Source organism: Pseudomonas sp. NY15435 (assembly GCF_048068295.1).
Taxonomy (GTDB): Bacteria; Pseudomonadota; Gammaproteobacteria; order Pseudomonadales; family Pseudomonadaceae; genus Pseudomonas.
Window position 1 is genome coordinate 221,209 of record NZ_JBLUQA010000009.1, and the last position, 57,256, is coordinate 278,464.

At 66.1% G+C, this 57,256-nt stretch carries 45 protein-coding genes (2 of these 45 running past the window's edge); 25 read left to right on the top strand and 20 right to left on the bottom strand.

The features are described from left to right. Positions 1-660: the 5' portion of an iron-containing redox enzyme family protein gene (locus ACNFH5_RS21800; RefSeq protein ID WP_416749544.1), read on the bottom strand. 714 nt of this gene lie to the left of the window's left edge; 660 of the gene's 1,374 nt are visible here — the first part of the coding sequence; it begins with the start codon at positions 658-660; the stop codon falls past the left edge of the window. A gap of 431 nt (positions 661-1,091) precedes the next feature. Here ACNFH5_RS21800 and ACNFH5_RS21805 point away from each other — a divergent pair, with 431 nt between their 5' ends. After that, positions 1,092-2,225, top strand: a complete 1,134-nt coding sequence (locus ACNFH5_RS21805) for a YbdK family carboxylate-amine ligase (RefSeq protein WP_416749545.1) — start codon at positions 1,092-1,094, stop codon at positions 2,223-2,225. Positions 2,226-2,265: 40 nt separating this feature from the next. Here ACNFH5_RS21805 and ACNFH5_RS21810 read toward each other — a convergent pair whose 3' ends face one another. Both ACNFH5_RS21810 and ACNFH5_RS21815 read right to left on the bottom strand, forming a co-directional pair. Then, positions 2,266-2,418, bottom strand: coding sequence for a hypothetical protein (locus ACNFH5_RS21810; protein ID WP_416749547.1), 153 nt, complete (start codon positions 2,416-2,418; stop codon positions 2,266-2,268). A gap of 28 nt (positions 2,419-2,446) precedes the next feature. After that, positions 2,447-2,806, bottom strand: a complete 360-nt coding sequence (locus ACNFH5_RS21815; protein WP_416749549.1) for a DUF3509 domain-containing protein — start codon at positions 2,804-2,806, stop codon at positions 2,447-2,449. Between the two features lie 404 nt (positions 2,807-3,210). Between ACNFH5_RS21815 and ACNFH5_RS21820 the strand changes: the two genes are divergently transcribed. The 3 genes from ACNFH5_RS21820 (at position 3,211) to ligD (ending at position 6,524) form a co-directional block, all read left to right on the top strand. After that, positions 3,211-3,441 carry a hypothetical protein gene (locus tag ACNFH5_RS21820; protein WP_416749551.1) on the top strand — a complete coding sequence of 77 codons (231 nt, stop codon included), beginning with the start codon at positions 3,211-3,213 and terminating at the stop codon, positions 3,439-3,441. 104 nt (positions 3,442-3,545) lie between these two features. Continuing rightward, positions 3,546-3,992, top strand: a complete 447-nt coding sequence (locus tag ACNFH5_RS21825; RefSeq protein WP_416749552.1) for a phosphotransferase system, HPr-related protein — start codon at positions 3,546-3,548, stop codon at positions 3,990-3,992. A gap of 3 nt (positions 3,993-3,995) precedes the next feature. Beyond that, positions 3,996-6,524: a DNA ligase D gene (gene ligD, locus ACNFH5_RS21830; protein WP_416749554.1), complete on the top strand. Its 2,529-nt coding sequence runs from the start codon at positions 3,996-3,998 to the stop codon at positions 6,522-6,524. 462 nt (positions 6,525-6,986) lie between these two features. Here the strand turns inward: ligD and ACNFH5_RS21835 are convergent, their stop codons facing one another. Together ACNFH5_RS21835 and ACNFH5_RS21840 are read right to left on the bottom strand one after the other, a co-directional pair. Beyond that, on the bottom strand, positions 6,987-7,313 hold the full coding sequence (locus tag ACNFH5_RS21835) for a DUF883 family protein (RefSeq protein WP_416749556.1): 327 nt from the start codon (positions 7,311-7,313) through the stop codon (positions 6,987-6,989). A 46-nt stretch (positions 7,314-7,359) separates the two neighbouring features. Continuing rightward, positions 7,360-7,734, bottom strand: coding sequence for a Rho termination factor N-terminal domain-containing protein (locus ACNFH5_RS21840; protein ID WP_416749558.1), 375 nt, complete (start codon positions 7,732-7,734; stop codon positions 7,360-7,362). Positions 7,735-7,968: 234 nt separating this feature from the next. On the opposite strand from ACNFH5_RS21840, the gene ACNFH5_RS21845 reads away from it, so the two are divergent. From ACNFH5_RS21845 to ACNFH5_RS21860, 4 genes are all read left to right on the top strand, one after another. Next, a complete protein-coding gene (locus ACNFH5_RS21845; RefSeq protein WP_416749560.1) occupies positions 7,969-10,428 on the top strand; it encodes a glycogen/starch/alpha-glucan phosphorylase in 2,460 nt (819 codons plus the stop codon). A 110-nt stretch (positions 10,429-10,538) separates the two neighbouring features. Next, positions 10,539-10,988 (top strand): GNAT family N-acetyltransferase, encoded by a 450-nt coding sequence (locus ACNFH5_RS21850; protein WP_416749561.1) that lies wholly within the window; start codon positions 10,539-10,541, stop codon positions 10,986-10,988. Beyond that, a complete protein-coding gene (locus ACNFH5_RS21855) occupies positions 10,982-11,293 on the top strand; it encodes a DUF2388 domain-containing protein (RefSeq protein ID WP_416749563.1) in 312 nt (103 codons plus the stop codon). The genes ACNFH5_RS21850 and ACNFH5_RS21855 overlap by 7 nt, the downstream gene beginning before the upstream one ends. Positions 11,294-11,492: 199 nt before the next feature. Further along, positions 11,493-12,602, top strand: a complete 1,110-nt coding sequence (locus ACNFH5_RS21860; RefSeq protein ID WP_416749565.1) for an alkene reductase — start codon at positions 11,493-11,495, stop codon at positions 12,600-12,602. A 143-nt stretch (positions 12,603-12,745) separates the two neighbouring features. Here ACNFH5_RS21860 and ACNFH5_RS21865 read toward each other — a convergent pair whose 3' ends face one another. Next, positions 12,746-13,537 carry an SDR family NAD(P)-dependent oxidoreductase gene (locus tag ACNFH5_RS21865; RefSeq protein ID WP_416749567.1) on the bottom strand — a complete coding sequence of 264 codons (792 nt, stop codon included), beginning with the start codon at positions 13,535-13,537 and terminating at the stop codon, positions 12,746-12,748. A gap of 124 nt (positions 13,538-13,661) precedes the next feature. Between ACNFH5_RS21865 and ACNFH5_RS21870 the strand changes: the two genes are divergently transcribed. From ACNFH5_RS21870 to ACNFH5_RS21880, 3 genes are all read left to right on the top strand, one after another. Next, positions 13,662-14,558 carry a LysR substrate-binding domain-containing protein gene (locus ACNFH5_RS21870; RefSeq protein WP_416749569.1) on the top strand — a complete coding sequence of 299 codons (897 nt, stop codon included), beginning with the start codon at positions 13,662-13,664 and terminating at the stop codon, positions 14,556-14,558. Between the two features lie 139 nt (positions 14,559-14,697). Beyond that, a complete protein-coding gene (locus ACNFH5_RS21875) occupies positions 14,698-15,708 on the top strand; it encodes an aldo/keto reductase (protein WP_416749571.1) in 1,011 nt (336 codons plus the stop codon). Between the two features lie 80 nt (positions 15,709-15,788). Continuing rightward, positions 15,789-16,205, top strand: a complete 417-nt coding sequence (locus ACNFH5_RS21880) for an SRPBCC family protein (protein WP_416749573.1) — start codon at positions 15,789-15,791, stop codon at positions 16,203-16,205. Positions 16,206-16,271: 66 nt separating this feature from the next. Here the strand turns inward: ACNFH5_RS21880 and ACNFH5_RS21885 are convergent, their stop codons facing one another. Further along, positions 16,272-16,676, bottom strand: a complete 405-nt coding sequence (locus ACNFH5_RS21885; protein WP_416749575.1) for a hypothetical protein — start codon at positions 16,674-16,676, stop codon at positions 16,272-16,274. A 279-nt stretch (positions 16,677-16,955) separates the two neighbouring features. On the opposite strand from ACNFH5_RS21885, the gene ACNFH5_RS21890 reads away from it, so the two are divergent. Both ACNFH5_RS21890 and ACNFH5_RS21895 read left to right on the top strand, forming a co-directional pair. Beyond that, the gene (locus ACNFH5_RS21890; protein ID WP_416749576.1) at positions 16,956-18,908 is read left to right on the top strand and encodes a PAS domain S-box protein; all 1,953 of its coding nucleotides are present in this window, start codon (positions 16,956-16,958) and stop codon (positions 18,906-18,908) included. Between the two features lie 66 nt (positions 18,909-18,974). Beyond that, positions 18,975-19,115 carry a hypothetical protein gene (locus ACNFH5_RS21895; protein ID WP_416749578.1) on the top strand — a complete coding sequence of 47 codons (141 nt, stop codon included), beginning with the start codon at positions 18,975-18,977 and terminating at the stop codon, positions 19,113-19,115. A gap of 353 nt (positions 19,116-19,468) precedes the next feature. Here the strand turns inward: ACNFH5_RS21895 and ACNFH5_RS21900 are convergent, their stop codons facing one another. Both ACNFH5_RS21900 and ACNFH5_RS21905 read right to left on the bottom strand, forming a co-directional pair. After that, complete coding sequence (locus ACNFH5_RS21900) at positions 19,469-20,080, bottom strand: Yip1 family protein (RefSeq protein WP_416749580.1); 612 nt, start codon at positions 20,078-20,080, stop codon at positions 19,469-19,471. A gap of 30 nt (positions 20,081-20,110) precedes the next feature. After that, positions 20,111-20,467, bottom strand: a complete 357-nt coding sequence (locus ACNFH5_RS21905; RefSeq protein WP_416749582.1) for a hypothetical protein — start codon at positions 20,465-20,467, stop codon at positions 20,111-20,113. Positions 20,468-20,680: 213 nt separating this feature from the next. Between ACNFH5_RS21905 and ACNFH5_RS21910 the strand changes: the two genes are divergently transcribed. From ACNFH5_RS21910 to ACNFH5_RS21925, 4 genes are all read left to right on the top strand, one after another. Beyond that, entirely contained in the window at positions 20,681-20,893 is a 213-nt protein-coding gene (locus ACNFH5_RS21910; protein ID WP_416749584.1) for a PLDc N-terminal domain-containing protein, read from the top strand. 125 nt (positions 20,894-21,018) lie between these two features. Next, on the top strand, positions 21,019-22,566 hold the full coding sequence (locus ACNFH5_RS21915) for an AMP-binding protein (RefSeq protein WP_416749586.1): 1,548 nt from the start codon (positions 21,019-21,021) through the stop codon (positions 22,564-22,566). 14 nt (positions 22,567-22,580) lie between these two features. After that, positions 22,581-23,750 carry an acyl-CoA dehydrogenase family protein gene (locus ACNFH5_RS21920; protein WP_416749588.1) on the top strand — a complete coding sequence of 390 codons (1,170 nt, stop codon included), beginning with the start codon at positions 22,581-22,583 and terminating at the stop codon, positions 23,748-23,750. Between the two features lie 58 nt (positions 23,751-23,808). Further along, on the top strand, positions 23,809-25,095 hold the full coding sequence (locus tag ACNFH5_RS21925) for an MFS transporter (RefSeq protein ID WP_416749590.1): 1,287 nt from the start codon (positions 23,809-23,811) through the stop codon (positions 25,093-25,095). An 18-nt stretch (positions 25,096-25,113) separates the two neighbouring features. Here the strand turns inward: ACNFH5_RS21925 and ACNFH5_RS21930 are convergent, their stop codons facing one another. Then, the gene (locus tag ACNFH5_RS21930; RefSeq protein WP_416749592.1) at positions 25,114-26,061 is read right to left on the bottom strand and encodes a LysR family transcriptional regulator; all 948 of its coding nucleotides are present in this window, start codon (positions 26,059-26,061) and stop codon (positions 25,114-25,116) included. Positions 26,062-26,375: 314 nt separating this feature from the next. Here ACNFH5_RS21930 and ACNFH5_RS21935 point away from each other — a divergent pair, with 314 nt between their 5' ends. The 5 genes from ACNFH5_RS21935 to ACNFH5_RS21955 are packed head-to-tail and all read left to right on the top strand — an operon-like array spanning position 26,376 to position 31,199. Then, complete coding sequence (locus ACNFH5_RS21935) at positions 26,376-28,205, top strand: DUF1302 domain-containing protein (RefSeq protein ID WP_416749655.1); 1,830 nt, start codon at positions 26,376-26,378, stop codon at positions 28,203-28,205. A gap of 14 nt (positions 28,206-28,219) precedes the next feature. Beyond that, positions 28,220-29,593 carry a DUF1329 domain-containing protein gene (locus ACNFH5_RS21940; protein WP_416749594.1) on the top strand — a complete coding sequence of 458 codons (1,374 nt, stop codon included), beginning with the start codon at positions 28,220-28,222 and terminating at the stop codon, positions 29,591-29,593. A 13-nt stretch (positions 29,594-29,606) separates the two neighbouring features. Beyond that, a complete protein-coding gene (locus ACNFH5_RS21945; RefSeq protein WP_416749596.1) occupies positions 29,607-29,969 on the top strand; it encodes a YidH family protein in 363 nt (120 codons plus the stop codon). A 13-nt stretch (positions 29,970-29,982) separates the two neighbouring features. Continuing rightward, on the top strand, positions 29,983-30,300 hold the full coding sequence (locus ACNFH5_RS21950) for a DUF202 domain-containing protein (RefSeq protein ID WP_416749598.1): 318 nt from the start codon (positions 29,983-29,985) through the stop codon (positions 30,298-30,300). Positions 30,301-30,302: 2 nt separating this feature from the next. After that, positions 30,303-31,199 carry a LysR family transcriptional regulator gene (locus ACNFH5_RS21955; RefSeq protein ID WP_416749600.1) on the top strand — a complete coding sequence of 299 codons (897 nt, stop codon included), beginning with the start codon at positions 30,303-30,305 and terminating at the stop codon, positions 31,197-31,199. Here the strand turns inward: ACNFH5_RS21955 and ACNFH5_RS21960 are convergent. The 6 genes from ACNFH5_RS21960 to ACNFH5_RS21985 all read right to left on the bottom strand — a co-directional run bounded on the left by ACNFH5_RS21960 (position 31,196) and on the right by ACNFH5_RS21985 (position 49,515). After that, entirely contained in the window at positions 31,196-32,767 is a 1,572-nt protein-coding gene (locus ACNFH5_RS21960) for a diguanylate cyclase (RefSeq protein ID WP_416749602.1), read from the bottom strand. The genes ACNFH5_RS21955 and ACNFH5_RS21960 overlap by 4 nt on opposite strands. 354 nt (positions 32,768-33,121) lie before the next feature. Beyond that, complete coding sequence (locus tag ACNFH5_RS21965; protein WP_416749604.1) at positions 33,122-35,221, bottom strand: HlyD family efflux transporter periplasmic adaptor subunit; 2,100 nt, start codon at positions 35,219-35,221, stop codon at positions 33,122-33,124. 4 nt (positions 35,222-35,225) lie between these two features. Then, positions 35,226-36,566, bottom strand: coding sequence for an efflux RND transporter periplasmic adaptor subunit (locus ACNFH5_RS21970; protein ID WP_416749606.1), 1,341 nt, complete (start codon positions 36,564-36,566; stop codon positions 35,226-35,228). Further along, positions 36,559-37,332 carry an efflux RND transporter periplasmic adaptor subunit gene (locus ACNFH5_RS21975; protein WP_416749608.1) on the bottom strand — a complete coding sequence of 258 codons (774 nt, stop codon included), beginning with the start codon at positions 37,330-37,332 and terminating at the stop codon, positions 36,559-36,561. Before ACNFH5_RS21975 ends, ACNFH5_RS21970 begins: the two co-directional genes overlap by 8 nt. Then, positions 37,319-38,911: a TolC family protein gene (locus ACNFH5_RS21980; RefSeq protein ID WP_416749610.1), complete on the bottom strand. Its 1,593-nt coding sequence runs from the start codon at positions 38,909-38,911 to the stop codon at positions 37,319-37,321. Before ACNFH5_RS21980 ends, ACNFH5_RS21975 begins: the two co-directional genes overlap by 14 nt. Before the next feature lie 38 nt (positions 38,912-38,949). Further along, complete coding sequence (locus ACNFH5_RS21985) at positions 38,950-49,515, bottom strand: VCBS domain-containing protein (RefSeq protein WP_416749612.1); 10,566 nt, start codon at positions 49,513-49,515, stop codon at positions 38,950-38,952. Positions 49,516-49,828: 313 nt separating this feature from the next. On the opposite strand from ACNFH5_RS21985, the gene ACNFH5_RS21990 reads away from it, so the two are divergent. Beyond that, positions 49,829-51,457 carry a mechanosensitive ion channel family protein gene (locus ACNFH5_RS21990; protein WP_416749614.1) on the top strand — a complete coding sequence of 543 codons (1,629 nt, stop codon included), beginning with the start codon at positions 49,829-49,831 and terminating at the stop codon, positions 51,455-51,457. Between the two features lie 87 nt (positions 51,458-51,544). After that, entirely contained in the window at positions 51,545-52,333 is a 789-nt protein-coding gene (locus tag ACNFH5_RS21995; protein WP_416749616.1) for an SDR family NAD(P)-dependent oxidoreductase, read from the top strand. A gap of 1 nt (position 52,334) precedes the next feature. Here the strand turns inward: ACNFH5_RS21995 and ACNFH5_RS22000 are convergent, their stop codons facing one another. Both ACNFH5_RS22000 and ACNFH5_RS22005 read right to left on the bottom strand, forming a co-directional pair. Next, complete coding sequence (locus ACNFH5_RS22000) at positions 52,335-52,625, bottom strand: putative quinol monooxygenase (RefSeq protein ID WP_416749619.1); 291 nt, start codon at positions 52,623-52,625, stop codon at positions 52,335-52,337. Between the two features lie 584 nt (positions 52,626-53,209). Continuing rightward, the gene (locus tag ACNFH5_RS22005) at positions 53,210-54,643 is read right to left on the bottom strand and encodes a PLP-dependent aminotransferase family protein (RefSeq protein ID WP_416749621.1); all 1,434 of its coding nucleotides are present in this window, start codon (positions 54,641-54,643) and stop codon (positions 53,210-53,212) included. Positions 54,644-54,789: 146 nt separating this feature from the next. Between ACNFH5_RS22005 and ACNFH5_RS22010 the strand changes: the two genes are divergently transcribed. Continuing rightward, on the top strand, positions 54,790-55,230 hold the full coding sequence (locus tag ACNFH5_RS22010; RefSeq protein ID WP_416749623.1) for a carboxymuconolactone decarboxylase family protein: 441 nt from the start codon (positions 54,790-54,792) through the stop codon (positions 55,228-55,230). 76 nt (positions 55,231-55,306) lie between these two features. Here the strand turns inward: ACNFH5_RS22010 and ACNFH5_RS22015 are convergent, their stop codons facing one another. Then, positions 55,307-56,473 (bottom strand): YbfB/YjiJ family MFS transporter, encoded by a 1,167-nt coding sequence (locus tag ACNFH5_RS22015; RefSeq protein WP_416749625.1) that lies wholly within the window; start codon positions 56,471-56,473, stop codon positions 55,307-55,309. Beyond that, a protein-coding gene (locus tag ACNFH5_RS22020) for a LysR substrate-binding domain-containing protein (protein WP_416749627.1) crosses the window boundary here: on the bottom strand, positions 56,470-57,256 show its 3' portion. Its footprint extends 86 nt past the window's final position; the window shows 787 of its 873 coding nt (coding positions 87-873); the start codon falls outside the window, past its right edge; it ends in the stop codon at positions 56,470-56,472. Before ACNFH5_RS22020 ends, ACNFH5_RS22015 begins: the two co-directional genes overlap by 4 nt.

Consider the following 57,256-nt stretch of genomic DNA (forward strand, 5'->3'; position numbering starts at 1 on the left):
GTCGATACCCAGTTCCCGCAACTCGTAGCTGGTGATCATCAGGTGCAGCGGCGGCAGCTCGTAGCCCAGGTTGTAGCCCAGCACTTCGGGCAGGTAGTCATCGGCCAGATAGCCGAGGGCGAGCTGAAGCGTGCCTTGCAGGTAGTGCGCATCGCTCAGCTCGGGGGGCGTGTCGCAGCCCAGGCTATGCAGCAGGCGCTGGTAGACCAGCACGTGGTTGCGCGCAGGGTTGCCGTGGCCGAGTTCCTCCAGGCAGATGTGCAGCAGTGGCAGCAGGCGCGAGTCGCTCCAGTGGTCGAGCACGCCATAGAGCCAGGCGCCGTCCACCTGCTTGGTCGGGGCAATGGCCTGGAGGAAGTGCAGGGCGTGGGAACGGTTGGCGAAGTGCTGGCGCGGCGCGCCTTCGCGACGCTCTCGCAGATACTCGGCGTAGGCATCGGCGCTGCGTCTGGCGCGGTTTTCCAGCCAGTCGGCCCAGCGCTGCGGGTCGGCGGGCAGTTCGTCGTCATCGGCGTTCTGCTGGCTCAGTTGCGCCTCGAGAAAGGCGGCGGCGCTTCCCAGTGCATCTTCCGGAGCGCGCAGCAGGGACTGGTAGAGGTCGCGGATGGAACAGTGTTCGCGGTACGAGGCGACAGCATTCCGGGAGGCGGGTGGCGTCATGCGGGGCTCCTCGTGCGAGAAAGTGGGGTGCTTTCACTTGCGAGTGGGCCGGGCGGGTAAAGGTTTCATGTAAACGCCGAGCTGCGTGTGCACCTGACCTTGGAAGGGTGGGCTGATGTTCCGGTTCTGTCGGGGCCGAGCGATTGCGCGGTTGGCCGGGAGTTGGAGGGGGTCGCGAGCAAGCTCGCTCCTACACCGCCCACGCGCCCGGCATCACCCGGTAGGAGCGAGCTTGCTCGCGAACCCACCGCACGTCATTTCCGTTCCCGCCTATGTCCTCCGCCTGTCGCCACCGCTCACTCCTGTAGGAGCGAGCTTGCTCGCGAACCGCACGGCAGTGGCTTTCAAACAGGCCACGGGCCGAGCGAAAAGACTGAACGCCACCCGCTGCGCCGCGTCCCAGCCATAACCGCCACCCCGCGAGGTCCGCCATGCCAGCACGCCCCGCGCTGCCCCGATTCGGTATCGAGGAAGAGTGCTTCCTGATCGACCCCGCAAGCCTCGATCTCGCCCGCGAGGTGCCGCTGGGATTTTCCCATGCCTGCCGCGGTGTGCTGGGCGAGGCGGTGGCCGAAGAGATCTTCCAGTGCCAGTACGAACTGGTCAGCCCGGTACTGCGCGAGCTTGGCGAGGCCGCCGCATTCCTCGCAGACCGCCGCCGGCGCCTGCGGTTGATAGCCAAGTCCTACGGCCTGGATACCCTTTGTGTCGCCGCACATCCCTTCACTCGCCAGCACCGACAGTCCCCGGCCTTCCGCCCGCGCTACCGGCGGCTGTTCGAGGAGGAGGGCGCAGTGGCGCGGCAGAGCCTGCTCAACGGCCTGCACGTGCACGTGGAAGTATGCGGGGTCGACCGCGTGCAGGTGATGAACTGCGTGCTGCCGTGGATGCCGCTGCTGCTCGCGCTGAGTGCTTCTTCGCCGTTCTGGGATGGAGCCGATACCGGTCTGGCCAGCTATCGGCAGTCACTGTGCGGGGAGTGGCCGCGCATGGGACCGCCGCCGCGGTTCGCCAACGAGGCGGCGTGGCGGCGCTACGTGGCCTTGCTGTTGCAGTACGGCCTGATGGACGAACCCGGCCACACCTGGTGGTTCCTGCGGCCCTCGGCGCGCTACCCGACCCTGGAGTTGCGGATTACCGATGCCTGCCCACGCATCGACGATGCCCTGTGCATTGCAGGGCTGTTCCGCCTGCTGGTGGCCCATGCGCGGGACGCGCGCGAGCCTGCCGATCCGCATTGGCAGCGGGCCTTGCTGGCGGAGAACTTCTGGCAGGCGCGGCGGCATGGCGGCGCGGCACGTTTTCTGGTGGAGGGCGACCGGCTGGTCAAGCCGCGCGACTGGCTGGAGCAGGCGCGGCTGGCCGTCGGCGAATGGCTGGATGAGGAAGGCGAGCGCCTGTTTGTCCACGCGGGCAGGATCATCGACGAGGGTAATAGCGCTGAGCGACAACGGGCGGTGCGCCTGGCGGCCCTGGCCAAAGGACGGACGGAAAGGGGCGCGTTGAGCGCGGTCGTGCGCCATCTGCAGGAAGAGAACCGGCGGCCGCCCGACTGCTCGGACTGACGGCGGCCACCGGAATAGCTTCTCGCTTCCCTGTATCGACTTATGCCGGCCCGTCCTTGAGGCCGTCCTGATGGGCGGCAGACAGGTGCGGCTCCTGCCGGCTGTCCTCCGGTTCGATGTCCACCAGTTCTTCCAGCGACTCTTCGCGGGTGACTTTCGGATCGGGGTCTGGCGTATCCATGGGTGTCTTCATGCTTGCCTCGCTGCTTCTTCGGTGCGCGCTACTTGGCGGCGAGAGCGCGCAGCCGGGCGCCGGCGACGACGACCTTGCGCGGCCGGTGGGTGGGATTCACCGGAACGAAGGTCTGCAATTCGATGCGCTTGAGGAACCAGTCCACGTTGTCCTCTTCCAGCGGCCCCTCGAGGGTCATCAGGTCGCGGCGGATGCGCTCCACCAGGTTGTTCAGCAGTACGGCGCTGGCCTGTTCCTCCTGCTGGATGACGCGGGATATCAGGCGCTTGCCCTTGGCGTTGCGCAGGTTGATCAGCACCGTACCGTCGGGACGGTTGAAGAACTGCGGACGGTAGTCGGTAAACAGGTGGCTCAGGTGCTCGATGGCAGTGTCGCGGCAACTGGACATGTACATCCCTCCCGGTGGTCGGCAGGAGCCAGTGCTCCGGCCTTGAGCCAGGAACGTTGCATCACGCGTTCCAGCCTTTCAGAAACTGTCTCAGCGGCTTAACAGGTTGTTATTGCAGGGATTCGCCAGAACGTGCTGGCCCATGGTCATCAGCAAAGTGCAAGGTCGCACCGGCAAGGGGCTGGAAAATGCACGGCCAGACGCTTCGCCGGGCGCCTGGCTGCGCGAGCGAAACCTTCCGTCCGAAACCTGCGCGGGTGGAATCAGCGGGTGTGGCGAGCAATCCCTGCCACGGCTGGTCATGCCGGCGATGGCGCGGGAGTGCCAAGTTGCCTGGGCCAATTGCCAGCATTTCCCTCGGGCTTGCGAGCGGGCAGGGTTGGGATTGGGGACGGGAGGTGACCATGACGCAGTTCCGACGCCTGGACGTGGAAGCCGTGCTCCACGAAGCCTATCCGCTGTTCAGCTTCTCCTGCTCGCGCGAGGCAGGCGGGAGCTACTCCATCAGCCTCGGCAGCCAGTTGGCGGACATGCCGCGCACCACCGTCGTCGGCATCCACGGTGATGAGCTGAGCAGCGCCGGTCGCGTGCGCAGCCTGGGCCTGGAACTCATCAACTGCTTCATCGACCAGTAATGGGTCGCTTGCCTGCCCACCGACGGAAAACCTGAACTCCAGCGCCTTGCTTCGGCTCAACCGGCCTGAACGCACACAGGACCATTCAGCCTGGAGGCACCGCCATGAGCCATTCCGCCAAGACCGAAGCGAACCCGCAGCATATCGAGATCGACGACACCGAAGACCGCATGGGCAGCGTGCGCGAGCTGGATTTCGAGAAAGGCCCTGAAGGGCGCATCGGTGACGAGCGCTCGCCCGAGGAAGTAGAGCGCGAATTTCCCCCACAGCGTCGCCGCGAAATGGGCCTCACCGGGGGCGAGACTCTCGGTGACAGCGCCGTGGAAGACGGCGTCAGCATGGACGACCTGGCCCCCGAAACCCTGATCGACGAAGAGGGCACCGAATCGCCGCTGGACCCGGCCGGCAGCACCCCGGTGGACAAGGAACTGCACATCCGCCGCGAGAGCGAGATCGGCGCCGGTATCGGCCTGGACGAAGCCGAAGAAGGCCGGGCGCACCCGCTGGACGGCAAGCCCTGGGATGACACAGACCCCGACGAGGAACAGTGAGCCATGGCCCGCTCCGCCCCCATCCGCAACGAAACGCTGAAGGAATACGCGCGCAAGCGCGATTTCAGCGGCACCCCCGAACCCAGCGGCGAAACTCCGGCGAGCCGCGCCGGGGAATACGCCTTCGTGGTGCAGAAGCACGACGCCAGTCACCTGCACTACGACTTCCGTCTGGAACTCGACGGCGTGCTGAAGAGCTGGGCGGTCCCCAAGGGGCCTTGCCTGGACCCGAGTGTGAAGCGCCTGGCCATCGAAGTAGAGGACCACCCGCTGGACTATGCGCGTTTCGAGGGGCACATCCCCGAAGGACACTATGGCGCTGGCGATGTGATCGTCTGGGATGAGGGCTCCTGGACCCCCATCGGCGATCCTCACGAGGGCATGAAAAGCGGCCACCTGAAGTTCCGCCTTCAGGGCAGCAAGCTTTCCGGCAGCTGGAACCTGGTGCGCACGCGCATGGCAGGTCGCAAGCCACAGTGGTTCCTGATCAAGGGTCGCGACGACCAGGCGCGGGATTACCCGCGCTTCGACATTCTTGCCGAGCAGCCGCTGAGTGTGGTGACTGGGAAAGCGCTGCCGAGCGAGGTCGCCGTGACGAAGCAGGCGGCGCCCAGGCGGACCAAGCCGACGGCGGCTGCGAAGCAGAAAAAAGAAGTAGCGCCGGCCAAGGCCAAGCTGCCCGACGCCATCTCGCCCGAACTGGCCACGCTGGTGGACGCGCCGCCCGCCGGCGACTGGCGTTACGAGATCAAGATCGACGGCTATCGCATTCTCGCCCGGCTCGAGGACGGCAAGGTCCGGCTGATCACCCGCAACGGCCACGACTGGTCGAGAAAACTGCCGGAGCTGTGCCAGGCGTTGGCTGCGCTGGAGGTGCAATCGGCCTGGCTGGACGGTGAGATCCTGGTGATGGACGAGGAGGGCCGCCCGGACTTCCAGCGCTTGCAGAATGCCTTCGACGCCCAGGTCTGCGAGCCCATCCACTACACCCTGTTCGACCTGCTCTGGCTGGATGGCACGGACTATCGCGGCAAGCCGCTGGAGGAGCGTCGCCAGGCGCTGCAGCAGGTGCTGCGGGGCAACGACAATCAATCCCTGCGCTACTCGGAGGACTTCACCGACGACCCGCGCAGCATCCTCGACAGCGCTTGCCGGCTGGGTCTGGAAGGGCTGATCGGCAAGCGTTGCGGCAGCACCTATACGGAGAAGCGCTCGCGCGACTGGATCAAGCTCAAGTGCAAGCGCCGGCAGGAGTTCGTCATCGTCGGCTTCAGCGAACCCAAGGGGTCGCGCTCGCACTTCGGTGCCTTGTTGCTCGGCCTGCACGACAAGGACGGCGTGCTGCGTTACGCCGGCAAGGTCGGTACCGGCTTCAGCACGGCCAGCCTGAAAACCCTCTATCAGCGACTCAAGCCCCTGCAACGCAAGACCTGTCCCTTGCAGGAAGCGCCTCAAGACGCAGACGCCAGGGGGGTGACCTGGCTGCGTCCGGACCTGCTGTGCGAAGTCGCCTTCGCCGAGATGACCCACGAAGGCCGGGTACGCCAGGCAGTATTTCACGGCCTGCGTGCCGACAAGCCAGCCGAGGCGATAGTCGAGGAAAAGCCGAAGAAGGCCGCCCGCTCGACACTTGCGAAGAGGAAACCTGCCAACAGCGTCGAGGGCGTCACCATCACCCATCCGGACCGCGTGATCGACCCCACCAGCAAGCTGCGCAAGCTCGACGTGGCGCTCTACTACGAGAAGGCCGCCGAACGCCTGCTGCCCTGGCTCGCCGACCGCCCTGTGTCGCTGGTACGTGCGCCGGATGGGGTGGGGGGTGAGCAATTCTTCCAGCGCCATGCCTCGCGCACGGAGATTCCCGGCGCCGAGCAACTCGATCCGAAGCTGGACCCTGGCCATGCGCCGCTGCTGCGTATCGCCACGGCCAAGGGATTGGTGGGCGCCGCGCAGATGGGCGCGCTGGAGTTGCACACCTGGAATGCTGCCCTCGACGATCTCGAAAAGCCTGACCGCTTCGTTCTGGACCTCGACCCGGACCCGGCGCTGCCCTGGCAGCGGATGGTCGAGGCGACCCAGCTGGCCCTGACGCTGCTGGACGAGCTGGGGCTCGCTGCCTTTCTCAAGACCAGCGGCGGCAAGGGCATGCACATCCTGGTTCCGCTACAGCGGCATCACGGCTGGGACGAGGTGAAGGACTTCGCCCACGCCATCAGCCGGCACATGGCCAAGCTGATGCCGGATCGCTTCAGCGCTGTCTCCGGGCCGAAGAACCGTGTGGGGAAAATCTTCATCGATTACCTGCGCAACACCCGTGGGGCCAGCACGGTCTGCGTGTGGTCGGTGCGCGCGCGGGAGGGCTTGCCTGTGTCCGTGCCCGTCAGCCGCGAGGAGCTGCCCACGCTGAAAGCCGCCAGCCAATGGACCCTCGCCAATGTCGACGAGCGCCTGGCGGCAGCTGACCCCTGGGCCGATTGGGCGAAAACCAGGCAGCGCCTGACCGGACGGATGCGCGAGCAACTGCAGGACTGACTTTACGCATCAGGGCGCCTGTGACACCTCAACTGGTCGGCCCGAACGCTGCTCCTGCCCTGGTGTGGCGAGAAACACTGCCTGGACCCGCACTGCCCCTGCGCACCGCAGGCGAGGCTCATGAGCGAAACCCAGGCCCTGGAGGGGTTCTCATGAGCGAAACCCAGGCCGTGGAGGGGTTCGCGAGCAAGCTCGCTCCTACACCCGCCCACGCACCCTTAGCGCTCTTGTAGCGAACCGCTCGGCAGCGCCCTTAGCGCTCTTGTAGGAGCGAGCTTGCTCGCGAACCGCTCGGCAGCGCCCTTAGCGCTCTTGTAGGAGCGAGCTTGCTCGCGAACCACTCGGCAGCGCCCTTAGCGCACTTGTAGGAGCGAGCTTGCTCGCGAACCAGGGCTGCACATGAATGGTGGAACGGTGGTCAACGGCTGGGCCGCCGACCACCTGTGCTCCGCACGAAGCGGATCAGCGATCGCGGCTCAGCAGGCAGGCAGCGGCAAGGATGCCGGCGGCAGCGGCCAGCACTGCCGCGGTCTGCCACGGGTGTTCGCCGACGTACTCGCCGCTGGCCTGGATGGCGCGGCGACTGCGCTGGACCAGGTGTTCGCTGGTTTCCCGGCTCTCATCCACCAGGTGGCGCAGTTTGGACTTGAACGCCGGCAGTTGGTCGGCGGTGAGGTCGCGGCCGCTTTCCAGCAGGCTTTCCAGGTCGCTCACCAGGGATTGCAGCTCCTGTACGCCGCTGTGGCGGTTGCTGCTCAGGGATGAAGGGAACCATCGATAGCTACCCATGGGCTGTCTCCTCGTTGCTTGTGGGGGAAGTGGGCGGGCCGCCGGCTCAGGCGGCTTTCAGCGCGTCGATAAGCTGCTGCTTGCGCATGCTCGAACGGCCGGCGATGTGCCGGGTTCGCGCACGGTTGAGCAGTTCGGCCTTGGTCATCGACTCCAGCGACTGGTCGGGGCGAGGCACGCCATGTTTGGTGGTCACGGCGCGCTTGGCCGAGCTGCGGCGCGAGGCAGCCTTGGCCGGCGCGCTCTTCTTCTGGCCCGAGCCGCCGCTGCGTTCGCCGCCGCCGGACTGCTTGTTCACCGTGGCCCAGGCGCGGGCTTCTGCCTCGTCCCTGGGGACGCCACGGCTCTCGTAGCTTTCCTCGATGTGTTCGGCCTTGCGCTTCTGCTTGTCGGTGTACTTGTCTTTGTCGCCGCGTGGCATGGCTGTTCTCCTGTCTCTGCTTGCTTGACGGCGCGCTGCGCGCACCTGGCCCCGAAAACGCGGGCCACATGGGGAAGAAACCGCTCGTCGCCAAACGTTCGGCGTTTCTGATGAGCGGGCCGTACCGATGGGAGAAAAGGTCTGAACTCCCCGATTCCTGCGCGGACAGATGCACTGGGGCGCCTTGCGCGCCGCGCCCCGGCAAACAGTCACCGACAGGAAAAGGAGACGCCAATGGCCCTGGACAGCATTCCCGATCAGTCGGCAGTGGAAACCTTCAAGCACGCCGTGCTCACCCGCCTGCGCTACGCCGTGGGCAAGGACCCGGCCGACGCCTTCGACCACGACTGGTTCGAAGCCGTGGCCCTGGCCACCAGCAAGTACCAGGTGGACAACTGGGAAGAGACCACCCGCGCCATCGACCGCAGCGCGCGCAAGCACGTCTACTACCTGTCCCTGGAATTCCTCATCGGCCGCCTGCTGATCGACAATCTGAGCAACCTCGGCCTGCTGGAAGTGGCGCGCCAGGCGCTGTCTGACCTGGGCGTGGACCTGGAGCGCATCCGCCTGCTGGAGCCCGACGCGGCGCTGGGCAACGGCGGCCTCGGGCGCCTGGCGGCGTGCTTCATGGAAAGCATGGCGACGCTGGACATCCCCGCCCACGGCTACGGCATTCGCTACGAGCACGGCCTGTTCAAGCAGGTAATCGGCGATGGCTGGCAGCAGGAGCACACCGAAACCTGGCTGGACTTCGGCAACCCCTGGGAGTTCGAGCGGCCCGAATCCAGCTTCAGCGTCGGCTTCGGCGGCATCGTGCATAGCGAGCCGGACGCCAATGGCGTGGAGCGTCAGCGCTGGGAGCCGGCGGAACGCGTGCGCGCGGTGGCCTACGACATGCCCGTGGTCGGCTGGCGCAACGCCAGCGTCAACACCTTGCGCCTGTGGCGCGCCCGCGCCGAGGAAACCCTCAAGCTCGACCGCTTCAACGCTGGCGATCACCTGGGCGCGGTGGCCGATACCGTGCGCGCCGAAAGCATCTCCCGCGTGCTCTACCCGGCGGACAGCACCGAAGCCGGCCAGGAGCTGCGCCTGCGCCAGGAGTATTTCTTCGTTGCCGCATCCCTGCAGGACCTGATGCAACGCCACCTGGGCAAGGGCGAGGACGTCTACGGCCTGCCCGAGCGGGCGGCCATCCAGCTCAACGATACCCACCCGGCCATCGCCGTGGCCGAGCTGATGCGCCTGCTGCTGGACGAGCGCAGCCTGGACTGGGATGAAGCCTGGGAACTGACCGTGGCGACCCTGTCCTATACCAACCACACCCTGCTGCCCGAGGCATTGGAATCCTGGCCGGTGGGGCTGATGGAGCGTTTGCTGCCGCGGCACATGCAGATCATCTACCTGATCAACGCTTTCCACATCGACGCCTTGCGCGCCAAGGACATCCACGACTTCAGCCTGCTGCGCTCGGTCTCGCTGATCGAGGAGGATCACGGGCGCCGCGTGCGCATGGGCAACCTGGCGTTCCTGGGCTCGCACAGTGTCAATGGCGTCTCCGCGCTGCACACCGAACTGATGCGCGAGACGGTGTTCCGCGACTTGCACCGGCTCTACCCGAACCGCATCAGCAACAAGACCAACGGCGTGACCTTCCGCCGCTGGCTGTTCCAGACCAACCCGGAGCTCACCGAGCTGCTGGTGGACACCCTGGGCGAGGACGTGCTGGACGAGCCCGAGAAGCGCCTGCGCGACCTGGCCGCGCAGGCCGAGAAGCCCGCCGTGCGCCAGCGCTTTGCCCAGCAGCGGCGCAACGCCAAGGAGCGCCTGTCTGCGCTGATCGAGGAGCGCCTGGGCATGCGCATAGACCCCGACGCGTTGTTCGACGTGCACGTCAAACGCATCCACGAATACAAGCGCCAGCTGCTCAACCTGCTGCATACCGTGGCGTTGTATCAGGACATCCGCAACGACCCGACCACCGACCGCGTGCCACGGGTGAAGATCTTCGCCGGCAAGGCGGCGCCCAGCTACGTGCTGGCCAAGCTGATCATCAAGCTGACCAACGACATCAGCCGCGTGGTCAACAGTGACCCGACGGTACGCGGCCGCCTGAAAGTCGTGTTCATCCCCAACTACAACGTCAGCCTGGCCGAGTCGATCATCCCGGCGGCTGATCTCTCCGAGCAGATATCCACGGCAGGCCTGGAAGCCTCGGGCACCAGCAACATGAAGTTCGCGCTCAACGGCGCGCTGACCATCGGCACGCTGGATGGCGCCAACGTCGAGATGTGCGAGCGTATCGGCCCGGAGAACATGTTCATCTTCGGCCTCAAGGCGCAGCAGGTAGAGGCGCGCAAGCGCACAGGTGAACTGGCGATGCATGGCGAGATCGCCGATTCGCCGCGCCTGCACGAGGCGCTCATGGCGATCGGCAGCGGCGTTTTCTCACCCGATGACCCTCAGCGCTACACGGCGCTGGTGGACAGCCTGCGCTTTGATGACCGCTTCATGGTCTGCCCGGACTTCGACGCCTACTGGGAGGCTCAGGAGCGCGTCGAGCAACTCTGGAGAAAACCCGCGCGCTGGTGGAAAGCTTCTATGCTCAACACCGCGCGCGTCGGCTGGTTCTCGTCCGACCGCACCATCCGCGAGTACGCCCAGGACATCTGGAAGGTACCGACGGGACCACAATAAGAAGGTGCGACGATTGGTGGCAGTTCGCGGGGAAGCGTAGCGGTGATCGCTTGTGTAGGATGCCGCCCGCCACGCCATGAGCACTTCAACGAACCGGGAGACGACTGCCGATGCTGATCCGTGACTTTCGCGACGACGACATGGACCGGGTGCTGGATATCTGGCTGCGTGCCTCGCAGCAGGCTCACCACTTCATCGATGGCACTTTCTGGCAGCAGCGCCTGCAGGACATGCGCGAGGTCTACCTGCCCGCCGCCGCCTCGCGCGTGGTCGAGAGCGACGGCTGCATCAGCGGCTTCTACAGCCTGCATGACGGCGCGCTGGCCGCGCTGTTCGTCGCCCCGGAATGCCAGGGCCAGGGGCTGGGCTCGCACCTGCTGAGCGACGCCAAGATTCATCTGCCGATGCTGGAACTGGCGGTGTATTCGGCCAATGCCGGCGCCGTGGCCTTTTACCAGCGGCATGGATTCGTGGTGCTGGAGGAGCGTGAAGACGAACACACCGGGCACCCCGAGATGCGCATGGGCTGGACTGCACGTCCGATGGCCTGCGGATGCTGAAGGGCAGGGCGCTCGTCCTGTTGCTGGCTATCGCCGGCCCGGCCAGCGCCATGGATGGCAAGGGCAACTCGTCCGATCATTTCACCGTGGGCACCAGCCTCGGCACGGCTGCCATCAGCGAGTCCAGCAGCCAGGCGCCGCGCGCTTACCAGCAGGCCCGCGACGACGCGCTGGCCTTTGTAGCTTCCGCCGGGCAGATCCACGGTGCGCAGCTGGAACAGGCTTTGCGCTTGTATCGCCAGGAGCATCCGCAGTCGCCCGCGAGTGATCTGCAGGTCGCCAGCGCCATCGCCAGCCAGGGTTGAGAATTACGCCACTGCCAAGGAAGCAACCCAGCTTGCATTCGTGAGCGGGAATCAAATGATTTTGCCGAAACAGCGTCTTAATCCCCGCCGGCAAAGCCCGCAGACTGCTTTCCATTCGAGCGATCGAGTGGTTCGCGGTGCTTCGCCAACGCTCCCACGGACTTCCTGATCGCGCCGCTTGCCGCTGAAGGAGTCCACCATGACCGCCAACGCATCCCCACTGTTCCAGTCCTATTCCCTGGGTGGCCTTGAACTGCCCAACCGCATCGTCATGCCGCCGATGACCCGCTCGCGCGCCAGCCAGCCGGGCGATGTGCCAAACGAGCTGATGGCCGAGTACTACGCCCAGCGTGCCAGCGCCGGCCTGATCGTCAGCGAGGGCACCTGGATTTCGCCGCTGGGCAAGGGCTACGCCTGGACGCCGGGCATCCACACCCCGGCCCAGGTCGCCGGCTGGCGCAAGGTCACCCAGGCGGTGCATGCGGCCGGCGGGCGTATCTTCGCCCAGCTCTGGCATGTCGGCCGGCTCAGCCACATCAGCCTGCTCGACGGCCAGTCGCCGGTGTCTTCGTCGGCGATGCAGGCGGAAGGCGTCAACGTGTTCGTCGCCGAGAACGATGGGACTCCCGGCTTTGTCCAGGCCTCGAAGCCGCGTGCGCTGAAAGTGGAGGAAATCCACACCATCGTCGACGAGTACCGCCAGGCTGCGCGCAACGCCATGGCCGCCGGTTTCGACGGCGTCGAACTGCACGCCGCCAACGGCTACCTGGTCAACCAGTTCATTGACTCCAACGTCAACGACCGCACCGACCAGTACGGCGGCTCGCTGGAGAACCGCCTGCGCTTCCTCGCTGAAGTAACACGGGCGCTGGTGGAAGGTACCGGCGACAAGAGCCGTGTCGGCATCCGCCTGGCGCCGCTGACCACCCTGAACGGTTGCTCCGACGCCGACCCTGAAACCACTTACGTGGCCGCCGCCCGCCTGCTGGGCGAAATCGGTGTGGGTTACATCCACATCGCCGAAGCCGACTGGGACGATGCCCCGCACATGCCCCTGGCGTTCAAGCGTCGCCTGCGCGAAGTGTTCCCCGGCGCGCTGATCTACGCCGGCAAGTACACCGCCGAGCGTGCTGTCGCCGCGCTGGATGAAGGCTGGGCGGACCTGATTGCCTTCGGCCGGCCCTTCGTCGCCAATCCCGACCTGCCCGAACGCCTGCGCCTGGGCGCACCGCTCAATACGCACCAGCGTGAAACCCTGTTCGGCGGCGGCGCCCACGGCCTCACCGACTACCCGCGCCTGACGGCCTGAACGGCATTACTTCCTGCGCAGCAAGGCCGTCTCCCGAGGAGACGGCCTTTTTTGTGTTCAGGCCCTTCTACCTTTGCGATTTTCCCTAGATGCAAGGAAAAGCCCCGGCGAATCTGCCGGGGCTTGTTGCGACTCAGACTGCATCAGATCGCCAGGCTGTCCACTACGCCGCCATCCACACGCAACGCTGCGCCGGTGGTCGCGGAGGAGTAGGGCGAGGCGACATAGGTCACCAGCGCTGCCACTTCGTCGACTTCGGCGACGCGCTGGATGATCGAGCTGGGACGTTCGCGGCGGACGAAGGCGTCGGCTTCCTCGCGGGCGCTGCGGCCGGACTGACGCACGGCGTCAGCCACGAGGTTCGCCACGCCTTCGGTGAAGGTCGGGCCGGGGAGGATGGCGTTGACGGTCACGCCGGTGCCCGCCAGGCGCTTGGCCAGGCCATGGGAAACGGCGAGGTTGGCGGCCTTGGTGACGCCGTAGTTGATCATCTGCGCGGGGATGGCGACGCCCGATTCCGAGGACAGGAAAATCACCCGGCCCCAGCCACGCTCGACCATGCCGGGGGTGTAGTGGCGGGCCAGACGCACGCCGGACAGCACGTTGATCTCGTAGAAGTCCAGCCATTCCTGGTCCTGGGTTTCGTAGAAATCGACATCGTTATAGATGCCCAGGTTGTTCACCAGGATGTCGGCGTGGGGTTCGGCGGCAAACAGTACGTCTGCACCGGCGACGTTACCCAGGTCCGCGACCACGCCGCGAGCCTTGCCATTGGCGGCGCGGATGCCAGCCACGGCTTCGTCCACCGATGCGGCATTGCGCCCGACTATGACCACGTCGGCGCCGGAAGCGGCGAGCTGGCGGGCGATGCCCAGGCCGATGCCGCCCGTGGAACCACTGATGATGGCGGTCTTGCCGCCGAGATCGATCTGCATGTCTTCAATCCTCATCCAGGAGGCGCGGGATGCGCCGATGATCGTCTGGATATGGCGCCATGCTAGGAGTGGCTTGTAAGATCGTACATAACTTAATTCGACATACTTGAGTCCTTGAGGGTCTATGCTCGATCTCAGACAACTCCGTTATTTCGTCGCCGTGGCCGAAGTCGAGCACGTTGGCAAGGCGGCGGAGACGCTGCACATTTCCCAGTCGCCGCTGAGCCGGCAGATCGCCCAGCTGGAGGAGCGTCTCGGCCTGCAATTGTTCGAACGCAGCCAGCAGCGCCTGCGCCTGACTTCCGACGGGCGCACTTTCCTGCATGAGGCCAAGGCGCTGCTCAAACACGCCGAGCGCCTGGAGTCACTTGGCCGTCGCCTGGGTCGGGGCGAGACCGGTGGGCTGTGCATCGGCTATGTCAGCCACGCCATCCATGCCGGCGTACTGCCCGAGGCGCTGCGCCATGTGCGCGAGGAGCGTCCGGGCATCCACATCGCACTCTATAACCTGTCGGCCCAGGAGCAGTTCGAGGGCCTGCGCCAGCGCAGCCTGGATGTCGCCCTGGTCTGCGAGCCACCGGCCGAGGACGATCCGGATCTGCTCGCCGCGCCAGTGTTCGACGACCCGCTGCACCTCGCCTTGCCGCTGGATCACCCGCTGGCGGACAAGCCGCAGATCGAGCCGGCCGACCTTCATGAACAGGACTGGATCATGGTGGAGGGCCAGTTGCAGCCGAACCGCAGAGAACGTTTCCTCGCCAGTTGCGTGGCGGCTGGCTTCACCCCGCAGATCCGCCTGGAGGCCGCCGAGCCATTGAGCGCTATCGGCCTGGTGTCGGCGGGCCTGGGCCTGGCGTTGATCCAGCAGAGTATCGGTGGCGAGAGCAATCCCAATGTGGTGCTGCGCGAACTGCCGTGGCTGGGGCAGAGCACCGGGCTGTGGGCGGCCTGGCATCGTGTCGACCTGCGTCCGATCGTGGGCGACTTCCGTGAAATGGTGCTGGCGGGCGCCAAGGTCTGAGAGAGCGTTGGAAAGGACTTGATGATAATTTAGGTCTCAAGTCTGTCGAATTATGACTTGGACGGTCTCGGTTGGGCGGGCATAGGATTGTCGCCACTGGAGTTCACAAGCGACTCCCCCCAACCCGGAGAACCTCCTGATGAGTCTCAAATCCCTGATCCCCACCCGCCTTGGTTTCGGTACCGCGCCGCTGGGCAACATGTTCCGCAACGTGCCTGTTGAAGAAGTGCAGGCTACCGTGGATGCCGCCTGGAACAACGGCGTGCGCTACTTCGACACCGCTCCGTTCTACGGCGCCGGCCTGTCCGAATCCCGTCTGGGCGCCGCGCTGGCCAACCGCCCGCGTGACGAATACGTCCTCAGCAGCAAGGTCGGTCGCATCATCCTCGACGAACTGGAAGACCCAGCGGCCCGCGAACTGGGTGAGAAAAGCGGCCTGTTCGAACACGGCAATCGCAACCGCATCGTCAACGACTACAGCGCCGACGCCACCCTGCGCTCCATCGAGGACAGCCTGAAGCGCCTGGGCACCGACCGCCTGGACATCGTCTGGATCCACGACATCGCCCAGGACTTCTACGGTGACGAGTGGCTGACCCAGTTCGAGATCGCCCGCACGGGTGCGTTCCGCGTGCTCACCCGTCTGCGTGAAGAAGGCGTGATCAAGGCCTGGGGGCTGGGCGTGAACCGCGTCGAGCCCATCGAACTGACCCTGGACCTGGACGAACCGCGTCCGGATGGCTTCCTGCTCGCCGGTCGCTACTCGCTGCTGGACCATGAGCGCGCGTTGCAGCGGGTCATGCCGCAGGCGGTGGAGCAGGGTGTCGGCATTGTCGTCGGCGGGCCCTACAGCTCCGGCGTGACCGCCGGTGGCGAGCACTTCGAGTACCAGAAGGCCAGCCCGGCCGTGCTGGCCAAGCTGGAGCGGATCCGCGCCGTGGCTCGTGACCATGGGGTGGACGTGAAAGCCGCCGCGCTGCAGTTCGCCCTGGCCCATCCGGCCGTGGTCGCGGCAATCCCCGGCTCGACCCGCCCGCTGCACGCCAACCAGGACCATGCCGCGCTCAGTGCCGTGATCCCGGCCGCGTTCTGGAACGACCTGCGCGCCCAGGGCCTGATCAGCGCGCTGGCCCCCGTACCTGCCGCTTGAACCTTCGCCGCCGGGCCTTTTGGCCCGGCGCTCCACCCCGATCATCGAATCAATGGGGCGAACGCCCCGGGAGAAACATCATGGCCAAGGCCACAGCATTCATCGACCTCAATTCCGATATCGACCAGGTCTGGCAACTCATTGGCGGCTTCGATTCGCTGCCCGACTGGCTGCCGTTCATTCCGCAGAGCGCGCTCAGCGAGGGTGGCCGTGTGCGCACCCTGAAGAGTGTCGCCGGCGAAACCATCATCGAGCGCCTGCTGGACTTCAACGAAGCCGAGCGCAGCTACAGCTACACCATCCTCCAGGGGCCGGCGCCGGTGCGCGACTACCAGTCGACCCTGCGCGTGCTGCCGGGGGCGGAGGCTGAAGGCGTGCGCGTGGAGTGGTTCGGCTCCTTCACTCCCGAAGGCATCAGCGACGCCGAAGCCTCTGCCCTGTTCACCGGCATCTATGTCGATGGCCTGGCGGCACTGAAGCAGAAGCTCGAGGGCTGATCGCACCCTGCAAAAAGCCCCTTGTCCGGCGTGCGGACAAGGGGCTTCGTCATTCTGCCGCGCGGTCTACCAGAAGCCCCCGGCGTGCCGTTCGGAAGCGTAGTCCAGATGCAGCGCGAAGGAGCTCTGGAAGAATTCCAGCAGGCGGGTATCGAGCACCATCTCGTTGAGCGAGGCGAGCGAGCCGATCACCTGCTGCACGTCGGCTTCAGTCGCCCCGCAGCGGTTTTCGTGGCATAGCCGCTGGGTCTGCGGGTCGGCGCTGATACGGCAGATGCACTCGGCGTCGTGGCAGGAATGGCGGACTTTCAGGCGCAGTTCCGGCAGGTCGCGGCGGCCGTCCAACAGCTCCACGCTGCATTCCAGGCCGTGTTCACGGGCAAATTCGCTGGCGCGGGCGAAGGCGGGCAGGGCCACCTCCACCAGGGCGCTCTGGTAGTCGTTGGCGAAACGCTCGGGGTCAACGCTCATCCGCAGTCTCCTGTGCTCGTTGCACGATTCCCCGGGCATGGACATCCGGGGGGTTGTGTCATGGACCACGGAATTCGCGGCTTGCGCGAAGTATCAGCGGGTTTTCCGCCAGGCGGTTGGCTGGCCGCGGGGCTGCGGCCCGGCCTGGTCGGTAGCCCAGCGCTCTGGAACGCAGACGGGTTGTGCCGGGCGTACCGCCAGTGACGCCGTCCGGCGGCAGTCGGGGTAGGATGGCCGTGCCTATGCTTTGCTCCAATGAGCCAGGGGAGCTCGGATTTCATGCCAGAGACCATTGCCAGCACCGCCCAACTCGTCGAAGACGCGCGCTACCGCCTGCTGGTCGAGGCGGTGACCGATTACGCGATCTACATGCTCGATCCCGATGGCAGGGTCAGCAGCTGGAGTTCCGGGGCGCAACGCCTGAAGGGCTACGCCGCCGACGAAATCCTCGGCGAGCACTTCTCGCGCTTCTACACTCCGACGGATCGCGCAGCCGGTCTGCCAGAGCTGGCCCTGGACGAGGCGGCGCGGGTCGGTCGCTACGAGAGCGAAGGCTGGCGCCTGCACCGCGACGGCAGCTCGTTCTGGGCCCACGTGGTGATCGACGCCATCCGCAATACTGCCGGCGAGTTGCTGGGGTTTGCCAAGATCACCCGTGACCGCACCGAGCAGCACGAGACCGAACAGGCCCTGCGGCGCAGCGAACAGCAGTTCCGCCTGCTGGTGAACGGCGTTACCGACTATGCGCTGTACATGCTCGACCCCGAGGGCAACGTCGCCAGCTGGAATTCCGGCGCCGAGCGGATCAAGGGCTACCACCCCGAAGAGATCATCGGCCGCCGTTTCGACTGCTTCTACTGCGACGAAGATCGCCTGGGCGGTGTACCCGAGGCCAGCCTGAGCACTGCGCTGGCCGAGGGACGCTATGAGGAAGAGCGTCTGCAGATGCGCAAGGACGGCTCGCGCTTCTGGGCCAACATCGTCATCGATCCGGTGTTCGATGACACCGGCAAGCTGCTGGGATTTGCCAAGATCACCCGCGACATCACCGACAAGCGCCGCGCCCAGGAAGAGTTGGAGCGTGCCCGTGACGAGCTGATCCAGTCGCAGAAGATGGAGTCCCTCGGCCAGCTCACCGGCGGCGTTGCCCACGACTTCAATAACCTGCTGACGGTGATTCTCGGCGGGCTGCAGCTGCTGGAGCGGCAGTTGCCCAAGGACAACGAGAAGGTCCAGGCCATCTGGCGCAACGCACTGGAGGCGACCCGCCGCGGTGCCCAGCTGACCCAACGGATGCTGGCTTTCGCCCGCAAGCAGCGGCTGTTTCCGCAGCCGATCCAGCTGCCGGCGCTGCTGCAGGACATGAGCGAGCTGCTGGTCAGCTCCCTGGGCCCGACCATCAGCCTGGAAACCCGCTTCCCGCTACAGCTGGACTGTGTGCTGAGTGACCAGAACCAGCTGGAACTGGCGATCATCAACCTCGCCACCAACGCCCGCGATGCCATGCCCAGTGGCGGCAGCATCACCTTCTCGGCGCGTAACGCACAGGTCGGGCCGCGGCAGAGCGGCAAGCTGGCGCCGGGGGATTACGTGTGCCTGGCGGTCACCGACTCAGGGCAGGGCATGGACGAGGACACCTTGCGACGCGCTGCCGAGCCGTTCTTCACCACCAAGCCCACCGGCAAGGGCACGGGGCTGGGGTTGTCCATCGTCCATGGCCTGGCCCAGCAGCAGGGCGGAGCGCTGCTGCTGCGCAGCTCGCCGGGGCTGGGCACCACGGCGGAAATCTGGCTGCCGGCGGTGCGGGTGAAAGCGGAGCCTGAGTTGCCCAGCGTCGCGCGAGTAGTGCCGGCACCGCCCACCCTCGACGAGCCGATCGGTTTGCGGGTACTGGTGGTGGACGACGATGCGCTGGTGCTGGCCGGCACCAGCGCGCTGCTCGCGGACCTGGGCTGCCAGGTGGCGCGCAGCGAGTCGGCGCGCGCCGCCATGCAGTTGCTCGAGCAGTCGAGCTACGACCTGATGATCACCGACTTCGCCATGCCGGACATGGACGGCATGCTGCTGATCCAGCATGTGCGTCAGGCATATCCGGCATTGACCTGCGTGCTCACCACCGGGTACGCCGGGCGCCTGGATACCCTGGCCGAGTCGGTGATGCGCCTGCCCAAACCGTTCGACCGCGACCAGCTACTGGCCCTGCTCCTGATGGTGAAGGGAGCCGACAGGTAGAAAAACCGAACCTCCGCGAGCGCGGTGCGCCCAAAGGTGACCGCCCGCGCTATCGGAGGATTTGCCATGAACACCACTTTCCACGCCCAACGCCCCGATCCGCAGGAGGCTCCGCCGGATCGCGAAAGCCAGATTCCCGAGGACTTCCCCGAAGAGGTGCCCATGCAGCAGCCTCCGGAAGAGCCGGTGCCACGACCGGAGCAATGAGCCTACTGGTATGCCTGTCGCGTAGCAGCGGACTTCATCCGCGATCGGCCTGACCTTCGTGCGGGCGCGCCCCGTGTCTGCTCGATGGACGGCAGGTTCAGACCGGCCTGCCGGCCGGATCGAGGAAGAGTCCTCTCCTGAGTGAAAGTACTGTGCTCGGCTTTGCCCTCACCCTAACCCTCTCCCAGGAGGAGAGGGGACTGTTTGGTGCAGGATGAAACCTTTGCGTCAGTCGGCTCGGACTGCTCCCTCTCCCTCCGGGAGAGGGCTGGGGTGAGGGGATGCATAGGTAAGGACTTACCAGAGAAAGACAGTTGCTCCTGCACTCATGAACGCGACCTGCGAGGGGTGAGTTACTCCTGCAGATACTCCCCCGTCCCCATCATGGTCTGTCCCCACAATTCCAGGAAGGCGAAGGCGGTGGTCAGCAGGGCGAGAAATCCCAGCCCCAGGATGCAGCCTGAATAGAACGCCGCGCTGCGCTGCGTCAGGCGCATGTAGATGGGCAGGCCGATGAACAGCAGCCAGCCCGAATACAGCGTGGCCGCCCCGGCGGCGAGTAGCAGCAGCCAGCGCGATGGCAGCAGGGCGGCGAGCCCGGCCAGCATCAGGGGCAGCGCCACGGCCGTGGAAAAGCCCATGCTGCGGTTGAGGTCGGGGCGCACCTCGGTGCGGAACAGCACCCAGCGGGTCAGGTACGCGATGATCACAATCCCCGCCACCAGGCCGGCATAGCACCAGAAGGCGAGAAGCGCGCCGCTGGCAAGGCTGAGTAACTGGGTTTCCTCATTCCCCGGCAGGCGCCAGCCAACCTGGGTAGTGCCGATGAACAGGCACACCGCCGGTAACAACGGCATCAGCAACCAGAGCGGCAGGTAGGCTGCCGGGTGCTGGTCGGCGTTGTCGCGCAGTTCGTGCCAGGCCGTTTCCGGGTGGGTGAAGAAGTGGGTCAGGGGAAAGGTCATGGCGTCCTCCTCGGGCCTCGTGGATAAGCATCAGTGGCGGGTTCGCCGGTCCGGGCGCAAGCCTTCCTCGACTTCCATTTCGATGAGCGAGCCGGGGTCTTCGTTGCCTGGGTCGTTGATCTGCGAGCTGACCAGCTCGGGATCGTCGATCGCCGGATCGAGGTCGCCTTGTGGCATCAACCCCTCGCCGCGATCGCGGCGGTCCAGCAGCGGCAGCAACTGCTCGTGGAACTCCTGCTGTTGCGCTTCGGAAAGCGCGGCGAATCCGTGGTTGAGGATGTAGCGGGCAAGGATCTCCTGGCTGCTGTCGACCTCCAGCGCACCTTCTTCGAGCAGGCGGCGAAGCCCCTCGGAGCGTTCTACGTCGCGATGATCATTCCAGCCCATCTTTCGTCACCTCTTGTGTCTGGCGAGCAGTGAGTGACCGGCGCCCGTTTTCATGGGTGCCTTCACGAATGACTGGAGCGCGCCGCGCGGTGTTCAGTGCGAGGGACGAACGGTTCGGCGCCTGGACGATGGTCCTTCTGGTTGAACCTTGGGCCTCGGGCGGGGCCTGCCGGGAGAGGGGCAATTTCCTGCCCCGTGAGAAGGGGCCGGGTCATGTCTTCATTGCTCAGTGTTTTCTGGATCGCCGTGGCGACCATCATCGTGTTGCTGGATCTGTGGGCGATCCTCAGCATCTTCCGCAGTGACAAGGGCGTTAACGCAAAGGCGCTATGGTCCCTGCTGATTGCCATCCTGCCGGTGCTGGGGCTGGTGATCTGGGGGATTGCCGGGCCGCGTGGGGTCGCCCAGGAGCCGCCGTTGGACTGACTGGCAATGCCTGCTGACAGGGGCCATCGCATTCCGGCATGGCCGGCATCGACCTATGGTATTGGCCGCGCGCGGCGCACGGATCTTAGGATTTCGCCCGTCTCCCCTGACAATGAGAACAACAAGTGGACCTGGGTAAAATCCTGCGCCGCAGTGCGCTTTACTGGCCTGACCGAGAGGCCGTGGTCGATTCACGTCATCGCATCACCTTCGCCGATCTCGAACGCCGTACCAATCGCCTGGCCTCCGGGCTGCTCACGCTGGGACTGGAGCAGGGCGCCCACGTGGCGATCCTGGCGCCCAACCGGGCCGAACTGGTAGAGGCGGAAGTCGCCCTGTACAAGAACGCCATGGTGAAGGTGCCGATCAATGCGCGCCTGGCCGCCGATGAAGTGCTTAGCGTGCTGAAAGATTCACGCAGCCAGGCGGTGATCGCCGATGCCTCTTTCGCCACGCTGATCGACCAGCGACGAGCCGAACTGCCGGATCTGAAACTGATCGTCCCGCTGGCTGCCGAAGGCGCCGATGTGCCCTACGAGGCGGTGCTCGAGCGTGGCTGCGATGCTCACATCAGTTGCGACCCGGCGGACGACGCCCTGGCGGTGCTGCATTACACCTCCGGCAGTTCCGGCGTGCTCAAGGCCGCCATGCTCAGTGTCGGCAACCGCAAGGCGCTGGTACGCAAGAGTATCGCCAGCCCGACGGGCCGTTCCGGCCCTGGCGATGTGATGGCTCATGTCGGCCCGATCACCCATGCCAGCGGCATGCAGATCATGCCGCTGCTTGCCGCCGGCGCTTGCAACCTGCTGGTGGAGCGCTACGACGACCGCCTGCTGCTGGAAACCATACAGCGCGAGCGCGTCACCCGGCTGTTCCTGGTGCCGGCGATGATCAACCGGCTGGTGAACTTCCCCGGGGTGGAAACCTACGAGCTGAGCAGCCTGCGCCTGGTGATGTACGGCGCCGCGCCCATGGCCCCGGCGCTGGTGCGCCGTGCCATGCAGGTGTTCGGGCCGATCCTCGCCCAGGGCTACGGCGCCGGCGAGACCTGTTCGCTGGTCACGGTGCTTACCGAACAGGACCACATCGCGGCGCTGGATGATCCCAAACGCCTGGCCTCCTGTGGCCGCTGCTACTTCGACACCGACCTGCGGGTGGTCAACGAGGACTTCGAGGATGTGAAGCCCGGGGAGATCGGCGAGATCGTCGTGCGCGGGCCGGACATCATGCAGGGCTACTGGCAGGCGCCGGAGCTCACTGCGGAGGTCATGCGCGAGGGCTACTACCTCACCGGCGACCTCGCCACGGTGGACGAGCACGGCTACGTGTTCATCGTCGACCGCAAGAAGGAAATGATCATTTCCGGCGGCTTCAACATCTACCCGACCGAGGTGGAACAAGTGCTCTACAGCCTGCCGGAAATCTTCGAAGCGGCGGTGGTGGGCGTGCCCGACGAACAGTGGGGCGAGGCGGTCAAGGCAGTGGTGGTGCTCAAGCCCGGCATGCAACTGGACGAGGCGCGGATCATCGAGCTGTGTGCCGCGCAACTGGCCGGTTTCAAGAAGCCGCGCAGCGTGGACTTCGTCCGCGAGCTGCCGAAGAACCCCAACGGCAAGGTCGTGCGCCGCCTGGTGCGCGAACCCTACTGGCAGCACCAGGAACGTCGGATCTGAGAGGGAGAATGACCATGCACGCGATTCAACCCGGCGCCAAGGCACAGGCGATCATCGACGACCTGCGCGGCTTCATCCGCGAAGAACTGCTGCCGCTGGAGCAGCGCGAGGGTATCCGCTTCGGCGAGAAGCACCCGCGCGAACTGCTGCGCAACCTGTGGAAGCGCTCCTGCGAGCGCGGCTTCTACAACATCATGCTGCCTGAGGAGCTGGGGGGCGCCGGTCTGGGTATTGCCGACCTGTGCGCCGTGAAGGAGGCCGCGGCCAGCAGCGGCGCGGTATTGGCCGCTCACGTATTGGGCGAGCTGAGCGGTCCGCCGCGGGTGGGCCATCTGTTCCGGGTGGCCAGCCAGGAGCAGATCGACCACTTTCTGCGCCCGGTGTGCCGTGCCGAGAAGGCCGTGTGTTTCGCCCTGACCGAGGCTGAGGCTGGCTCCGACGCCACGGCGATCAAGACCAGCGCGCGTCTGGAGGGTGATCACTACGTGCTCGACGGCGCGAAACGCTATATCTCCGGCGCGCCCTACGCGGACTTCGCCGTGCTGCTGGCAGTGACCGGGCCAGGCAAGGGCGCCGAGGGCATCTCGGCGTTCTTCGTCGACCTCGCCGCGCCCGGCGCGCAGGTGGTGTCCGATTACCAGGCCATGTCCGGCCCCGGTACCCACGGTGACATCCTCCTCGAAGGGGTTGAGGTGCCGGTGGCGCACCGCATCGGCGAGGAAGGCAAGGGCTTCAAGCTTGCCATGGGGCGCATCACCCTCAACCGCCTGCTGCACTGCGCCACGATGCTCGGCATGGCGGAGCTGGCGCTGAACCTGTCGGTGGACTACGCCCGTTCTCGAGTGCAGTTCGGCCGGCCAATCGGCATGTTCCAGGCGGTCAGCCACATGATTGCCGACATGGCCACCGAGCTGTATGCCGCGCGCAGCATGATGTACGCCACGGCGGCCAGCTACGACGCGGGCGGCGACATCCGTACCCAATCGTCGATGTGCAAGGTATTCAGCTCGGAAACCGCCTTCCGCATTGCCGACCGTGCGGTGCAGGTGCACGGCGGCGCCGGCTTGATCAACGGGCATCCGGTGGAGTGGCTGTTCCGCGCCACCCGTATGATGCGCATCCTTACCGGGACCAGCGAAATCCAGCGCAACACCATCGCCAAGGGCATCCTGATGCCCGATTGACCGGCGGGACGTGGAAGCGCGGACGCAGCACCCGACAAGAACAAGAGAGATCAGCGACATGCAAGATTCTTCTGCTAAAGAGAATGCCTACCAGCCCCGCCGAGCCTGGACGGTCGCCTTTCTGCTGGCGGCGATGATGCTGGTGAACTTCCTCGACAAGGTGGTCACCGGTCTGGTTGCGGTACCGATGATGAAGGAGCTGAACCTGACTCCTGCCGAGTTCGGTCTGGTTGGCGGCAGCCTGCACTGGCTGTTCTCCATCTCCGCGGTGGTGGGCGGCTTCCTCGCCAACCGCCGCTCCACCCGCTGGCTGTTGCTGGGCATGGGGGCCTTCTGGGCACTGGTGCAGTTACCGATGCTCTATGCCACTTCGCTATGGACGCTGGTGGCCTGCCGGGTGCTGCTGGGCGTGGGTGAGGGGCCGGCGTCGCCGGTCGCCACCCATGCGCTGTACAAGTGGTTCCCCGACGAGCGCCGCAGCCTGCCGGTGGCGCTGCTGCATTCGGGCAGTGCCATGGGCCTGCTGATCGCCGGGCTGATGATTCCCTGGATCAGCACACACTACGGCTGGCGCAGCAACTTCGCGGTACTGGCGATCTTCGGCGCCATCTGGTGCGTGGCCTGGTTCTTCTTCGGCCAGGAAGGGCGGCTGGGCGAGACGCCACGCGGGCAGGGCTCTGGCGAGCGTCTGCCGTACCGTCGCCTGTTGGCTGACAGCACGGTGCTGGCGAACTATTTCTGCCACTTCGCCGCCAATTGGTCGTTGGCGCTGACCTTGACCTGGGTGCCGGCCTACCTGGAAAGCGGCCTGGGCCTGAGCGCCATGAACGCTGGGCGGCTGTTCGGGTTGTTCGTCCTGGTGACCATGCCGCTGAGCCTGTTCATGGCGTGGTTGTCGCAGCGCATGTTGCGCGCCGGTCTATCGTCGCGGATCGCGCGGGGTGTGTTCGTCTCGGCATGCCTGGTGGCCAGTGGCGTGCTGTCCATCAGCCTGTTGACGGACCTGCCGGTGGCGCTGCGCATGACCTACATGACCCTGAGCGGCGGCCTGGCGCTGGTGATGTACTCGGTGGGCCCGGCAATGCTGGCGGAAGTCACGCCCACCGCACAGCGGGGCAGCATCCTGGCGATTGGCAATGCCTTCGCCTCGCTGGCGGGGCTCAGCGCCCCTATCGTCACCGGCTTCCTCGTGCAGCGCTCCGGTGGCCTGGATGGTGCCGGCTATGCCCATGGCTTCGCGGTCAGCGGCGTACTGCTGGTGGTCGCCGGTCTGGTCGGGCTGGCCTGGCTACGCCCACAACGCTCGCGGGCACAGCTCTCCGGCGAACTGGCCGCTGCCGGTTGACGATGCGGGGGCTGGCGGTCAATCGTCCAGCTTGACCGCTGGCAGAGGCGAGCGCTCGATCAGCTCGCCTTTCCACGTTCCGTTGCGCACCGCTTCCACCAGCAGTTCGCGCACCAGATCGTGCACGCACGAGGCCGCGAAGCTCAGTGGCTTGTGCGCCGAGTGGGCGATGGAAATGGTGCGTTCGATCTGCGGCTCGACGATGCGCCGCGCCAATGACTGCGAGCCCACCTCGATTGGCGGCCAGTTGCTGATGGAGGCCGCCAGCCCGCTGGTCACCAGGCCCGTGATGCCGTAAGCGGACTGCTGCTCGTACTTCACATTCAGCTCAAGCCCCGCTGCCATGGCTGCCTGCTCGATGCGCCGGCGCAGGTGCATGCCGCGCGGCGGCATCACCAGAGGCTGGCTCAGCGCCTCGGCCAGGGTGATGCTCTCTCCCTCGCTTCCCAGCGGCATGCGCCCGACCCAATAGAGCTGCTCGACGAAGATCGGCTCGGCGACCACTCCTTCGAGTTCCTCGGCATTGGGCACGATGCCGAAATCGACCTTGCCCAGTTCGATGGCTTCGCCGCCTTCCTTGCTCAGACCGTCGCGCACCACCAGGTCGATGCCGGAGAACTTCTCCTGCACGCGCTGGATGATCGCCGGCAGCAGCAGGGCGGAGGTGGTCACCGGGATGGCCACCGACACCCGCCCGCGCGGGTCGCCCCGGCTGGACATCAGCTCGTCCTTCACCGAATCGATCTTCTGCACCACCGAGCGGGCCACCTCGTAGAGGCGCCGGCCGGCGTCGGTGAGATCGACGCCGTCGTGCTGGCGCAGCAGCAATTGCACTTCCAGTTCGCTCTCCAGCATGCCGATCTGGCGGCTGAGCGCCGGCTGGGCGATATAGGCCTTGCGGGCGGCGGCGGAAAAGCTACCGGCCTCGGCGATGGCGATCAGGTAACGCAACTGCTTGAGGGTCATCGTCGTGCCTTGTCCGGCCATGCCGGTTTGATATGGGGCCCATCTGAAGACGATATTTGTTCGTCGGCAGAGGGCTATTTAGTATCGAGCCATCCCCGCAAATCAAGGGCCGGTAACGATAAGCCAACAATCCGCAAAGTCTTCTGGAAGTTCATTCGAAGAATAATTCTTCTAATACAAATACCCAGATAATACAAACACCTACGCTCGATACCTCATGTTGCTTAAAGTGATTTCGAGAAGGATTTGTATTGCCTGAAGATCGCTCGAAAAAAATAAAGAGGATAAGAGTGATGACGCCGAAAGTTCGCATCATGGTGCGAGGCTCATGGCTATTGGTCGCAACTTGCACCTGCCATTCTGCCTGGGGTTACAACTTCGAAATCGGAGAAATCCAGGGCCAGCTCGACTCCGCGCTGTCGCTGGGCGCCAGCATGTCCACCCACAACCCCGAACAGCGCCTGATGCGCAGCGCCTCGGGTGATGACGGTCGTCGCAACTACCGCGCTGGCGACGTGTTCTCGAAGATATTCAAGGGCCGCCACGATCTGGAGCTCAAGTATGGCGACAGCGGCGTGTTCCTGCGCGGCAGCTACTGGTACGACTACGCCCTGCGCGACGAGAGCCAGCGCTTCAAGGATGTCGAGGACGCCGGACGCAAGAACGCCAACAAGTCCGCCGGCTTCGAGTTGCTGGACGCCTTCGTCTACCACAACTTCCAGATCGCCGATGAACCGGGCTCGGTGCGCCTGGGCAAACAGGTGGTGAACTGGGGCGAAAGCACCTTCATCCAGGGCGGCCTGAACGTGGTCAATCCGACCAACCTGTCGGCTATCCGCCGGCCGGGCTCGGAGGTGAAGGACGCACTGGTGCCGGTGAATCTGTTTTATGTCACCCAGAACCTCAGCGAAAACCTCTCCGCGGATTTCTTCTACCAGTTGGACTGGGAACAGACCAACCTGGACAACTGCGGCACCTTCTTCTCCAGCAACGACTACATCCCCGACGGGTGCTACGGCCTGGACGTAGGCAAGAACCTTACCGGCAACGCCGCCGCGGTGCGTGCGCTATCGCCGTTCGGCGTCGATCTGACCAGCGAGGGCATTCGCCTGCAACGCGCTGCCGACCGGGACGCGCGCAACAGCGGGCAGTGGGGTCTGTCGCTGCACTGGTTCGTGCCGGCCCTGGACACGGAGTTCGGCGCTTACGCGGCCAACTACCACAGCCGTCTGCCGTACACCGGTTCGATCAGCAGTCCGTACCTGACCAATACCAATTTCGTCCCCCAGCTGTGCGGCAACCTTGGCCTTTCTGGCGCGGCCTGCAACGGCCTGATGAACAGCAGCGCCGGCAAGACCCTGACCGATGCGCTGCGCATGGGGACTTCAAGTTACTTCGTCGAATACCCCGAAGACATCCGCCTGTACGGCCTGACCTTCGCGACGACGTTGTCCAGCGGCACCGCGCTGCAGGGCGAGATCAGCTACCGGCCGAACCTGCCGCTGCAATTCAACGGCCCGGATCTGATCCAGTCCGGCCTGGGCGACCCGTCGCGCACACCGTTGTATGACAGCGGCGCTGTGGCCTATGCCGACAGCAATGCCGCCGACGGCTACCGCCGCAAGGAAGTGACCCAGGCGCAGATGACCGCTACCCAGACCGTCAGCCAGGTCATGGGCGCCGACCAGTTGGTGCTGGTGGGCGAGGTGGGCGCCACCTTCGTCGGCGGCCTGGAGGGCCACGGCGGCCCGCGCTATGGGCGCAACAGCACCTTCGGCTCCGGCGAACTGGCCAACAACGCCGTGTGCATCGCCAACTCGGCGACGCCGCAGAACTGCAACAACGAGGGTTTCGTCACGTCGTTCTCCTGGGGCTACCGCGCGCGGGCGATCTGGAGCTACGCCAACGCCATCGCCGGCATCGACCTCAAGCCCGGTATCTCATGGTCCCACGACGTGAAGGGCTACGCCCCGGCGGAGGTCTCGGGCTTCAACGAGGGTGCCAAGGCGGTCGGCCTGTCGCTGGATGCGGATTTCAACAGCACCTACACCGCCGGCATTTCCTACACCAACTACTTCGATGGCGACTACGGCAACCGCGGCGATCGCGATTTCGTCTCGCTGTCGGTCGGCATCAACTTCTAAGTGGAGCCTGCCTCTTGAAACGCATCTACTGCCTGTTTTCCGCCGTCCTCCTGACCCACGGCGCTGTCCTCCTGGGCGAAGGTGCCTACGCCGCCGTGCCGGCCGGCGAGGCCGCCAAGCTGCAAGACAGCCTGACTCCCATGGGCGCCGAACGCGCCGCCAGCGCTGACGGCCAAGTCCCGGCCTGGCTGGGCGGGTTGTCCGGCGATGGCCTGAAGATACAGGGCAACGGCACCCCGGCCGACCCGTACGCCGGCGACCAGCCCCTGTTCACCATCGATTCGAGCAACTACCAGCAGTACCAGGCCAATCTCACCGCCGGGCAGATTGCGCTGCTCAAGCGCTATCCCGGCCAGTACAAGCTGCCGGTCTACCCCAGCCACCGCAGCGTGGGTGTGTCGGACATGGTGAAGGGCTGGGTGGCGCAGAACGCCACCGGCGCCAGGCTCGTCAATGACGGCAATGGCATCGAGGGCTTCCACGGCGCGGTGGCCTTCCCGATTCCGCAAAACGGCCTGGAAGCGATCTGGAACCACATTACCCGTTATCGCGGCGGTAGCCTGCTGTCGGTCAATGACAGCGCGGCGCCCCAGGCCGGTGGCGACTACGTGATCACCACCACCGAGCAGCGCTTCACCATGGCCGACCAGGTGAGCAACTACGAGCCGGGCAAGGTGGACAACATGCTGTTCTACTACAGCCACCGCATCACCGCGCCGTCGCGCCAGGTGGGCGAGGTGGTGCTGGTCCACGAGACACTGGATCAGGTGAAGCAACCGCGCCTCTCCTGGGTCTACAGCTCCGGCCAGCGCCGGGTGCGCCGTGCTCCGGACAATGCCTACGACGCCGCCGGGCCGACCACCGCCGGTCTGAGAACCGCGGACAGCCGCGACATGTACAACGGCGCGCCGGATCGCTACGACTGGAAACTGATCGGCAGGAAGGAGCTGTACATCCCCTACAACAGCTACCGCCTGGCTTCACCCAGCCTGAAGTACGCTGACTTCCTCAAGCCTGGCGTGATCGACTCGGCGCCGACCCGCTACGAGTTGCACCGCGTCTGGGAAGTGGAGGCCACGCTGAAGCCCGGCGCCCGCCATATCTACTCCAAGCGGCGCTTCTATCTCGACGAGGACAGCTGGACCGTGGTGGAAAACGACCAGTACGACAGTCGTGGCGAGCTCTGGCGGATCGGCGAGAATCACACGTTCTATCGTCCGGATGTCCAGGTGCTGCTGTCCGCCGTCCAGGTGTTCTATGACCTGCAGGCGGGCCGCTACATCGCTTCCAACATGAGCAACGAGCAGCCGCGCGGCTACGACTTCGGCTTCCGCGCCACCACCTCGGATTACTCGCCCGGTGCTCTGCGCGGACTGGGGATTCGCTGATGGTCTGGCGGCAATGAGTGGCGGCCGCAGTCGCCTGGCCGACCGCCTGCTGGGCGGCGGCGAGGAGCCGGACCCGCGTTTCACCCTGGCGAATGAACGGACCTTCCTCGCCTGGATTCGCACCTCGATGGCGCTGCTGGCCGGCGCCATCGCCCTGGATGCCTTCGTAAGCCCCACACTGACGGGGGCTGTACGGACCTTCCTGGCCCTGGCGCTGGCCGGCCTCGGCCTGCTTACCGCCGGGGCGGCCGGGGTTCGCTGGCTGAGCGTGGAGCGTGCGCTGCGACAAGGGCGGCCTTTGCCGGTGCCGCTGCTGGTGCCGTTGTTGGCGCTGGCCTGCGTAGTGCTGGCTGCCGGCCTGATCGGCTACCAGTGATGAGCCAGTGGGCATGAGCGATAACGGATTGCAGGCCGAACGCACCACCCTGGCCTGGACGCGAACCCTGCTGGTGCTGCTGGTGCTGGCGGCGCTGGTGCTGCGGAGGATCGGCGAGCTGTCGGTATTCGCTCTGGTTCCGGCTGCGCTGCTGACGGGCTGTGCGTTGGTCTGCCAGCTCGGGCAGGGCGCACATTACCGACGCGGCTCCCGCGCGCTGGCCGGCTCGGCACCAGTCGGCAACGGCCACGCCGTGGCCTGGCTGAGCCTGACGCTGATGCTCACCGCCGGACTGTTGTTCGGCCTGATCCTGTTGCACGACGATTGCTGACCATGCACGACCTGTATGACCTCGACCTGAACCTGCTGTCAGTGTTCGACGCCATCTACCAGCAGCGCAGCATCACCCGCGCCGCGCGGTTGATGGGCCTGAGCCAGCCGGCGGTGAGCAATGCCCTGAGCCGCCTGCGCAAGCACTGCGGCGATCCGCTGTTCATCAAGAGCCACCTGGGTGTGACGCCCACTGTTGCGGGGCATCGTCTGGCCGACCATGTACGCCTGGCCTTCGAAAGCCTGCGCGAAGGCTGGCGCCAGGTGCCCGGACGCCCGTCGACGGCGCCCGAACTGCGGGTCAGCTGTGTCGACTGCCTGCAGCCGCTGTTTCTCGACACCGCCCTGGCGCGGCTGGGCGAGGCGTGGCGGGTAAGCTTCTACCAGCCACAGCGCCGCGTGGCCTTCGACGAACTGCGCGAAGGCCGGCTGGACGTGCTGCTGGACATCGAACAGGTGGTGCCGTTCGGCTACGGCATCGAGCGTATCTCGGTGCCGGCGGACCGCTACGTCTTCGCCCACGGTGCCGCGCTGGAGAGTCCCCCGCAGACGCTCGCCGACTACCTGCGGCAGCCCCAGGTCCACGTGTCCGCCCGGCGTGGCGGCCTGTGCCCGGTGGACTTGCAGCTTGGCCTACGCGGACTGCGCAGGAATATCGCCTGCCGGGTGCAGAGCGCCCTTGCCGCGCGTCTGATGCTGGACCGCCATCCGCTGGGGGTGACCCTGCCGGCGAGGATGGCACGTCTGCTGGGCCTGAACCGCCAGCCCTTGCCCCTGGAGGAGGCGGTGGCGTTTCCCGTGGCCATCTATATCGCCCCCGGCTTGGGCGATGGCGGGCGGATCAACGACCTGGCGCGTGCATTGGCATCGCGGCTGACGACGCTCGATCCGATGGACTAGCTGGCGTCACTGCTGATTACACGGTCGCGGCCAGTCTGTTTCGCGCGGTAGAGACGGCGGTCGGCCTGTTTGAGCACGGATTCCGCGGTTGACGCTGCCCCCCCGGACTCGGCGACGCCGATGGACAGGGTAAGCAGGCCCACTTGCGGTATAGGCGTGATCGCCACGGTTTCGCGGATGCGCTCGGCGATGGCGCTGGCCGCTTCCAGGGTGGTTTCCGGCAGCAGCAGGACGAACTCTTCGCCTCCCGAGCGACAGGCCAGATCGTCGGCCCGGGACGAATCGCGCAGCACGGCAGCGACGCGGCGCAGGGCCTCGTCGCCGGCATCGTGTCCCCAGGTGTCGTTGACCTTCTTGAAGTGATCGATGTCCACCGCCAGCACCGAGTAGGGCCGCCCGGATTGGCCCAGCGCTTCCAGCGCGGCGCCCAGCGCCCGGCGGTTGGCGAGGCCGGTCAGGACGTCGCTTTGCGCCTCCAGGCTCAGGCGTCCGAACTTCTGCTGCATCAACCCGACGCCAGTGAGCAGCGCCGCGCGGATCGCCGCCGCCTCGCGATACCAGGTTTTGATGTCCTGCAGTTCGCGGGGCGTTTCCGGGTTCGACAACTGCTCGGCGCTCTTCGCCAACTGGCGCAGTGGTCGGGTGATCAACAGGGTGCCGGCCCAGATGGCCAGTACACCCATCAGGCTGGCCGGGATCAGGCCGATGAGCATGTCCTTCATCAGCAGGTTCAACGGCGAGAGACTGAGGTCGCGCGGCTGCTGGGCGACCACCGCCCAGTTGGCGGCGGGCACATTGGCGTAGCCGGCGAGCATGGGCACGCCCTTGTAGTTGAGCACTTCCATGACGCCGCTTTCCCCGCGCAGGGCGGCGTCCACCGTGCTGCTGTGGACGAGCAATTCGCCGACGCGCGCCACCTCGGGGTGGTGCAGCAGGCGCCGGTTGGCATCGGCGACGAAGGCGAAGGTGCCTTCCTCCTGGAAATGGCTGCCGATGATGGTGTGCAGCACGCTGGGCTTGAGGATGTACACCGAGCCGCCGACCAGCCCCAGGTACTCGCCGTTGGCACCGATGATCGGCTGCGAGATCAGCACCACGAGGTTGCCGGCGATGGAAACGTAGGCCTGGCTGATCTTTGGCTGCTTCAGCCGCAGCGCTTCCTGCACGCTTTCCGAGCGCAGCGTGGTGCCGACGATCTGCAGGGAATCGGGATAGGCCTGGAGCACCTTGCCATGGGCATCGACGACGATCAGCGAATTGAAAAAGGTGTCCTGCGCCTGCAGGCGCATCGCCTCGGCGCGCAGCACGGCGGGTTCATCGAAATGCCTGGCCTGTATTGCCGCGCTGTAGGCCAGGTTGCGCTGCGCGGAGCTGAGGAATTCGCTGATGCTCGAAGCAACCTTGGCGGCATAGGCGCGATTGGCTTCCAGGGTGGAGTGGATGAGTGCGCTGCGCTGCACGTTGTAGGCCACCACCAGGCTGTTGCCCAGGGTCGCCAGTGCAGCCAGCAGGACGAAGGCGAGGATCAGCACCCGCAGCGTCAGCGGCTTGCGGCTCCAGCGCTTCATGGCTGGCCCTGCGCTGGTGGTGGGATTGCTGGGTGAGGTATCTGGGTTCGAGTCATCGAATGCCGGTTCTGATGAGGGGCACCTGCAGCCTACCCGTCGATCCTCGACGGTGCGAGGTTGAGGATAGGCAGGCTTGCGGTATCCGTCACTTCGCTGTTCTTCAGATCAGAGCTCAGACTAAAGGCTTGGGCGTAGGAGCGGACTCCGTCCGCGATCGATTCAACGCCACTCCGATCGACCTGGGAGCTGGGCGAAACCATCGCGGACGGAGTCCGCTCCTACGGGAAGGATGTCCGCGACGTTGCCCCCTGGTCAGGAACAAACGCCAGAAGGGGCGGCCCGTTGCACCCCTCGCTAGAAGCCGCTCTCGCGCAGTGCAACGGCCAGCAGGCGGGTGAAGCCTTCGCCCAGCCAGCTGCGCCGTGCGCCTTCGATCTGCAGGTGGCCGCGGGTTTCGTGGAGGTTCGGTGGCGCGGCGTCCAGCTTGACCAGTATGTGGAACAGCGCCGGGTTGGGCACGAGGGTTTCGCCCTGCGCGTTGACGTTCAGCGGGCCGCCGTAGCGCGAGGCGAGCATCGGCTGTTCCAGCTGGCTGATGCGCGTGGTGCCGATCAGCACCACCTGCCCTTCAATGGCCTGCGGTATGCCTTCGGGGTAGAAGCGCACACGGCCGCCGTCGGTCAGGCGCTGCACTTCGTCCTGCTTGACGTAGGCGTCCACCAGCCAGTGCCGTGGGTCCACCAGCACGCCGATGGGCTCGCGGGTGTTGATCCACTGGCCGGGCTTCCAGTCCGGGTTGACGTCCATCCAGCGGCCGGCGAAGGGCGCTGTCAGGTTCAGGCGCGCCATTTCGTTGCGGGCGGCGCGGGCCTGCTGGTACTCCACCCCCAGGCGCTGGCGGGTGACGGCTTCTTCGGAGAGGCCCGAGGGGTCGGCGAGCATGCCGGCCAGACGCCCCTGGAAGCCACGGATGCCGGCTTCGCTGCTGCGAATCTTGGCGGCGATGTCGGGTTCCTCCATCACCGCCAGCGTCTCGCCCTGGCCGACTTCGCCGCCGGGGCGCAGGTCGCGCAGCAGCGCGGGGAAGGGCGCGTAGACGTGCAGTTGCGCAGCCGCACGGGCCACGCCCATGGCGTGCACCTGGGTGCGCCAGGGAATGGCGAGCAGGAGCAGCAAGGCGCCGAGTAGCGCGAGGAACACCAGCTTGCGCCGCGGCTGCACTTCCGCTCGGCGCTGCCACCAGACCTTGAGTTCTCTCCACACGGGCTGAACGATGAACCAGCTGATTTCCACGGCGAACAGAAAGATCCCCAGCAGTTTGAAGAAGAAGTAGTAGACCGCCACGGCGATCCCGAGGAACAGCAGCAGGCGGTAGACCCAGGTGCCGAAGGCGAAGGCCACCAGCGCCCGGCGCTTGCCGGTGGGGAAGTGCTCCGGCCAGGGCTCGTCCAGCCCGAGCAGGTTGCGTCGCAGCGTGGTGCGCGCCAGTGCGCCGGCGCGCTCATGCAGATTGGGGAAGTCCAGCAGGTCGGAGAAGATGAAGTAGCCGTCGAAGCGCATGAAGGGGCTGGCGTTCAGCGCCAGCGACAGCGCCCAGCTGGTGGTCGCCAGGTAGAGCAGGGCGTTGCGCAGGGGGCCGGGATCGGCCAGCGCCCAGCCCAGCGTGGACAGCCCGGCCAGGCCCAGTTCGGTGATGATGCCCGCGCTGGCAATTGCCAGGCGCTGGCGGTTGCTGCGCAGTTTCCAGCTCTCGCCGGTGTCGGTGTAGAGCATCGGCCACATCACCACGAAGGCGATGCCCATGTGCGCGACCTTGAGCCCCAGTCGCGTCGCCACCAGCGCGTGCCCGAGTTCGTGCAGCGTCTTGGCCACCACCAGCGCGGCGGCGAAGCTGAGCAGGCCCTCGAAGGAAAAGGACTCCACCACGTCGTGGGTGAAGGTGTCCCACTGGTGCGCCACCAGCACGATGCCGGCAAGGCTGAGCAGCAGCACCAGCGTCGCCACGTAGCGGTTGAACAGCCAGTCGAGGCTGCCGGCGATGGCGCGCAGGAAGCGTTGCGGGCGGATCAGCGGAATGCGGAAGAACAGGTAGTGGTGCAGCCACCAGTTCCAGGTCGTCCACTGTTTGCCTTCGCTGCGCGCAGCGAGGCGCGCCAGGGCTTCGGGGCCTGGGCGCAGCAACTGGTGGTGTTCGAGGAACTGGCGGAAGCCCAGCACCTGCTCGGCGTCGGGCTTGAGCGCGGTCTGCTCGGCGATCTGCTCGCTGATCTGGCGGGGTGTCTGTTCCCAGCGCAGCAGGCATTCGAACTCCAGCCAGCCGATGCGGTAGAAACGATTGAGTACGCTGTCCTGGATCACCCACACCGGCTCTCCGTCCGGGCCGGGGGCGGCTTCATCCAGGCGCAGGTCGTCCCGCAGGGGCGGGGTGGGTAGGTCTTCGGCGGCGATGTCCATGGCGCTACCAGCCGGTCCAGGCGCGCAGCGAGGCCAGCGGGCGACGCAGCAGGTAATAGCCCAGCACCACGCGCTCGCCATAGAGCTTGGCGGTGCCGTGCAAACCGAGTCGCGCATGAGGCGGCGCATCCTCGACGCTGGCCAGCAGGCGGTAGGAAGCGACGCCTTCGTCGCTGGGCTTGGCCTGGTAGCTGGTATCGAGGATTTCCCCGTGCAGCGGGTCGAGCGGGTACGCGGTGAGGAACAGCGCCACTTTTGCTCCCGGCTCCAGTGCGATGGCGTCGGCTACCGGCAACTGGATGCGCATGCCCGGCGCTTTCGGATCGGCAATCTGCAGAATGCGCTCGCCGGTGACCACGGGCTTGCCCAGCCAGTCGTTCGGGTCGCTGTACACGGCCACGCCCGCGCGCGGCGCGAGCACTCGCGTACGCGCCAGTTGTGCCTGCACGGCAGCCAGCTCGGCACGACGCTGGCGGGCGCGGCCGTCGAGCACCGTGAGTTCGCTCTTGCTCTGCGGGTTGTCGAAGGCGCGCTGGCTGGCCGCCATGAGTTCGGCGTCGGCCACGGCGACTTCCTTGGCCAGCACGTCGGCGCGGCTGCGCAGGGTGGTTTCGTCCAGTTCGAAGAGCGGCGTACCGACGTCTACGTTCTGGTTGGGGCGAACCAGCATTTTGACGATCACCCCGTCGATCGGCGAGCTGATCACCTGGGCGTTGCGCGACACGACTTCCGCCGGCGCCAGGGCCGTCTGCCGTACCGGAATCAGCAGCAGCGCGGCCAGTGCAATCACGCCGACCAGCACCTGGCGTTTGCTCGGCCGCCAGAAGCGCAGGCGGGTACGTGGCCCGAACGAGGCCCAGGCGTGTGCCCAGGTCTGCCAGATACCCAGCAGCAACGGTTGCAGGTTGCGCGCCGGAGGTTCGTCGAGCAGGAACAGCACCAGCCCGAGGCGTTTGCCCGCGCGGTCGTGCAGCGGTACGCACCAGAGCCCGGCGGGCCACCATTCGCTCCAGCCTTCGGCGATGTCGGCGGGTGGTTCGATGGCATCGCGGGCCAGCCAGGTCGGCGTGGCGTCGGGTACCTGCGCAGCGACCCAGCGACTGGCGCGTTCCAGCCAGACCAGGTAGGGCGAGTCCTCGGTGGGCTTGGCCAGTCCGGACACTGCCAGCAATTCGTTGCGCGACTCATGGCAGGCGAACACCAGCGCCTGGTGGAAGCGCAGCAGCGGGAACAGGTCGTTGGCGATGCTGAAGGCCAGGCCGCCGAGAGAGTCGGCCGCCAGCGCCTTGTCGCGCACATTGGCCAGGCTCAGCAGCAGCTGGGGGGGTGGCAGCAGCTCACTCATGGCTTTCGGGGAAGCGCGCGACCCCGCTCATGCCGGCGATCAGTTCGGGGTAGCTGGCATCCAGCTTCGCCTCGAGTTCCACGGTCTGCGCCACGGCGTCGACCCGCGCGTTGATCACGCTGACCTTGGCCGGGTACTGCTTGCCGGTTTCATGGATGTCCACTTCCAGGGGCATGTCCGGGCGCAGGCTGGGCAGCATGGATGAGGGTACGTTGAGACGGACTTTCAGCGCGCCGTCGCTGACCAGGTCGAACAGCGGCGTGCCGGCCGTCACCGTCTGGAACGGCTTGACGTAGACCTTGGCAATGCGTCCGGAGAACGGCGCGTCGATCTGGCAATAGCCGGCCTGGGCACGCGCCAGGGTGAGGGCCCCGTCGGCTTTCTGCACCTCGGTGTTGGCCATGGCCACTTCCAGGTCGCCGACGGCATCGAGCTTGCGCAGGTTCTGTTTGGCGGCCAGGTTGGCGCGGGCCATGTTCAGTTCGGCGCCGGCAACCTTGGCGCGGGCATTGACCTCGACGCAGTTGAGCTGGGCGAGCTGGGCGTCCTTGGCGACCTTGTCGCCAAGGCTGGCCTTGAGCGCGCCGAGCGTCCCGTTCATCTGGGCGGAGAGGGTGGTTTCCAGGTTGGAGACCAGCAGTACCCGGATCGCGCCGGGATCCTGGTTGTCGGGAAGAGGCGGCAGGGCGCTGGCGTCTTCGGCCAGTGCCGGCTGGAGGAACATCAGGCACAACGGGAGGAGCAGGTACGACTTACTGCGCGGCATTGGCGGTTTCCTTTTGCCCGACGGAAGCTTGCCCAATGGAAGGTTGCACGACGGAAGCCTGAACGGCGGCGGGGCCGTTGCTGGCGAGCAGGTTGGTGCTGGTCTGCTGTTCCAGGGTGCGCTGGATTTCCCGCGCGAGGGTCTTCACGTCGTGGTTCTCGATTTCCTTGGGCATCACCTCGAAGCCCACCGAGTTGTACAGCCGCCCCCAGGCTGCCTGGGCGTCGGAGTAAGCGGCTTCGCGCTGGTAGCGCGAGAGCAAGTAGCGGCCCTCGGCGCGGATCAGCTCCAGTTCGCTGCCCAGGGCGGCGCCACGGGCGGACTGGGCGTAACTGAGCAGGCTCTGGTCAACGCGCAGGCTCTCGTCGGCGAACTCCACTTCCTGGCGCGCCAACTGGTAGCGCAGCAGGCCGACCCGGACCTGGGTGAGGATGGCCATGGACAGCGCGGTGCGGCGCATGTCGTCGGTCTTCTCCTGGATGGCCTCGGCGGCCTTGATGTCCGGGTACTGCGCCAGGCGCAGCAGGTTCATCGAGACGTTGATGCCGGTCTGGTTCCAGTCGTTGTTGTACAGGTACTTGTTGGAGTCGTACTCGTAGCCGTAGTTGAAACTCACGTTGGGCCACAGCTGGGCCTTGGCGATCTTCAGGTCGTTCATGTCGACGCGCTTGCGATACCACTCCTCCATGATCTCCGGACGGCGTTCCAGCGACAGGCGCTCCAGCCGCTCGACGTTATTGGTCACCAGCGGCAGCGGTTGCTCGCCGATGTCGGCCAGGACCATTTTCGTGTTCGGCGGCAGCGACATCAGCGCGGCCAGTTCGGCGCGGGCGAATTCCAGGTCCTGGCGGCGTACGGTAAGCATGTACACCGAGTCGAGCAGGGCACGCTGGTAGGCGAGGATGTCCTGGCGCGGCAGCAGGCCCTTGCCTTCGGCCTCGCGGGCGGAGGTCAGGGCGCGGTGGGTGCGCATCAGCAAGCCGTCCACTTCCGGCAGCAGGCGCTGGGCGCCCAGGGCGCGCCAGTAGGCATTGCGCACGTCCTGCAGGACGTTCTGCGCGACCTTCTCGCGGCGTTCCTCGGCCATCAGCATCTGGTCGTTCTTCTGCTGGGTGCGGAAGTAGGCAACGCCAAAGTCCAGCAGGCTCCAGGACAGCCCCAGGCTGTAGAGCTGGCGGTAGCGCTCTTCCGAGGTGGACGGGCGCAAGCTGACCTGGCGGTCCTCGATGCCGATGGAGGTGCCGCCGGAATCGTTGTTGCGCCCGGCGTAGCCCGCCGAGGCCACGACGCGGGGCAGCATCTCGTGACTGGTGACGTCGCGCAGATCGGAGGCCAGCGCGCTTTCCAGCAGCTTCAGGCGGTAGTCGAGGTTGTATTTCAACGCCCGCGCCGAGGCCTCGTAGAAGGTGATCGGCCCGCTGACCGGCTCCTGCTCCTTGTACATCCGCGCCTGATCATCGATTACCCGCTGGCGCATTTCCTCCTCGGTATAGGGCTTGGGCTCGAACGCCGAGCAGGCGCTGAGCAGGATGCTGACGGTGATGGTGGCGCTCAGGCATTTCAGTGCGTAGGCGGGCATGTTCTGTCCTTGATCGATCTGAATTGGTCGCTTGTTCCTCATTGGCCGCCGCTCCGACGCTGGGCAGCCTCGCGCAGTTGGGCGCGGAAGCCCGGTGCGGTCTGTGTGGCCTTGTCGGGCTTGCCTACCATGTCAGCAGGGAAGGGAGCCCAGAGCGATGGGTCGGGTAGCAGTCCGTCGGCGCTCAGGCTGATCACGCCGTGGCGGCCGTCCACCCAATTGTTGTCCAGGGCCGCCGCACGACGGCTCTCGGCTACGGCGCGGGCAACGAACTGGCCCTTCACCTGGCCCAGCTGCGCGCCCAGCGAGGGACTTTCGATCTCCGGTGTGGCGAAGAACTCGACGTTGCTGCCGTCTGCCCCCCAGCCGGAGAGGGACAGGCGCTCGTCGATGCGCTCGACCACCGGTTGCACGAAGATCGCCGGGTCGACGTCGGGTATGCGGTCACGGGGGTAGCCATCGTCGCCGAAGCGATCGAAGTGCGGGCCCGGCGGGATGTAGGGCGTGGCGATGTCCAGGGTGATGGTCAGCTGGGCCTGGTCGCTGAGCCCTGTCAGGTCACTGATGGTGTAGGTGAAGTAGTCCTTGAGGACCTGGCCCAGGCCGGCGGCGGCCAGCACTTCCCGGTTGCTCATGTCGATGGTGTAGGTGTAGCTGCCGTCGGCGTTGAGCACGAGGGTGCCGTAGCGACCGGCGATGGGCTGGCCGACGACGCCGGCGTTGCCGCTGCCCGACTCTTCGCCGGTACGGATGCCGGTCACGCTGATGGCGTCGCCGCCGTCGACGTCGCTGTCGTTGGGCAGCACGTTGCCGCTGGCCTGCGGCGCCGGCGTTTCATCGCTGGCAAAGTTGCTGTCGTCGCGTGCCACCGGGTTGTCATCGGCGCCCTGGATGGTCACGGTTAGGCGGGCATCGGAGGTAGCGCCAGCGGTGTCGCGCATGCGGTAGATGAAGACCTCCCGCAGGGTTTCGCCAGCGGTGCGCAGCGCTTGTACCGTGGGGCTGTCGTTGTCCACGACATACTTGTAGCTGCCGTCGGCGTTGATCGTCAGCTTGCCGTAGAGCCCCTGGAGCACCTGGCCGGCGCTGGCGCTGTTGCCGTTTTCGCCGGTGTACTGCAGGACGGTCTTGGTCTCACCGTACTGTACGCCGTCGACGTCGGTGTCGTTGTCCAGCACGTTGCCGCGCGGGTCGACGCCGGGCGTACCGTTGTTCACGCCGCCGGCCTCGACGGCGATGGCGGCGTCATCGCTGGCAATCGGCGTGTCGTTGCGGCCGTCGATGGTGATGGTCAGCAGGCCGGGGGTGGCGCCGCCCCAGATGTCTGCGCCCAGGTAGGTGAACTTGTCCTGCAGGGTCTGGCCGCTGGCGCGCAGGGCTTCGACTTCCGGTAGGGTGTTGTCCAGTGCATAGCTCCAGCTGCCGTCCTGGTTCAGCGTCAGCGTGCCGTACTGGCCGCGCAGGGTCTGGCCGGGCGCGGTGACAGTGGTGGATGTCGGGCTGTCGCCGGCCCAGAAGGAGACCACGTGCATCACGTCCTGCGGGATGGTGGTGATGGTGTCCGGGTCGGTGTCGTTGGCCAGGACATTGCCCGAGGGGTTGCTGCCCGGCACGTTGTTGTGCAGGCCGCCGTCTTCCACGGCGCTGCCGAAGTCCGGCGCGGTGACCGGTGGTTCGTTGCGCCCGCGGATCAGGATGATCAGCGTGGCGTGGTCATTGAGTCCACCGTCGTCGGTCACCTGGTAGGTGAAGGATTCGAGGGCGAACGCCAGCGGGCCGAGGGAGATGATGTCCGGGTTGGTGCTGTCGACGAAGTACTGGTAACTGCCGTCGGCATTGATCACCAGGGTACCGAAGGAGCCCTGGATGGTCTGCGGGCTGCCCGCCACCACCGCCACGGTGTTCACCTGGGCGCCTTCGGGGCCTTTGGCAATGGTGGTGACGCGCATGTGGTCGCCGGCATCGACATCGGTGTCTTTGCCGATACCGTCGAAGATCCCGGTCAAACCGGTGATCACGTTGCCGGTAGGGTTGCGGCCGCCGCTGCCGTCTAGGTTGGCGACGGCGTAGTTGATGTCGTCGTTGGCCACCGGGGCGTCGTAGCGGCCCTCGATGGTGATGGTCAACTGGGCAATGGAACTGGCGCCAGCGGTGTCGTGCATGCGGTAGGTGAAGGATTCCACCAGGCTGTCGCCCAGCTTCAGGGCCTGCACCGCCGCGAGGCTGTCGTTCACCGTATAGGTGTAGGTACCGTTTGCGTTGAGTACCAGGGTGCCGTAACTGCCGGCGATCACGCCGCCGCTGGCGGTGAGGTCGACCAGCGTTCCGCCGCTGCTCTTGTCGCCGCTACGCGCGGCATCCACCACTTTGGTTTCGCCGTAGGCGGCGCCGTCGACGTCGAGGTCGTTGGGCAGCACGTTGCCGGTAGCCGGGGCGCCGGGAGTGGTGTTGAGCGTCCCGCCGGCTTCGATAGCGGTGCCGGTATCGTCGGCGGCGATGGGGGTGTCGTTCTGCCCGTGGATGACCACGGTGAAGGTCCGGGTGATCGATTTGCCATTGCCGTCGCTGACGGTGTAGGTGAACACCTCGGTCAGTGTGTCGTTATAGGTGCGCAATGACTGGACGGCCGGGTCGAGGTTGTTGACCACGAAGCGGTAGCTGCCGTCGGCGTTGAGCAGCAGTACCCCGTGGTTGCCGGCGAGGTCTGCCCCGACATTGCCGCTGATCCCGTTGGGATTGACCACGGCAGTGATGGTGAGGACGTCGCCGTCCGGGTCGGTGTACGAGCCGCGGATGCTGCCGGTCGGGTCCAGGCCGGGAACGTTGTTGTTCAGGCCGCCGGCTTCGGTGGCGTGGATTTCCACGGGCTGGACCATGGGCGGATCGTTGACGCCGGTGACGGTGATCACCAGCTGTGCCAGGTCGGTCAGGCCACCGCTGTCATGGATGCGGTAGGTAAAGACCACGTCCAGCGATTGGTTGGCGGTCAGCGCGCGAATGGCCGGGTCAGCGCTGTTGACGATGAAGGTGTAGGTGCCGTCGACGCCGATGGTGAGCTGGCCAAAGTTGCCGCTGATGATCGTGCCGTTGGCCAGCCGTGCGGCGGTGCCGGTGATGCTGATGGTGCCGGCGACGGTCGTCAGCGCGCCGCCGGCCGTCTCCAGGCCGGAGCGCACACCATCAACCCGAAGCTTGTCGGCATTGGGCTTGTCCGCGTTGTCGACGTCGGTGTCCACGCCGGTGCCCGGAGCGCCGGTGATCACGTTGCCACTGGCGTTGACCGGCGCCGGGCTGCCGTCGCTGGCGCCAGCGGTAGCGGTATTGTGGTCGTCCACTGCCATCGGGGCGTCGTTGGCGCCCTGGATGGTGATGGTCAGGGTGGCGATGGCGCTCAGGCCACCCTTGTCGGTGACCTGGTAGGTGAATACCTCGGTGAGGGTTTGCCCGGGCGACAAGGCATTGACCACAGGGTTGCTGTTGTCGACCACGTAGCGGTACGAGCCATCGGCGTTCATCGTCAGGCTGCCATAGAGGACCTGCAGCGTCGCCGGCGCGCCAGGAGCAACCGGGAATATGCGCCCGCCGCCGATGCCGTCGTAGCGCACCAGGCTGACTGCCTTGGTCTCGCCGTAGACCGTGGAGTCCACATCGCTGTCATTGAGCAGCACATTGCCGATGGCGTCCGAGCCGGGACTGCCATTGTTGGCGCCACCGGCTTCGACAGCGGTACCCGCGTCGTTGCGCGCCACAGGGGTGTCGTTGGCGCCGTGGATGTCGATGGTCAGGGACGTCGAGCTGCCCAGGCGGCCGCTGTCTTCGATGAAATAGCCGAAGGACTCGCGCAGCACGTCGCCCGCGCTGCGTAGTGCCTGTACCGCGGCGTTGGTGTTGTCGACCACGTACTGGAAGCCGCCTGTGGCGGTTATGTATAGCGTGCCGTAGCGGCCGGCGAGACTGACCACGCCGGTGGCGGGTACCGTGACGAAGCCGCCGAGGGAGTTCTCCAGACGGGTGACCTTGAGGATGTCGCCGTTGGTGGCGATGTCCACGTCGGTATCGTTGTCCAGCACGTTGCCCGTCGGATCGACGCCGACCGTGGCGTTATTCGAGCCGCCGGCTTCGATGGCGATGGCGAGGTCGGGGTGGGCAATGGGTGCGTCGTTCACCGGGTCGATGACGATATTCAGGGTGTCGGTGTCTTCCAGGGCGTCGTCGGGGTTTTCGCCGGGGATGCCGTCGCCGTCCGCGTCACCGAAATTACCCTGGTCGTTGGTCACCATGGTCAGGGTTTCGGCATTGCGGGCGGTGTTGAAGTCCTGGTCGCCCTTGTAATAGATCTGCCCGAGGGCGACGTTGATCTGCTGCAGGGTGCCGGTCAGCACCAGGGTGCGACCTGCGCCAGCCGGGGGCGCATCGCTTGCACCGGGCGTCGTCGCGCTCTGCCAGAGCACGCCGTGCACCACGCTGAGGGTGACGGTCATGATGCCGTTGGCATTGCCGGCGTTGACGTCCACGTCGCTGGTGGTGAGGCCGACGATATGCAGCACGGTGTCTTCCTGGCCGTGCTGGTCGGTGACGGTGTTGATCGGCGCTTCGTTGATGTGCACGTAGCCGGCATTGGCGATGCCGATGGCGCCCTCGGTGAGGTTCAGGTTGATGTTGCCCAGGCCGACGGTGGACGTCCCGGTGTCGGTGTCGACGCGCACGTGGAAGCGGTTGTTGCTCGCCTGGGCGAAGTTCTGCGCCACCGCCACCAGGTAGTTGCCCGAGGGCAGGATGGCGAACTGGTAGGTGCCGTCGGCGGCGGTCACGGTGTTGAACGTGCGGTCGTCGGCGTTGCCGAACACGCCGTCGTCGCCGGCCCAGGTCAGGGTCACGCCGATGCCGCCCAGGCCGGGGCCGTCGGGCGTTACGCTGTTGGTGGCGGACTTGGTGTCATCCCACAGGGTGCCTTGCACCACGCCCATGCCGGCGCCGTCGCTGAGGATGTAGTCGTTCAGGCCGGTGGCGCCGTCCTGACCGGTGCGTTCGCCATCGGCGCCGCCGGCGGTCAGTGGCAGCGAGCCGCCCCAGCCGGCGTTCTCGAAGCTGCTGGGAAGGCTGGTCCAGGTCAGCACCGCGGAGCTGTTGGCATCGTCGGGAACGATGGTGTTGGGCAGGGTGACGCTGTAGATCACCTGCACCTTGTCGTTGACGTTCAGCTGGTCGAAGTTGAGTACCACCTGGCCGCCCACCACGCTGGCGGTGACGCCCGCCGGCAGGTTGCCGGTGGTGTAGCTGTTGCCGTTGATGATGATGCTCTGGATGGCGTAGTCGCTGCCATTGGGGAACTGGTCGCGCAGCACGACGTTGTAAGCCGGGACTTCGCCGTTCTGCGTGAAGCTGACGGAGACGGTAGCGTTGGTCGTGCCCGCCACACTGCCGGCGGCGATGTCGATGACCGACTTGTCCATGCCGGTGAAACTCGGCTCCACCACATGCTCGAAGATCGTGGCGCTGTGACCGCGATCGACGCCGGCGCCGGCGCCGACGTGTTCGAACACATTCATGCTCAGCTGCGCGCCGGTCTGGTTGCTGGCGATGTTGGCGACGCGAACGTTGAACTCCAGGATCACGCCTTCGATATCGCCATCGTTCACTTCGGTGTTGGTCAGGTTGCCCAGGTTGAAGGTGATGGTCCGGCCATCAGTGGAAATCGCCAGGCGCCCGCTGTTGATGTTGAAGATACCGGTGGGTTTGTCGCCGGAGAGGTCCGGGTGGATCGGCAGCGAGACGTCGCTGTTCTGGTTGCCGATCATGATCAGCGAGCCGCCGCTGATCAGGTTGGTGGCGTCCGTAGTGAGCCCGCCGGTGCTGGAGCCCAGGGCGATCAGGATGTTGTTGAGATCGGCCGGAATGAACTCCAGTCCGGGAGCCAGCTCGATGCGGATCTGGTAGTTGGGGTTGTCGCCGGTGGGTACTACGACCGCCACGCGGTAGCGGATGATCTCGCCGACCACGACGGTTTCCTCCAGGCCGGCGGTATCGATGGCGCCGGAGGAATTGGTCGCCGGCGGCGTGGCGTCGAGGCCGCCGACGCGGGAGACCTGGATGCCGTTGGTGACGGGAATGAGCAGCGTGTTGATCTGCCGGTAGTCGTTGAGCACCCCGGAATTGAGCAGTCCGTCGTCGCCGCTGCGTTCGCCGGCGCCGGTGTCGGTGGTGTTGTTCAGGCCGTCCAGGCTGGTCCAGCGCACCACGACGTTGTTCGAAATGACCGCCTGGCCGGCGGCCGTGGCGTTCACCACGCCGGACAGGCTGATGACGATCTTGCCGCCGTCGGTGATGTCGATGTCAGCGCCGTTGGCGGTGACCAGTTGGCCGTTCTGGATGATGAAGTCCACGCCGCCGTTGTTGGTGGCGCCGCCGTTGTAGACCTTGCCGGTGATCACGATGTTGTCCATCTGCGTGGGCAGTATGTTCAGCAGGCTGAGATCGAAGGCATTGGTGCCGGAATTGTTGCTGATGGTGATGGTGTAGGTGACCGTGTCGCCTTCGTCGAAGCCGCCGTAGGTGGGCGTGGAAGTGACTTGCTGGCTCACCGTCAGGGTCGGCTCGACGATGGTCACCGAGGGCTGCTGCGGGCTGGCGACGGTGCGATCCACCGCCGTGGCGCCGTTGGGCGTATCGCCGTCCGGGTCGCTGTAGGTGATTTGCGCGCCGTTGTTCAGGGTCACGCCCTGCTGGTTGCCCTGCACGTTGCTGGCCACCAGCACCAGGCGGATGACGAATGCGTTGTTGCCGATGTTGTTGTCCGCCGTGGCGCCGGCGGCACTGAACACCAGTTGCAGATCGACACCGTCGCCGCCGTTGGGGGTTGACGGAATAATGCTGACGGTCCCGTTGAAATTCTGCAGGAGCGCGCCGCTGAAGGGGTCGATATTGTTGTCGGTCGCATTGAAGATGAGCTGGTAACCCGCGCCGCCGAAGGCCGTGGTATCCAGGCGCAGGCCCGGCGGGATCAGGTCGGAAAGACGCAGGTTGGCGGTGCCGCCTTCGGGCAGCGTGACGACGATGTCGTAGGTCATCTTTTCGCCGATCACCAGGTTACTGCCGCTGGTGTGGCCGGCGCTGGAGTCGTCGTCGGTAAGGCTGCCGTTCTGGTAGGTCTTGGTGATGGTCGGCGCCGCCACCTGCTGGTTGGCGATCTCGACGATGTCCACCGGAGTGAAGTCCTGGCCGCCCTCGACACTGGCATAGCGGGTCAGCGCGGCGCTGCTCTGCAGGGTGCTCGAGGCGAGGATGGCGTTGCTCACGGTGACGTCGTAGGTGATCACCACGACGTTGGCGCCGGAGAGATCGTTGGCTGTGCCGGCGCGGCCATTCAGCAGGGTGCCCTGGTTGTTGGCGTCGAGGAAGGTGATGCTGTTGCCGCTGATGCTGTAGTCGACGCCCTGCACCAGCAGGGTGCCATCGCCGCGATGGATCTGCAGGTTGGCGGTCGACAGGCTGCCGCCGACGAAGGCCAGGCCCGCCGGCAGCGTGATGCTGGTGGTGACGTCGTAGGCGTTGCCGCCACCGCTGTTCTTGATCGCCGTGGCCAGGCGCAGGGTGTCGGCGCCGTCGATGCCGCTGACGTTGCCGTCTACCGCCGCGAGGCTGGTGACGCTGCCACTGAAGGGCACGCCGGTGGTGCCCGGCTGGGCCCAGGTGCCGGTGGTTCCGCTGACCGTGCCGTGGGTGGTGGAGACGACGCCGTGCTTGATGTCCAGGACCGGTTCGGCAACCGATTCGATCACCGCCACATCAGAGGAAACCAACACCGTCTTGTCGATGGTGGTGGTCTGGCTGGACTGCGCCAGCACGTCCAGTTCGCGCTGGTCGGCGAAAGGCTGGTCGCCTACGACCATGGTGAACTGCACCTGCACCCGGCCGCCGTTCAGGCCGCCGGACGCGAAGTTGCCGAAGTTGAAGATGATCGAGTTGCCGGCGCCGGTGCGTACGCTGTCTGGCACGTCGGCGATATTGTTGCCGGCGCCGAAGGTCCATTGGCCCACGCCGGTGCCCTGGGTCCAGTCGGTGACCTGCGAGGCGAGCAGCGGCAGCGGCAGGTAGGCGGTGAGGGTGAAGTTCTCGTAATCGGCCACCAGCAGGTCATAGGTAATGGTGAAGGTCACCACATCGCCGGGGCGCAGCTCGCCGTTACCCGGCGGGGCGCCGCCGTTGACCTGGGTCAGCTCGATATCGACGTTGGAGGTCTTGATGGTGCTGGTGGTGCTGGAGCCATCAGTCTGTTCGCCGCCGATGTTCAGCGAGTCGCGCAGCACGGTGGCGTCCACCAGCGCGTTGTTGCTGACACTATCGCCCTCGTTGAGCTGGTCGTGGGGCGGGTGGTCGGAGGTGTAGGTGGTGTCGATGATCGCGTCATAGACGACGGACATGCGCGTGGCGCCTTCCTGGATGTCGTCGTCCCAGAGGTCGCCGAACAGGGCATAAAGTCCCGGCCCCTGGACCGCGGCAGCAATGGAGGCGCCGATATCGAAGACCAGTGTGGTGCTGCCATCGGCGTTCACCGTGGCGGTGTAGATCACCGGGATGACCTGCGAGGTACCGTGCTGCTGGATGACGATGCTCGGCGCGTTGGCGCTGGAGAAGGTCTGGCCGTCGCTGAGTTGGTCGGTAATGGTGAATTGCCCCTGGCCAAGAATGTTCTTGCCGAAGGCATAGAAGTCGGAAATCGCCACGTCCATGGTGTAGCGCAGGGTGTCGCCGGGGGTGATGCCGGGGGTGCCGACGTCGTTCTGCAGGTTCACCGTCTTGAGCAGGGTGATGGATTTGGCGACGAAGGTGATGCCCGCGCCGTTGCCGGTGACGGTAAAGGGATAGCCGTCCGGGTCGGTCGGGCGGTCGCGCACGTCCAGCGGGTTCCAGTCGCCGCTCACGGTGGCGGTGCCGAAGGTGATCGTGCGTGGATTGCCCGTGGCAGGGTCGAGCACCGGTCGCCCGGCGGCGTCGATCTCCGGCACGTAGAAACCGACCGTGGTGGTGCTGGCTGCGCTCAGGGTGTCGTAGTGAACGGTGTAGCTGGCGACGAAGACATTGGGGTTGTTCAGCGCCGCGGCGATCAGCGTGGGGTTGGTCAGCACGGTGCCGTCGTGCAGGGTGATGGACGTCAGGGTGCCGCCTGCGCCGGGCGTGATGGAACTGACATGGACCTGGTCGGGCACCGTCTGGGTGACCGTCACGTTGGTCAGTGTCTGGCCGGGGGCCGGGGTCACGGTGACCGTCTCGGTGCGGGTGAAGTTTGGCCCGGTGACCGTCTCGCCCTCGGGCATGTCCACCGTCTGGGTGACGGACAGCAGGGTCGGGGTGACCACGAAGCTGTGCAGGGCGGCCTCCACCAGGGTCGGGTCCTGCGCGGGGTTGTTCAGGGAATCGTTGCCGTACTCGAATCCGCCGCGGGCGTTGATCGTGAGGTTCGGCGCGCCGTCGGAATAGCTGGTGTCGGCCAGGTTGCTCAGTTGTGCGGTGACCTGGATGCCGATGGCCGGCTGGCCGCTGGTGACGCTGGCGTAGGGCAGTTGCAGCACCACCATCTGGTCGCCGGCTTTCATGCCGACGCTGGCTGCGTTGATCACCAGGGCGTTGCCGTTTGCGTCCTTGGCCAGCGGGTGGGTGGCGTTGCCATTGGCATCGAAGGTGATGACGAAGCTCTTCACCGCCTGGCCCAGGTAGGTGGCGGAAACGAAAGTCGCGCCGTCATTGCCGTCACGACCGGTGGCCGGCATGAACAGGTCGATGTAGGGCGCGAAGCCGACCTGAGTGGACGGGTTGCTGAAGTTGACGTCGAAGGTGAAGGTATCGCCCAGGCGCACGGCCGAGCCGCCACTGCCCATGGCCACGGTGGGGCTGGCGTTGGCCAGCAGGCCCTGGAAGTCGGTCAGGGTGCTCGCGCTCAGGGCGATAGTCTTGTCGACATCCCCCGCGCGTACTTCGAGATTCCAGTCACCGCCGGCAAGGGTCGAGCCGGTGGCATTGCTGGAGGCGCCAACATCAGCGCCGGTCCAGCGCGCCAGCTCGTTGACCAGCGCCTGACCTGTGCTGCCAGAGCCTACGTCGCAGCCATAGAGCTGGATATCGGCGCCGGCATTGAGTTCGCCGCGCCAGGCGCTCAGGCGCTCGCCGAGCTGGTCAACGCTCTGGCTGGTGAAGGTCTGGTTGCCCAGGGTGAACTGGCCGGTGGCGCCGTGGGAGAAAATTTGGATCGAGTCGACCTTCCCCAGTTGCGTCAGCGCGTTGCTGATCGCGGCGATGGCGTCCTGGCCGGCGTCCACCACCAGGGCTGTGGTGCCCACCGGCAGGTTGGCGGCGAGCTGATCGCGGTTCTCCAGGCGAGCATCGATGACCACCAGGTTGCGCGGCGCGGCTTGCGCGGGCGCCGCCGCCTGGGCGCGGGCCTCTACCGCCGTGGCCGGCTTGGCCGTGTCCTTCGCCTCCGCAGCGGTACTGTCGTGACGCTGCTGGTCGACGGCCGCGGCTGCGGCCCCGTCGAAAAGAATACGTTGTTCCAGCGCCAGGGCATGTCCCACGGGCTGAAAGATCTTCGCGCGATTTTTGGCCTGCATTTCCGTATTTCCGGCTGATAAGTCCCCTAGGAAAGCAGTCCTACGCATATCTGCTTACGGAATTGAAACTAGTCGGGATTGGAATTTTCGCCAGCAGAACAGCGACATAAGCGACAGTCTGGTATCTGCGCTGTATCAGAATTCTTACAGCGGCCTGAGGCGAAAACCGCATCCTCCTAGGCGTGCGCAGGATTTGGCTGTAGGTGGCGCGATAATTCCGCTGCCCGCAGGCAGGTAATCCGCTATTGGCTACGCTTGGGCCTGAGGTCCATCAGAGGCCGTGGCAGTGCGCCGGAACATCAGGGAGCGGGGAATGGGGATGCAACTGGGTCGATGGCTGGTAGTGCTCTGGCTGGCGTTCGCCTGGGCGAGTAGCGGGCACGCCGAGGAAAAACCGGCTGCTACGGCTGCTCCCGCCGATGCGGCGACGGAGCTGAAGGTAGGCAATCGCGCCATTGTGGTGCTGCGCGCCACCCTGCTCGGGGAGTCCCCGGCTGTCCGTGCCCATCGGGCCAAGGCGACCATCGAGGAGGCGCTGCAAGGCAGCGATGCGTTGGCGGTCAGCATTGATCCGGTCCAGGACAGCTATCTGGTGCTGCTGGGCTACAGCCGCGCTTTCATCCTGTCCCCGGCAGACCTCGACGCTCCCGGTGCTTCGGTACGTGCCGCCGCCGAACAGGCCGCCGCCAACCTGCGCCTGGTGGTGGCGGAAAACCAGGAGGCGCACAGCCTGCGCTTCCTGCTGACTGCGCTGGGGCTGGCGGCCCTGGCGACACTCATCTACGGTGCCGCATTGCGCGGGATCGCCTATGTGCGCAACAAGCTGCTGGAGCGGCTACCCGGTGTGATGAGCCGCCACAGCGGTCGACTGAAAGTGGGCCAGACGCCGCTGCTGGGCAGCCGCTACCTCTATTACCTGGTCGGCCGGCTGATCTGGCTGGTCTACTGGCTGCTGGTGTTCCTGTTCAGCTACCAGTGGTTGAGCTTCGTGCTGTCGCGCTTCCCCTATACCCGGCCGTGGGGCGAAAGCCTCAACGTGCACCTGGTGAACCTGGCGCGCTACCTCATCAATGGCATGCTCGATGCCTTGCCCGGCCTTGCGGTGGCGCTCTGCATCCTGATCATCGCCCGCGCCATCAGCGGCTTTTCCCGCCACGTGCTGCAACGCATGGCGCGCCCAGGCAACCTGCGCTGGCTGACCGAGGAAACCCTGCAGCCGACGACACGGCTGACTTCCCTGGCGATCTGGCTGTTCGCCATTGTCATGGCCTATCCGTACCTGCCCGGCTCCGGCACCGAGGCCTTCAAGGGGCTGTCGGTGCTGGTGGGCCTGATGATTTCCCTGGGCGCGTCCAGCGTGATAGGCCAGGCCGCCTCGGGGCTGATCCTCACCTACTCGCGCACGTTACGGGTCGGCGAGTTCGTCCGTATCGGCGACAACGAAGGCACGGTCACCGAGGTCGGCGTGTTCAACACCACGATTCGCACCGGCCTGGGCGAGGTGCTGACATTGCCCAACTCGATGATCACCGGCTCCGTCACGCGCAACTACTCGCGCATCGTGCAGGGCCAGGGCTATGTAGTCGATACGGTGGTCACCATTGGCTACGACACGCCCTGGCGGCAGGTGGAGGCGATGCTGATCGAGGCGGCGCGACGCACCGACGGCATCCTCGAGACTCCGGCACCGCAGGTGTTCCAGACAGCCCTGTCAGACTTCTACCCCGAGTACCGTCTGGTGGCCCAGGCAATTCCGAGCGAGCCGCGCCCGCGCGCGCTGCTGCTGAGCGTGCTGCACGCCAATATCCAGGATGTGTTCAACGAGTACGGCGTGCAGATCATGTCGCCGCACTATCTGGGCGACCCGCAGGAGGCCAAATGGGTGCCGCGCGAGCAGTGGCACGCGGCGCCGGCGAAACCCGAGAATCCGGCGGAGCGTTGACAGCGCCAACTCTCATCTATCCTCATCGGTCCACGGGCGCGCGGCGCAACGTCGCGGCCGATTACTTCGCCATCGCCGGAGACATCCATGAACCTGCACCTCACCGACAAGCTCGCCCTCGTCAGCGGTTCGACCAAGGGTATCGGTTTCGCCATCGCCCAGGGCCTGGCCCGCGAAGGAGCGAGGGTCATCGTCAACGGACGCAGCCAGGCTTCCGTGGATGAGGCATTGCAGCGAATCCGCGCGCAGCAGGCCGGCGCCCAGGTGGAAGGTTTCGCTGGTGACCTGTCGGACCCGCAACAGGTCGCCGCGCTGGTGCAGCGCTACCCGGCGGTGGACGTGCTGGTGAACAATCTGGGCATCTTCGATCCCAAGCCCTTCGAGGAGATTCCCGACGAAGACTGGGTGCGCTTCCTCGATGTGAACCTGCTCTCCGGCGTGCGCTTGTCGCGCGCCTACCTGCCGGGGATGAAACAGAAGAACTGGGGGCGGGTAGTGTTCATCAGCAGCGAGAGTGGGATGGTGATTCCGGTGGAGATGATTCACTACGGCGTCACCAAGACCGCCCAGCTCAGCCTCTCCCGCGGGCTGGCGGAAACCTGCGCCGGCACCGGCGTGACGGTGAACGCGGTGCTGCCGGGGCCGACCGCTTCCGAGGGCGTCAACGAATTCGTCGAAAAACTCTCCGGCGGCCAGCCATTCGCGGAGTTCGAGGCGGAGTTCTTCCGCAGCGCGCGCCCCAGTTCGCTGTTGCAGCGCTTCGCGCGTCCGGAGGAGGTGGCCAACCTGGTGGTTTACGTCTGCTCCGAGGCGTCCTCGGCCACCAATGGCGCGGCCCTTCGGGTGGACGGCGGCGTGGTGCGCTCGCCGTTCTGAATCACTCGGCGCTGCGGCTCTCGAACTCCAGCCCCAGCGCCAGCTCACCGCTGCCGAGCTGGCCCAGCCACTGCTGTGCTTTCGGGCCGGACAGGTGCGCGTCCAGTTCGGCCTGACTGCTCCAGCAGGTACTCACCTGCCAGCGATCGGCGTCCAGCGCCCGCAGCTCCCCGGACTGGCAGCCGGGTTGCAGGCGGACCTGTACGAGCAGCTCGTTGAGGTGATCGCCCAGCGCGGCGGCCTGGCCGGGGAATGCCTGGACACGGACGATGGCAATGGCGGACGGGGACATGGCGAGGCTCCTTTTTTGCTGGCGGATGAGCGGCCATTGGGCACTGAGGCTGCGATCCGATAAAGGCCGGAACCGGTTTTCAAACCGATGCTGACAGGGTAACGGCGCAGTTCCCGCGCCTGAACCGCCAATTCCCGGGAAAACCATTGGGCCAATACGCCCCGCATGACGGACCTGTAGGAGCGAGCTTGCTCGCGAACAAGCTCCGCGCCATGCGGTTCGCGAGCAAGCTCGCTCCTACAAAAGCCCAACATGTGAGGGGCTGGGCGTAGGAGCGGACTCCGTCCGCGATCGATTTCCGGCAGCTCCGGGCCTGCCGGTGGCATATCACGGACAGAGTCCGCTCCGGCACCTGGCGATGGAAGGGCGCGCCCCGCATGACGGACCTGTAGGAGCGAGCTTGCTCGCGAACAAGCTGCGTGCCATGTGGTTCGCGAGCAAGCTCGCTCCTACAAAGGCCTAGCATGTGAGGGGGGGCGTAGGAGCGGACTCCGTCCGCGATCGATTTCCGGCAGCTCCGGGCCTGCCGGTGACACATCGCGGACAGAGTCCGCTCCTACGCACCCTGGGAATTGGGTTCTGGCTCAGGCCAACTGCTGCAACAGGTCGCGCACCTTGTCCAGGGCGGGGTCGATGTCCAGTGTGTCGATGGCGCCGAAGCCCAGCAGCAGGCCGTCGCGAACCGGCACCTGGTGATGGAAGGGCGCCAGGCCATAGATGCCGACCTCCACCTTGCGCGCCAGCTCGGTGAGCAGGGCTACGTTGATCGGCTCGCGCAAGAGCGCTGTGAGATGGAAGCCGGCCACCGAGGGCACCGTCTCCAGCCACGGCGACAGGTCGCCCGCGAGACGCACCAGGATGCGCTCGCGTCGCCCGGCATAGATGCCGTGGCAGCGGCGGATGTGCTTGAGCAGGTAGCCCTCGCTGATGAACCTGGCCAGTGCCCACTGGGCCAGGGTCGAGCTGTGCCAGTCGGATATCTGTCGCGCCCGCACCAGCGCCGGGAACAGGCTGGGCGGCGGGATCAGATAGCCCAGGCGCAGCTCCGGCAGCAGCACCTTGGAGAAGGTGCCGATGTACGCCACCACGCCGCGACGGTCGAGGCTTTGCAGTGCATCGGTGGGCCGGCCTTCGTAGCGGAACTCGCTGTCGTAGTCGTCTTCGATCACCAGTGCACCCAGTTCCAGCGCGCGGCCCAGCAGCGCCTCGCGACGCGCCGGGCTCATCGGCATGCCCAGCGGGAACTGGTGCGAGGGTGTGGTGTAGATCATCCGGGTTCCGTCGGGAATCTGCTCGACACAGATGCCCTCGGCATCCACCGGCACGCTGGCCACTTCGGCGCCGAGAGTCTGGAAGATCAGCCGTGCGGGGGTGTAGCCGGGGTCCTCCATGGCCACCTTGTCGCCGGGGCGGAGCATGACGCGGGCGAGCAGGTCCAGCGCCTGCTGCGCACCGTTGCAGACCATCACGTCGTCCAGCTGGCAGTTCACGCCGCGGGCGTAGGAGATGTGCTGGGCGATGCCGTCGCGCAACGGGGCGATGCCTTCGGGGGCGCTGTAGTGCCCGCGCAGGCCGGCCATCTGGCGTAGTGCGTGGTTCACGCAGCGTCGCCATTCTTCCTGGGGGAACTGCAGTTGCGTAGTGGCGCCGCCGATGAAGTCGGCCTTCGCCGTGCCGGCGGCGCCGGGATGGCGCAGGCGGGTGTCGAGGTTGGCCCAGCGGTCGATGTTGTCCTGGCTGGCGAAGCGCATGCTGTCGTTGCGTCGGTCGTGACGCGGCAGATGCGCGTTGACGAAGGTGCCGCTGCCGATCTTGCCGACCAGCACGCCTTCGTAGGTCAGCTGGGCGTAGGTGTCGGAGATGGTCTTGCGCGAGATGCCCAACTGCTCGGCCAGCAACCGGCTGGGCGGCAGGCGGGTGCCGGCGGCGAGGCGGCCGGAGTCGATGGCTTCGCGCAGCTGGCGGTAGAGTTGCCCGGCGAGATCCTTCTGGCCGTGGATGATCAGGTGCAGCTCCAAGGGCGAACTCCGGGGCAGGGCGGTTGCGCAAGCGTAGCGCCGGCGGGTGGCGCGGTGAAGTTGTGCGGCCGAAATTCGCCGGATTGGCCACCTGCCTCTGGCGCGACGCGGCGCACAATGACCGGGTCAATCTCTGGAGTACCGTCATGGAGCCGCGTCTGGATTACTACACCGCCTCGCCGGAAGCACTGAAGGCGGTGCTGGCGCTGGAAGCCGCCATCTTCGAACTGTCGGTGGAGAAGCCCTTGCTGGAGCTGGTGCGTCTGCGCGTGTCGCAGGTGAACAACTGCGCCTTCTGCGCCGACATGCATGCCATGGAAGCGCGCCGCAACGGTGAGACCGAGCGCCGTCTGTTCGCGGTGAGCGTGTGGCGCGAGTCACCGTTCTTCACCGAGCGCGAGCGTGCGGCGCTGGCCTGGTGTGAGTCGGTGACGCAGCTGTCCGAATCCAAGGTGCCGCTGGAGGTCTTCCAGCTGGCCCGCGAGCAGTTCAGCGAGCGCGAGCTGGTGGACCTGACCGTGGCCATCGGGGCGATCAACGTGTGGAACCGCCTGGGTGTGTCCTTCCGCCAGCAGCCGCCGGCCTGAATTGGCCGACCTCGGCTGCTTTATGTAGGAGCGAGCTTGCTCGCGAAAGGAGTTCCAGGCAGCCGCAGTGTTGAGGCTATTCGCGAGCAAGCTCGCTCCTACAAAGGGCAGTCCGGCGCAGGGGGAGACAGCAGAGAGCACCGATCAGCAACGCACTGGCTGCGGCTCCCAGTGCCGGGATGAAGCTGCCGGTCAGCCCGCGCAGGGCGCTGGCGGCCAGCGGCCCGACGATTTGCCCAACGCCATACAGCGCCGTCATCGCCGCCAGCACGTTGAAGCGAACTTGCGCGGCCACGGCGCGGGCTGCCGGCATGGCGATGGTTACGGTGCCCATGAAGCTGCCGCCCACCAGCACCGCACTGCCCAGATAAAGGAAGGCCGAGTCGCCCAGCGCCGGCAACATCACACCGATGGCCTGTACCAGCAGGTTCAGCGCCAATGCGCGCCGGTCGCCCAGCTTCTGGTGCAAGCGGTGCCAGAGAAAGCACGACGGCGCAGCACCCAGGCCGAACGCGGCCCAGACCTGCAACGGGTCGATGGCACCCAGGCCGCTCTTCATCAGCAGCGGCAGGTAGGTGGCAGTGATGATGTAGCCGAAGCCGGCCAGCCCGTAGACCAGCAGGATGATCGGTGCGGACAGCTCCGGCGCCGGCCCCGTGGCGTTCGCTGCCTCGTGTGGCGCGGTCGGCCCTTCGCGGCCCAGCGCAGGCACAGCCAGCAGCGACAGCACAAGCCCGGCCAGCGCCAGCACGCACCAGATCGCCGCACTGCCCAGGCCGAAGGCCTTGCCCGCGGCGATCAGTTCCGCCGAGAGCAGGATACCGATGCCCACCCCGGCGAACATCGTTGGTGCACCATGGCTTTCGCCCATGGCCTGCAGCAACCATTGCGCAGCGCTGACCAGCACCATGGCAGTGAGTACACCGGCCAGCAGGCGCACGCCGATGGCGAACCAGGCCGGTGCCGGAATGGCCATGGCGGCGAGGCTGGCCAACGTGCCGATCAGGGCAATCACGCAAATTCGCGCGGCATGTCGTTCGTGGCTGCGCGCCAACAGCAGCGCGCCCAGCAAATAGCCGGCGTAGTTGGCCGAGGCCGCCAGGGAGCCGCCGGTGACGCTGAGCACGCCGTCGCGCACCATCAGCGGGTAGAGCCCGGTGAAGGCAAACCGACCGAAGCCCATGCCGACGGCGAGGATCAGCGCCGCTGACAACGCGGCGGGCAGGCGGCGTGTGCGGCTCATGGACGTGCCCCCAGGGTTTCCCGCCAACGCTGGAAGGCGCCGGTGGCGTAGCCCTCGCGCCAGATCAGCAGGGTATCCACTTCCATCAGCGGCACCACCTGCAGGGCCGGCATGTCGCGATGCAGCTCCAGCACCGAACGCGGTAGCACGCCAAAGCATGAGCCGGCGTTCACGCAGGCGAGGATGCCGTGGTACGAGCCGACTTCCTGCACGGCGAGCGAGGCGCCGTCCAGCCAACGCTCCAGCAGTTGGCGATAGGTGCAGCCGCGGGCAAAGCCCACCAGAGTGCGTAGCTGTACGTCCTGGGGCCGGGTGATCGGCGGGTGGTCGCCAGGCAACACCAGCAGCAGCTCCTCGCGAAACACCGGTTTGGCGCACAGTCCTCGTTCCAGCAGCGCCTCGAAACCAGGCTCGGCGTGAAGGATGTCCGGGTGGGAAATCAGGGCGCAGTCCAACTGTCGGTTAAGCACCTCATTGATCAGTTTCTGGCTGTGGCCGGTGCTGATGTGCAATTCCACCTCGGGGTAGGCGCGGTGGAAGCGCGCCAGGATTTCCGGCAGGCGGCTGGCCGCGGCGGCTTCCATGCTGCCCAGGCGCAGGCTGCCGGTGGCGCTTTGCGGGTGCAGCGATTGCCGCGCCTCGCTGGCCAGGGCCAGCAGTTGCTCGGCATAGCGGAGGAATTCACGGCCCTGGTCGGTCAGCGTCATGCGCTTGCCGTCACGCAGGAACAGCGCTGCGCCGAGGTCTTCCTCAAGCTGGCGGATGCGAGTGGTCACGTTCGAT

Bases quoted from the DNA above. Each gene is read 5' to 3' on its own strand.
- ACNFH5_RS21870 (WP_416749569.1), top strand. From the start codon at position 13,662: ATGCTCGATCTCAGACAACTCCGTTATTTCGTCGCCGTGGCCGAAGTC.
- ACNFH5_RS21950 (WP_416749598.1), top strand. From the start codon at position 29,983: ATGAGCGATAACGGATTGCAGGCCGAACGCACCACCCTGGCCTGGACG.
- ACNFH5_RS21835 (WP_416749556.1), bottom strand. From the start codon at position 7,313: ATGGGTAGCTATCGATGGTTCCCTTCATCCCTGAGCAGCAACCGCCAC.
- ACNFH5_RS21860 (WP_416749565.1), top strand. From the start codon at position 11,493: ATGACCGCCAACGCATCCCCACTGTTCCAGTCCTATTCCCTGGGTGGC.
- ACNFH5_RS21815 (WP_416749549.1), bottom strand. From the start codon at position 2,806: ATGTCCAGTTGCCGCGACACTGCCATCGAGCACCTGAGCCACCTGTTT.
- ACNFH5_RS21905 (WP_416749582.1), bottom strand. From the start codon at position 20,467: ATGGGCTGGAATGATCATCGCGACGTAGAACGCTCCGAGGGGCTTCGC.
- ACNFH5_RS21965 (WP_416749604.1), bottom strand. From the start codon at position 35,221: ATGGACATCGCCGCCGAAGACCTACCCACCCCGCCCCTGCGGGACGAC.
- ACNFH5_RS21900 (WP_416749580.1), bottom strand. From the start codon at position 20,080: ATGACCTTTCCCCTGACCCACTTCTTCACCCACCCGGAAACGGCCTGG.
- ACNFH5_RS21845 (WP_416749560.1), top strand. From the start codon at position 7,969: ATGGCCCTGGACAGCATTCCCGATCAGTCGGCAGTGGAAACCTTCAAG.
- ACNFH5_RS21960 (WP_416749602.1), bottom strand. From the start codon at position 32,767: ATGAAGCGCTGGAGCCGCAAGCCGCTGACGCTGCGGGTGCTGATCCTC.
- ACNFH5_RS21990 (WP_416749614.1), top strand. From the start codon at position 49,829: ATGGGGATGCAACTGGGTCGATGGCTGGTAGTGCTCTGGCTGGCGTTC.
- ACNFH5_RS21890 (WP_416749576.1), top strand. From the start codon at position 16,956: ATGCCAGAGACCATTGCCAGCACCGCCCAACTCGTCGAAGACGCGCGC.
- ACNFH5_RS21855 (WP_416749563.1), top strand. From the start codon at position 10,982: ATGCTGAAGGGCAGGGCGCTCGTCCTGTTGCTGGCTATCGCCGGCCCG.
- ACNFH5_RS21995 (WP_416749616.1), top strand. From the start codon at position 51,545: ATGAACCTGCACCTCACCGACAAGCTCGCCCTCGTCAGCGGTTCGACC.
- ACNFH5_RS21885 (WP_416749575.1), bottom strand. From the start codon at position 16,676: ATGAGCGTTGACCCCGAGCGTTTCGCCAACGACTACCAGAGCGCCCTG.
- ACNFH5_RS21925 (WP_416749590.1), top strand. From the start codon at position 23,809: ATGCAAGATTCTTCTGCTAAAGAGAATGCCTACCAGCCCCGCCGAGCC.
- ACNFH5_RS21910 (WP_416749584.1), top strand. From the start codon at position 20,681: ATGTCTTCATTGCTCAGTGTTTTCTGGATCGCCGTGGCGACCATCATC.
- ACNFH5_RS21955 (WP_416749600.1), top strand. From the start codon at position 30,303: ATGCACGACCTGTATGACCTCGACCTGAACCTGCTGTCAGTGTTCGAC.
- ACNFH5_RS21985 (WP_416749612.1), bottom strand. From the start codon at position 49,515: ATGCAGGCCAAAAATCGCGCGAAGATCTTTCAGCCCGTGGGACATGCC.
- ACNFH5_RS22000 (WP_416749619.1), bottom strand. From the start codon at position 52,625: ATGTCCCCGTCCGCCATTGCCATCGTCCGTGTCCAGGCATTCCCCGGC.
- ACNFH5_RS21840 (WP_416749558.1), bottom strand. From the start codon at position 7,734: ATGCCACGCGGCGACAAAGACAAGTACACCGACAAGCAGAAGCGCAAG.
- ACNFH5_RS21865 (WP_416749567.1), bottom strand. From the start codon at position 13,537: ATGCAGATCGATCTCGGCGGCAAGACCGCCATCATCAGTGGTTCCACG.
- ACNFH5_RS21825 (WP_416749552.1), top strand. From the start codon at position 3,546: ATGAGCCATTCCGCCAAGACCGAAGCGAACCCGCAGCATATCGAGATC.
- ACNFH5_RS21920 (WP_416749588.1), top strand. From the start codon at position 22,581: ATGCACGCGATTCAACCCGGCGCCAAGGCACAGGCGATCATCGACGAC.
- ACNFH5_RS21875 (WP_416749571.1), top strand. From the start codon at position 14,698: ATGAGTCTCAAATCCCTGATCCCCACCCGCCTTGGTTTCGGTACCGCG.
- ACNFH5_RS21975 (WP_416749608.1), bottom strand. From the start codon at position 37,332: ATGCCGCGCAGTAAGTCGTACCTGCTCCTCCCGTTGTGCCTGATGTTC.
- ACNFH5_RS21945 (WP_416749596.1), top strand. From the start codon at position 29,607: ATGAGTGGCGGCCGCAGTCGCCTGGCCGACCGCCTGCTGGGCGGCGGC.
- ACNFH5_RS21810 (WP_416749547.1), bottom strand. From the start codon at position 2,418: ATGAAGACACCCATGGATACGCCAGACCCCGATCCGAAAGTCACCCGC.
- ACNFH5_RS22010 (WP_416749623.1), top strand. From the start codon at position 54,790: ATGGAGCCGCGTCTGGATTACTACACCGCCTCGCCGGAAGCACTGAAG.
- ACNFH5_RS22015 (WP_416749625.1), bottom strand. From the start codon at position 56,473: ATGAGCCGCACACGCCGCCTGCCCGCCGCGTTGTCAGCGGCGCTGATC.
- ACNFH5_RS21930 (WP_416749592.1), bottom strand. From the start codon at position 26,061: ATGACCCTCAAGCAGTTGCGTTACCTGATCGCCATCGCCGAGGCCGGT.
- ACNFH5_RS21980 (WP_416749610.1), bottom strand. From the start codon at position 38,911: ATGCCCGCCTACGCACTGAAATGCCTGAGCGCCACCATCACCGTCAGC.
- ACNFH5_RS21850 (WP_416749561.1), top strand. From the start codon at position 10,539: ATGCTGATCCGTGACTTTCGCGACGACGACATGGACCGGGTGCTGGAT.
- ACNFH5_RS21880 (WP_416749573.1), top strand. From the start codon at position 15,789: ATGGCCAAGGCCACAGCATTCATCGACCTCAATTCCGATATCGACCAG.
- ACNFH5_RS21820 (WP_416749551.1), top strand. From the start codon at position 3,211: ATGACGCAGTTCCGACGCCTGGACGTGGAAGCCGTGCTCCACGAAGCC.
- ACNFH5_RS21935 (WP_416749655.1), top strand. From the start codon at position 26,376: ATGGTGCGAGGCTCATGGCTATTGGTCGCAACTTGCACCTGCCATTCT.
- ACNFH5_RS21970 (WP_416749606.1), bottom strand. From the start codon at position 36,566: ATGAGTGAGCTGCTGCCACCCCCCCAGCTGCTGCTGAGCCTGGCCAAT.
- ACNFH5_RS21895 (WP_416749578.1), top strand. From the start codon at position 18,975: ATGAACACCACTTTCCACGCCCAACGCCCCGATCCGCAGGAGGCTCCG.
- ACNFH5_RS21805 (WP_416749545.1), top strand. From the start codon at position 1,092: ATGCCAGCACGCCCCGCGCTGCCCCGATTCGGTATCGAGGAAGAGTGC.
- ligD (WP_416749554.1), top strand. From the start codon at position 3,996: ATGGCCCGCTCCGCCCCCATCCGCAACGAAACGCTGAAGGAATACGCG.